Origin of the sequence: Colwellia sp. 12G3, assembly GCF_002836775.1 — a bacterium.
Classification (GTDB): domain Bacteria; phylum Pseudomonadota; class Gammaproteobacteria; order Enterobacterales; family Alteromonadaceae; genus Colwellia.
The window spans coordinates 115,344-173,014 of the sequence record NZ_PJAQ01000028.1; the positions used below are offsets into that span (position 1 = coordinate 115,344).

41 protein-coding genes and 1 pseudogene (2 of these 42 cut by a window edge) are annotated in these 57,671 nt (G+C 38.1%); 17 read left to right on the top strand and 25 right to left on the bottom strand.

Going from position 1 to position 57,671, the window contains the following annotated elements; genetic code table 11:
- Positions 1–781, top strand: partial view of a LacI family DNA-binding transcriptional regulator gene (locus CXF71_RS08410; protein ID WP_101232514.1) — the 3' portion only. It extends 224 nt beyond the left edge of the window; the window shows 781 of its 1,005 coding nt (coding positions 225–1,005); its start codon lies off the left edge, out of view; it ends in the stop codon at positions 779–781.
- Positions 782–1,115: 334 nt separating this feature from the next.
- Here CXF71_RS08410 and CXF71_RS08415 read toward each other — a convergent pair whose 3' ends face one another.
- Positions 1,116–1,775, bottom strand: a complete 660-nt coding sequence (locus CXF71_RS08415; protein WP_101232601.1) for a response regulator transcription factor — start codon at positions 1,773–1,775, stop codon at positions 1,116–1,118.
- A 173-nt stretch (positions 1,776–1,948) separates the two neighbouring features.
- Entirely contained in the window at positions 1,949–2,878 is a 930-nt protein-coding gene (locus CXF71_RS08420; protein WP_101232515.1) for a LysR family transcriptional regulator, read from the bottom strand.
- 227 nt (positions 2,879–3,105) lie between these two features.
- On the opposite strand from CXF71_RS08420, the gene CXF71_RS08425 reads away from it, so the two are divergent.
- Both CXF71_RS08425 and mmsB read left to right on the top strand, forming a co-directional pair.
- Positions 3,106–4,608: a CoA-acylating methylmalonate-semialdehyde dehydrogenase gene (locus tag CXF71_RS08425; protein WP_101232516.1), complete on the top strand. Its 1,503-nt coding sequence runs from the start codon at positions 3,106–3,108 to the stop codon at positions 4,606–4,608.
- 128 nt (positions 4,609–4,736) lie between these two features.
- Complete coding sequence (mmsB, locus tag CXF71_RS08430; RefSeq protein WP_101232517.1) at positions 4,737–5,627, top strand: 3-hydroxyisobutyrate dehydrogenase; 891 nt, start codon at positions 4,737–4,739, stop codon at positions 5,625–5,627.
- A gap of 269 nt (positions 5,628–5,896) precedes the next feature.
- Here mmsB and CXF71_RS08435 read toward each other — a convergent pair whose 3' ends face one another.
- A complete protein-coding gene (locus tag CXF71_RS08435) occupies positions 5,897–6,790 on the bottom strand; it encodes a LysR substrate-binding domain-containing protein (RefSeq protein ID WP_101232518.1) in 894 nt (297 codons plus the stop codon).
- Between the two features lie 119 nt (positions 6,791–6,909).
- Between CXF71_RS08435 and CXF71_RS08440 the strand changes: the two genes are divergently transcribed.
- On the top strand, positions 6,910–7,779 hold the full coding sequence (locus CXF71_RS08440) for a DMT family transporter (RefSeq protein ID WP_101232519.1): 870 nt from the start codon (positions 6,910–6,912) through the stop codon (positions 7,777–7,779).
- 712 nt (positions 7,780–8,491) lie between these two features.
- Here CXF71_RS08440 and CXF71_RS08445 read toward each other — a convergent pair.
- On the bottom strand, positions 8,492–9,754 hold the full coding sequence (locus tag CXF71_RS08445) for a D-amino acid dehydrogenase (RefSeq protein WP_101232520.1): 1,263 nt from the start codon (positions 9,752–9,754) through the stop codon (positions 8,492–8,494).
- Between the two features lie 121 nt (positions 9,755–9,875).
- Between CXF71_RS08445 and CXF71_RS08450 the strand changes: the two genes are divergently transcribed.
- The 3 genes from CXF71_RS08450 to CXF71_RS08455 all read left to right on the top strand — a co-directional run bounded on the left by CXF71_RS08450 (position 9,876) and on the right by CXF71_RS08455 (position 11,789).
- The gene (locus CXF71_RS08450; RefSeq protein ID WP_232771427.1) at positions 9,876–10,793 is read left to right on the top strand and encodes a LysR substrate-binding domain-containing protein; all 918 of its coding nucleotides are present in this window, start codon (positions 9,876–9,878) and stop codon (positions 10,791–10,793) included.
- Between the two features lie 53 nt (positions 10,794–10,846).
- Positions 10,847–10,969, top strand: coding sequence for a hypothetical protein (locus CXF71_RS21815; protein WP_269800805.1), 123 nt, complete (start codon positions 10,847–10,849; stop codon positions 10,967–10,969).
- A gap of 127 nt (positions 10,970–11,096) precedes the next feature.
- Positions 11,097–11,789, top strand: coding sequence for a hypothetical protein (locus CXF71_RS08455; protein WP_101232522.1), 693 nt, complete (start codon positions 11,097–11,099; stop codon positions 11,787–11,789).
- 118 nt (positions 11,790–11,907) lie between these two features.
- On the opposite strand, the gene CXF71_RS08460 is transcribed toward CXF71_RS08455, so the two are convergent.
- Both CXF71_RS08460 and CXF71_RS08465 read right to left on the bottom strand, forming a co-directional pair.
- Positions 11,908–13,095 (bottom strand): retropepsin-like aspartic protease, encoded by a 1,188-nt coding sequence (locus CXF71_RS08460; protein WP_157826717.1) that lies wholly within the window; start codon positions 13,093–13,095, stop codon positions 11,908–11,910.
- A gap of 397 nt (positions 13,096–13,492) precedes the next feature.
- On the bottom strand, positions 13,493–13,897 hold the full coding sequence (locus CXF71_RS08465) for a hypothetical protein (RefSeq protein ID WP_101232524.1): 405 nt from the start codon (positions 13,895–13,897) through the stop codon (positions 13,493–13,495).
- 118 nt (positions 13,898–14,015) lie between these two features.
- Between CXF71_RS08465 and CXF71_RS21420 the strand changes: the two genes are divergently transcribed.
- The gene (locus tag CXF71_RS21420; protein WP_157826718.1) at positions 14,016–14,192 is read left to right on the top strand and encodes a hypothetical protein; all 177 of its coding nucleotides are present in this window, start codon (positions 14,016–14,018) and stop codon (positions 14,190–14,192) included.
- A gap of 125 nt (positions 14,193–14,317) precedes the next feature.
- Positions 14,318–17,620 carry a DEAD/DEAH box helicase gene (locus tag CXF71_RS08470; RefSeq protein WP_101232525.1) on the top strand — a complete coding sequence of 1,101 codons (3,303 nt, stop codon included), beginning with the start codon at positions 14,318–14,320 and terminating at the stop codon, positions 17,618–17,620.
- Between the two features lie 105 nt (positions 17,621–17,725).
- On the opposite strand, the gene CXF71_RS08475 is transcribed toward CXF71_RS08470, so the two are convergent.
- From CXF71_RS08475 to CXF71_RS08520, 10 genes are all read right to left on the bottom strand, one after another.
- Positions 17,726–18,277: an isochorismatase family protein gene (locus tag CXF71_RS08475; RefSeq protein ID WP_101232526.1), complete on the bottom strand. Its 552-nt coding sequence runs from the start codon at positions 18,275–18,277 to the stop codon at positions 17,726–17,728.
- Between the two features lie 36 nt (positions 18,278–18,313).
- Positions 18,314–18,811: a PaaI family thioesterase gene (locus CXF71_RS08480; RefSeq protein WP_101232527.1), complete on the bottom strand. Its 498-nt coding sequence runs from the start codon at positions 18,809–18,811 to the stop codon at positions 18,314–18,316.
- A gap of 109 nt (positions 18,812–18,920) precedes the next feature.
- Positions 18,921–20,171 carry a phenylacetate--CoA ligase family protein gene (locus tag CXF71_RS08485; protein ID WP_101232528.1) on the bottom strand — a complete coding sequence of 417 codons (1,251 nt, stop codon included), beginning with the start codon at positions 20,169–20,171 and terminating at the stop codon, positions 18,921–18,923.
- 217 nt (positions 20,172–20,388) lie between these two features.
- The gene (locus tag CXF71_RS08490; protein ID WP_101232529.1) at positions 20,389–21,210 is read right to left on the bottom strand and encodes an ABC transporter ATP-binding protein; all 822 of its coding nucleotides are present in this window, start codon (positions 21,208–21,210) and stop codon (positions 20,389–20,391) included.
- A gap of 230 nt (positions 21,211–21,440) precedes the next feature.
- A complete protein-coding gene (locus CXF71_RS08495; RefSeq protein WP_101232530.1) occupies positions 21,441–22,700 on the bottom strand; it encodes an ABC transporter substrate-binding protein in 1,260 nt (419 codons plus the stop codon).
- Between the two features lie 169 nt (positions 22,701–22,869).
- Positions 22,870–23,943, bottom strand: a complete 1,074-nt coding sequence (locus CXF71_RS08500; RefSeq protein WP_101232531.1) for a branched-chain amino acid ABC transporter permease — start codon at positions 23,941–23,943, stop codon at positions 22,870–22,872.
- 62 nt (positions 23,944–24,005) lie between these two features.
- Positions 24,006–24,899 carry a branched-chain amino acid ABC transporter permease gene (locus CXF71_RS08505; RefSeq protein WP_101232532.1) on the bottom strand — a complete coding sequence of 298 codons (894 nt, stop codon included), beginning with the start codon at positions 24,897–24,899 and terminating at the stop codon, positions 24,006–24,008.
- A complete protein-coding gene (locus CXF71_RS08510; protein WP_101232533.1) occupies positions 24,896–26,887 on the bottom strand; it encodes a long-chain fatty acid--CoA ligase in 1,992 nt (663 codons plus the stop codon). The genes CXF71_RS08505 and CXF71_RS08510 overlap by 4 nt, the downstream gene beginning before the upstream one ends.
- Positions 26,887–27,708: an ABC transporter ATP-binding protein gene (locus CXF71_RS08515; RefSeq protein WP_101232534.1), complete on the bottom strand. Its 822-nt coding sequence runs from the start codon at positions 27,706–27,708 to the stop codon at positions 26,887–26,889. The genes CXF71_RS08510 and CXF71_RS08515 overlap by 1 nt, the downstream gene beginning before the upstream one ends.
- 223 nt (positions 27,709–27,931) lie before the next feature.
- Complete coding sequence (locus CXF71_RS08520) at positions 27,932–28,972, bottom strand: DcaP family trimeric outer membrane transporter (protein ID WP_101232535.1); 1,041 nt, start codon at positions 28,970–28,972, stop codon at positions 27,932–27,934.
- A gap of 316 nt (positions 28,973–29,288) precedes the next feature.
- On the opposite strand from CXF71_RS08520, the gene CXF71_RS08525 reads away from it, so the two are divergent.
- The 5 genes from CXF71_RS08525 (at position 29,289) to CXF71_RS08545 (ending at position 38,494) form a co-directional block, all read left to right on the top strand.
- Positions 29,289–32,870 carry a hybrid sensor histidine kinase/response regulator gene (locus tag CXF71_RS08525; protein WP_101232536.1) on the top strand — a complete coding sequence of 1,194 codons (3,582 nt, stop codon included), beginning with the start codon at positions 29,289–29,291 and terminating at the stop codon, positions 32,868–32,870.
- 257 nt (positions 32,871–33,127) lie between these two features.
- Positions 33,128–34,498: a serine hydrolase domain-containing protein gene (locus CXF71_RS08530; protein WP_101232537.1), complete on the top strand. Its 1,371-nt coding sequence runs from the start codon at positions 33,128–33,130 to the stop codon at positions 34,496–34,498.
- Positions 34,499–35,005, top strand: coding sequence for an RNA polymerase sigma factor (locus CXF71_RS08535; RefSeq protein WP_101232538.1), 507 nt, complete (start codon positions 34,499–34,501; stop codon positions 35,003–35,005).
- 2 nt (positions 35,006–35,007) lie between these two features.
- Entirely contained in the window at positions 35,008–35,613 is a 606-nt protein-coding gene (locus CXF71_RS08540; RefSeq protein ID WP_101232539.1) for a hypothetical protein, read from the top strand.
- 1,027 nt (positions 35,614–36,640) lie between these two features.
- Entirely contained in the window at positions 36,641–38,494 is a 1,854-nt protein-coding gene (locus tag CXF71_RS08545; RefSeq protein WP_157826719.1) for a GGDEF domain-containing protein, read from the top strand.
- A 213-nt stretch (positions 38,495–38,707) separates the two neighbouring features.
- Here the strand turns inward: CXF71_RS08545 and CXF71_RS21885 are convergent.
- The 9 genes and pseudogenes from CXF71_RS21885 to CXF71_RS08590 form a co-directional block, all read right to left on the bottom strand.
- A pseudogene (locus tag CXF71_RS21885) lies at positions 38,708–38,806 on the bottom strand (hypothetical protein); the annotation flags it as partial.
- Positions 38,807–39,344: 538 nt separating this feature from the next.
- A complete protein-coding gene (locus CXF71_RS08555) occupies positions 39,345–41,564 on the bottom strand; it encodes a multiheme c-type cytochrome (protein ID WP_232771421.1) in 2,220 nt (739 codons plus the stop codon).
- A gap of 81 nt (positions 41,565–41,645) precedes the next feature.
- Positions 41,646–42,866, bottom strand: coding sequence for a DUF1501 domain-containing protein (locus tag CXF71_RS08560; protein ID WP_101232541.1), 1,221 nt, complete (start codon positions 42,864–42,866; stop codon positions 41,646–41,648).
- A gap of 2 nt (positions 42,867–42,868) precedes the next feature.
- Positions 42,869–44,305: a DUF1800 domain-containing protein gene (locus tag CXF71_RS08565; RefSeq protein ID WP_101232542.1), complete on the bottom strand. Its 1,437-nt coding sequence runs from the start codon at positions 44,303–44,305 to the stop codon at positions 42,869–42,871.
- 551 nt (positions 44,306–44,856) lie between these two features.
- Positions 44,857–45,888, bottom strand: coding sequence for an aldose epimerase family protein (locus CXF71_RS08570; protein WP_101232543.1), 1,032 nt, complete (start codon positions 45,886–45,888; stop codon positions 44,857–44,859).
- On the bottom strand, positions 45,888–46,913 hold the full coding sequence (gene galE / locus CXF71_RS08575; protein ID WP_101232544.1) for a UDP-glucose 4-epimerase GalE: 1,026 nt from the start codon (positions 46,911–46,913) through the stop codon (positions 45,888–45,890). Before galE ends, CXF71_RS08570 begins: the two co-directional genes overlap by 1 nt.
- Before the next feature lie 87 nt (positions 46,914–47,000).
- Positions 47,001–48,575: a sodium/sugar symporter gene (locus tag CXF71_RS08580; protein ID WP_101232545.1), complete on the bottom strand. Its 1,575-nt coding sequence runs from the start codon at positions 48,573–48,575 to the stop codon at positions 47,001–47,003.
- Between the two features lie 102 nt (positions 48,576–48,677).
- The gene (galK, locus tag CXF71_RS08585; protein WP_101232546.1) at positions 48,678–49,850 is read right to left on the bottom strand and encodes a galactokinase; all 1,173 of its coding nucleotides are present in this window, start codon (positions 49,848–49,850) and stop codon (positions 48,678–48,680) included.
- Positions 49,850–50,893: a UDP-glucose--hexose-1-phosphate uridylyltransferase gene (locus CXF71_RS08590; protein WP_101232547.1), complete on the bottom strand. Its 1,044-nt coding sequence runs from the start codon at positions 50,891–50,893 to the stop codon at positions 49,850–49,852. The genes galK and CXF71_RS08590 overlap by 1 nt, the downstream gene beginning before the upstream one ends.
- A 206-nt stretch (positions 50,894–51,099) precedes the next feature.
- Between CXF71_RS08590 and CXF71_RS08595 the strand changes: the two genes are divergently transcribed.
- The 3 genes in view from CXF71_RS08595 to CXF71_RS08605 are tightly spaced (at most 23 nt apart) and all read left to right on the top strand, a layout consistent with a single transcriptional unit that may run on beyond the window.
- Positions 51,100–52,686, top strand: coding sequence for a sulfatase (locus CXF71_RS08595; RefSeq protein ID WP_101232548.1), 1,587 nt, complete (start codon positions 51,100–51,102; stop codon positions 52,684–52,686).
- A 23-nt stretch (positions 52,687–52,709) separates the two neighbouring features.
- Positions 52,710–54,995, top strand: a complete 2,286-nt coding sequence (locus CXF71_RS21425; protein ID WP_157826720.1) for an alpha/beta hydrolase fold domain-containing protein — start codon at positions 52,710–52,712, stop codon at positions 54,993–54,995.
- A protein-coding gene (locus CXF71_RS08605; RefSeq protein WP_101232549.1) for a glycoside hydrolase family 2 TIM barrel-domain containing protein crosses the window boundary here: on the top strand, positions 54,988–57,671 show its 5' portion. Its footprint extends 616 nt past the window's final position; the window shows 2,684 of its 3,300 coding nt (coding positions 1–2,684); the start codon lies at positions 54,988–54,990; its stop codon lies off the right edge, out of view. Before CXF71_RS21425 ends, CXF71_RS08605 begins: the two co-directional genes overlap by 8 nt.

Below are 57,671 nucleotides of genomic sequence, written 5' to 3' on the forward strand. Positions count from 1 at the left end.
ATCGCTTGCAAATGGTGTTGATACCATTGCTCGCCAACACAATATGCAATTGCTATTAAGTACAGCTCAGCAAGATGCTGAATCAGAGCGTGCTGCAATTAACTTATTAATAGAACAACGTTGCCATTCAATTGTTATGCACAGTAAGAAGCTGCCTGACGATGAACTGATCAGCTTATGCGAAAAAATTCCAGGACTCGTCTTAATTGATAGAATGATTGATGTGATCAAACACAAATGTGTTTGGTTAGATAATGAAGAAGGTGGAAAAATTGCCGCTCGACATTTACTGTCTTTACAGCATCACAACGTTGCTTGCATCAGTAGTAAATATCAAATTGAAGATCCCACCTTAAGGCTGCGAGGTTTTTCTCAAGAACTCGGCCGTGCTGGTATCGAAGTTAACCAAAAATTAATTGAATATGCTGAGCCCAATCAACAAGGTGGTGAAATAGCAACTCAACATTTATTAGCCTCAGGCCACAAGTTTTCGGCTATTTTCGTTTATAACGATGCCATGGCCATTGGTGCTATTTCAACGTTGGAGGATAATGGTTATCGAGTACCCGCTGATATTTCGGTAATAGGCTTTGATGACGTATTAATTTCACGATACTCACGACCAAAACTTACCACCTTACATTATCCTATTGAATCTATGGCACAACGTGCTGCACAATTGTCTTTAGATCTTAAAAGTAATGCTAGCGAGTCAAAGGTAGAAGGTTATAAATACTTACCTCGCCTAGTGAAACGTGAATCAACCAATGTAAAATATTAAATTACTTCAATAAAGCCAGTAATACCTACACAGTGTAAAGACTTTTTTATAGTCTAACTAAATTCATACCTATGCTCTTTGAGGCGTCCAATGACTTCTGAGGTGCGGATAAGGAAATTGAGTTCATCCAGCTGAGGTAAGTAAAATAACAGTGTTATCTTCAGTAATTCAATATTCTACATTCATGATTTACTAATTCAGTGTGTTTAGTGATGAACTCGTACTGAAATTATGACTATCCGTGACTTATAAACCTTACTAACAAACATTTTAAATGAAGTTTTGCGTTATATTCGTCGTTAATTGAATGACATAGCGCTATATCTTTGTACGATTATTTTATTGATTGACCAAATGTGTTTTGATTCAACTGTAATTCATTTAAGGCGATAACGGCTTGAGTTCGGTTACGTACACCCAACTTCAAAAAGATAATGCTCGCATGACTTTTAATGGTCGATTCTGAAGTACCTAGTTCATAAGCTATCTGTTTATTCAGTAAGCCATCTGCAAACATTAATAATATTTCATGTTGCTTGGGCGTTAATGACGCTATTTTATCATCCGTCTTATTAGTTTTTTCACTCGGATTAAACTCACCATCTGGTGTCCATAATGTACCGTTGAGTACTTCTTTTATCGCTTCGACCATTTTCGGTACTGGTGTCGATTTAGGAATAAAACCCGCAGCGCCATAACTCATCGCTTTATGAATGGTTTCTTTATCTTCAAAACCCGAAATAATAACGATGCCTAAATCAGGATGTGAACGTCTAATCGTAATTAGGCTGTTAAAGCCATGCGCTCCCGGTATATCAAGATCAAGCAGTAATAAATCAGCTTTATCTTTACTTTGTAAATGCTGTTCAAGTTCGGGAATATTTTGCGCGTCAATAATTGTCGCCCCGTCAAAGTGGGCTTTTAAAGTGATAGTTAACGCTTGACGAAATAGCGGATGATCATCTGCTAGTATTATTTTCATGTTATTAAACATAGTATTACTCATCGCTTAATCTATTATTTTTATAAAATAATGACTAATTTCTTATTAAGTGAAAACTTTTAATATTGCCAACACAATAACAAAGTCTTTATAAAGCTGCTAGCGAGACTTTAGTCTTTCTGCGCAATACAGTTTGATGGGTAACTATTTTATCACCCAAGTGATTAATCACTTGGGTTTAACAAATCAGCATGGTCTAGCACGAGTTGCTTTAAGTATTGCCACACCGTATTTACATGTGAAAGGCGTTTACTCTCAGGGTGAGTAACCAACCAAAAACTTCGGCTGATACTTATTTCTTGGCTATGAAGTTTAATGAGGCTTTTATCTTGTTCGGCTAAAAAACAAGGCAAAATACCAATACCTAAACCACTTTTAATAGCAAAATATTGGCTAATAATGCTAGTGCTACTAAAGTTTGCTTTTAACTCACCATCTAAGTACTGGTTTAACTCTTTTACATAAGAGAGCTGGTCGGTAAAGAGTAAATTATCAACGTAAGTTACCCATTTATGTTTCGCTAATTGGTCTAGCGCTATGCCTTGCGGGTGTATTTCTAAATTATGACCTCGGCTATTATCTAGGTAATCCTGATGTACATAAAGTTGCAATTTATAATCACACAATTTTGACACTATCATAGACGTACTTTTGGGGCGCTCTACCGCAATAGCGATATCCGCTTCATTTCTGCTGATTTTGACATACCGTGAAAACAGTAATAAATGTACGTCAATATTGGGGTGTTGCTGCTGTAATGACAGTAAGTTCGGTGATACAAAAAAGTTACCTAACGCTTCGGTCACACCAATGCGCACTAGCCCACAATTATCTTCATTGTTGTTATGAATGTTAGACAGCGCATGCTGTGCATCTTGTTCCATTTTACATGCCGAGGTGAGTAACATCTCACCATCAGCAGTTAATACGTGGCCATCTTGGGTACGGTCAAAAAGCTTTGTGCCTATGCTCTCTTCTAACTTGTGCAAACGCCTAGACACAGTAGATGCATCCATAATTAAGCGCTTAGCCGCTGTTGATAGTCGCTCGGCTCGAGCAACTTCAAGAAATATTTTTATATCATCCCAATTCATCTAGTAATACCCATTCCATTCAATGATTGCCCACTTGTCCTGGTTAAAATATCCCAGCTGGCGTGCTTAAAAACTTAGTGACTTAGGTATGAGTGTACTGCTTACACTGCGTCATTGCAAAAATGCAAAGCGTGTTGCATTTATGTTTATTGTGACAAGTTAAAGAAAGACCTATCTTGCTAATAGAGTTTTTATATTTTCCATGTTTTTAATCAATAGAGGTTGCTATGAGTATTACTGAAGTTCCACTAATCATTAATGGTAAAAAAGTACGTTCACAAACTAAAGAGTGGTTGGATGTTTTAAACCCAGCTACACAAGAAGTAGTTGCTCGTGTACCTATCGCAACCCCAGAAGAAGTTGAATTAGCCGTGCAAAGTGCACAGACAGCATTCAAAACGTGGTCTAAAACATCGTTAACTAACCGCATGCGTATTATGGTGAACTTTGCTCACTTAGTGCGTGAAAATACGCAAGAATTAGCTGAACTAGTCACATTAGAGCACGGTAAAACCTTACCTGATGCTGAAGGCGAAGTAGGTAGAGCATTAGAAGCTATTGAAAATGCTTGTTCAGTAACGCGCTTACAATTAGGCGATATGGGTAATAATGTTGCGACAGGGGTAGACACTTATACTTTACATAAGCCACTTGGCGTAGGTTTAGGCATTACCGCTTTTAACTTCCCATTAATGCTTGCTGCTTTTATGTTTCCACCTGCCATTGCATGCGGTAATACCTTTGTACTTAAACCTTCAGAGCAAGCACCTTCTTCAACGGTACGCTTTGTTGAACTAGCTATTGAAGCGGGCTTACCTGCAGGCGTTATCAATGTTGTGCACGGCGGTCCTGATGCTGTTAATGCGTTAATCGAACATGAACATGTAAAAGCAGTATCATTTATTGGCTCTACTCATGTTGGTACGCATATATACAATCATGCGAGCAAACACGGAAAACGCGCACAATCGATGATGGGCGCTAAAAACCATATGGTTATCATGCCTGATGCCAACAAAGACAGAGCCATTAATGATTTATTAGGTTCAGCTTTTGGCGCGGCGGGTCAACGTTGTATGGCTAACCCGGTGACAATTTTAGTGGGTGAAGCTCGCAACTGGTTACCTGAAATAGTTGAACGCGCTAAATTAATGAAAGTAGGTCCTGGCTCTCAGCGTGATGCTGACTTAGGCCCGGTAGTATCGCCGCAAGCGAAAAAACGTATTATTAGCTTACTTGATAGTGGTGTTGCACAAGGCGCAACCATGCTAATTGATGGTAGAGATTGTCAGGTTGAAGGTTACCCAAATGGTAACTTTGTTGGACCAACATTATTTACCAATGTGACTACTGACATGGATATTTATACCCAAGAGATCTTCGGTCCAGCGTTATGTGTGTTAGAAACTGAAACATTAGAAGAAGCTATCGCCATCATCAATGCAAACCCTAATGGTAATGGTACTTCTTTATTCACCTCTTCAGGTTGGAATGCGCGCTTATTTGAAAACGAAGTTGATGTGGGCCAAGTAGGTATTAACGTGCCTATTCCTGTACCCGTTGCTTTCTTTAGTTTTACAGGCTCAAGAGCCTCTAAACTGGGTGATTTAGGACCAAATGGTAAACAAACCGTTAGTTTTTGGACGCATACCCGTTCTGTAACAACGCGTTGGTTTGAACCTGATCACCAAGATGGTCAGAATGTTCATACAACGATTAGTATGAAATAAGTTTTCTTTTATAGCCTCTATAATAAATTATTGCAGAGGCTATTTTTTATATAAATAGATATACCCGTTCCACTTAAATCATGCATCTTCAAGTGGAACGGGTATAAGTTCAAAAAAGGATCAACATCATGGCGAATATTGCTTTTATAGGTTTAGGTAACATGGGTGGCCCAATGGCCATCAATCTAGTTAAAGCCGGACATCAGGTTTGTGTATTTGATTTATCAGAGCAAGCTGTTGCTCATGTGGTAGAGCAAGGCGCAACAACTCAAGCACAAGCGAGTGATTGTGTTAAAGATGCTGAATTTATCATTTCAATGCTGCCTGCTGGCAAGCATGTAGAAGCCGTGTATTTAGCAGAAAATGGTTTAATCAATCATATCGCCAAAGGCGCGTTAGTGATTGACTCATCTACCATTGATTCACCAACCTCAATTAACGTCGGTGCGGCATTATTAGCACAAGGCATTAACTTTATTGATGCCCCTGTATCTGGTGGTGTTGGTGGCGCAGTAGCGGGTACTTTAAGCTTTATGGTTGGTGGTAGTGAAGCTGATTTTAATCAAGCAAAACCTATTCTAGATAATATGGGAAAAAATGTCTTTCATGCAGGTGACCATGGTGCCGGACAAGTAGCTAAAGCCTGTAATAACATGCTGTTATCGGTATTAATGCTAGCCACCTCTGAAGCATTACAATTAGGCATAAGTAATGGCTTAGATGCGTCGGTATTATCAAATATTATGAGTAAGAGTTCAGGCAGTAACTGGACCCTTGATGTATACAACCCCTGCCCTGGTGTGATGGAAAACGTACCATCATCTAATGATTATCAAGGTGGCTTTATGGTTGACTTGATGGCTAAAGATTTAGGCTTAGCCATGGATACCGCAGTGAAAAGTCACTCATCAACACCTATGGGTGCATTGGCGCGTAGTTTATATGCCATGCATGCTGCAAACGGTAATGGTGCTAAAGATTTCTCCAGTGCTTTTAACCTGTTTAATCAAGCAAAATAAAGTTTACTTCATTACCTCTTTTGGTAGTAAAACTGACAAGTAATACCAATTACATTAATTAAGTGACCTATTTTATACGTAGGAAAAAGTGATAAGTTCAAGGCATTTATTTAACTAACTAGTTGTTCTAATTATTAAATAAATAACGCAGTAATTATTACTTTTAACAAGTAGAAGTGATCACTTAGTTTGTGTGATTGGTATAATCCAAAGTAAAAATAAAAGGCCGATATATAATGTATCGGCTTTTTTATATATTTTGTTCTATTTTACTCTAAACATTGCTGTTTTAACCAACGGCCTAACTTAACAATATCCGTTTGTTTGGCACGTGACTTTTTATAGACAAAATAGAAATTATCACCGGTAGTAATTTCATGTAACGGAATACGAACAAAGTTTTGTTGTCGGTCTTGGTCTGACATCAAATAATGATTCATTAAAGTAATACCTTGGTCATAACGTGCTGCTTCAGCCGCTAATAACATATGGCTAAAATGATTCACCGTGACCTCTTTTGGTAATACATAACCACCGTGCTTGCACCATTGACGCCAATCTTCACCGAATTCTTCACCTGGAAATAAATTTTGTACTGACAATAAAGGATGCTGCCACAATGCTTCAGGCAAAGGTTTATCTTTTATTTGTTGCCATATTTTGTTGCCACAAACGGGATACAAACGCTCCGCATATAAAAATTCCACTACAAAATTACTTTGGGGCGGATTAACGGTAATAAAGCAATCTGCTACTTGATCGCTGCATTTAGGCTCATCTGCCATCATATTTAGTGATAATTCAATTTCAGGGTACTGTTGACGTAAATCCTCTAAACGGGGAATTAGCCACTTAACAGCAACTGAGCTATACAAAGCCAGACGTATTTTACCCGACTGCCCTTCCCTAATTAGCTGACTCGCATTAGCCACATTACTTAATGAATTACTGATCTCTTCAAAATAGCGTTCACCCACTTCGGTCAAAGCAAACGAGCGACCATGACGACTAAACATCGACTCACCTAAATACTCTTCCAATAACTTAACTTGATGGCTCACTGCACTTTGCGTGACATTAAGTTGATCCGCCGCTTTTGAAAAGCTGTTAAGTCTGGCAACCGCTTCAAAACATTGTAAAGCACGCAATGGTGGTAATTTCATTATTATCTCAGCTAATACTAAATGTATTTAAATCATTATACATAATACACAGTTTTACAATATGATCTCGTTCGTTAATTGTTAACCGTGAATCGTAATCTTTGAAAAGGAGCAGGACTATGCCAAAAATATCTGTCGGAAGCGCAATGATTTTACTTGTTATAGGTAACTTAATTGCTGTCTTTTCTGATGCGTTGATCAAAACATTATCGCAAGATGTGGCCATTTTTCAATTTGTGCTATTTCGCCAAATTAGCGCAGTCGCCATCTTATTACCGTTATGTTTTTTTGCCACTAAAGCACCATTATTACCCGGTTTAAAATGGCATATTCTGCGTGGTCATATTTGGTTACTTGGTGCAGTTTTTATGGTCTTTGCCATCAGTGCGATGCCATTAGCAACCGCAAACGCTATTTTTTATGCTGCACCTTTATTAATGCTGCCACTGGCGATGATGATATTCAAAGAGCAACTTTCAAATCAGGCAGTGATTGTCGCTATTTTAGGTTTTATTGGTGTCTTAGTGGTGATCAGACCCACTTATATTGATTGGGCGGCAATAGCTGCATTCATTGTGGCAATCACAATGGCTATTAATAATTTATTAATTAGAAAGTTACCTAAAAAACAAAACGTATTTCAAACATTATTGATGACAAATATAGTGGGGATCCCGGTGGCATTTTCATTGGCTATATGGGAAGGAAAAGCTTGGGACTTCGGCCCTATGATCACAGCAGCCGGTTCAAGCAGCTTTATTTTAATTTATGCGGGGATTTGTATTATTGCTTATCGCTCTGGTCAAGTCAGTAAAATTGCCAGCGCTGAATATAGTGGCTTGTTATGTGCCGTTGCTGTCGGTATTGTCTGGTTTGATGAAGTACCTGATTTAGCCATGTTACTAGGAACCGTACTCATCATTGCGCCACTTATTTGGTTAGCTAAAGTAGAAGCGAATAAAAAACGTATTGAAGCATCAATGACGTAATAAATAACCTGAACTCTGGATAAGCAGCACTTGCTCAACATTCCCTTTTATCCCATTCTCAGCGTTAAAACGTCGATAAATAGCCAGCTATTCATAAACGTTTTGCCTTGATAATAGAATAGAATGAAACATTGATAGTGGATATAGCAACCTAGACCTTGTTATGTCTTTGTTTTATAAGACAAATCAGTCTTTTTGATTAAATATCAAGCACTCATTATCCAGAGTTCAGGTTAAGTAATAGCATTTATGCATTACATTGATACCCAAGCGACATAAAGATGCTTGGGTATAACTAATTTAAGTTATTTAACCTGTACTCTATTTAAGAGATAGTTAGGCTGATGAGTTATATTCCCATTATCATTCAATATGCAGATTTCAGAGCGCTTGAGCAATTTCAATTCAAGGCGTGGTAATGAAATAAGGGGGATTTATGAGAATATGCGCCTACATTATATAATAACACCATCCATGTATCGCCGTTATAAATCACAGCAACGATCGAGTGATGCTGCTCAAGCGCTTCTTTGATTGGTAACGGGTATATACCCGTTCCACTTGAAGATGCATGATTCAGCTGGAATTATAAACGCCTTTAGGGAAGGCTGAGCAAATCATACTCGTCGTTACATTTGTTTTTAAGGGATGACCCTTAATAAAAAAATGTGCCTTGATTATGAATCGCTCAGACGTCCTGAAACGAGTATCTTCAAGTGGAATGGGTATACCTAAATGAATCTAAGCCACTCGCGTCAATATCAGGCACATTTCCCGAAACGATATCTGCTAAAAGTTTTGCCGAGCCACAAGCCATAGTCCAACCCAGTGTGCCATGTCCGGTATTAGTATATAAATTAGCTATCTTAGTTTTACCAATAATAGGCGTACCATCCGGCGTCATCGGACGTAATCCCGTCCAAAACTCAGCTTCTGCTAAGTTACCTGCTTTAGGAAATAAGTCCTGAACGACCATGGCGATAGTCGCTTTTCTTTTTTCAGGTAAATCTAAATTAAAACCGTTTAGTTCAGCCGTACCGGCTACCCGAATTCTATTATCAAAACGAGTGACGGCAACCTTGTAAGTTTCATCCATCACAGTAGAGACAGGCGAAAATTTTTCATCCGTCATTGGAATAGTTAGTGAGTACCCCTTTACAGGATAAACAGGTAAATTAATGCCTACTGGGTTTAATAAGTTCACAGAATAACAGCCCAGAGCCACAACATACGCATCCGCTTTCAGTTCACCAATAGAGGTATCTACCCCGGTAATGTTAGTCTTATCAAACAGTAATTTATTTACTTGAACATTGAATTTAAAATCAACACCTGCCTTTTTAGCCATTTCAGTAAGCTGCTGACAAAATTGGTAACAATCACCCGTTTCATCATCAGGTAAGTGCAGCCCCGCAACAAGCTTGTCTTTGACCAAGGCAAGGGCTGGTTCAGCCTTAACACACTCATCAACATTTAATAGATTAAATCGCACATCACTATCTGCTAATAACTTCATATCTTTTTGCACTGCTTCAACCTGTTTATGGTTACGAAAAACTTGTAGCGTTCCTCGCTGGCGACCTTGATATTTTATTGCATGGTTTTTAGATAAATCAGACAAGCATTCTCGACTGTAATTCGCTACGCGCAACATACGGTTTTTATTAACCTGATAGTGACTCTCATTACAGTTTTTCAACATATTCATCAGCCAAAGATAAAACATCGGTGAAGAACTCGGCTTTACAATAAGTGGTGAATGTTTCTGGGTTAACCATTTTAACGCTTTAATCGGAATACCTGGCGCAGCCCAAGGAGATGAATAACCGTAAGATAACTGGCCTGCATTGGCGAAACTAGTTTCTTCAGCGCTGAGGCTCTGGCGATCAACAACGGTTACCTGATGCCCAGCTTGCGCCAAATACCATGCAGATGTTAGCCCGACTACGCCAGCGCCTAAAACGATAACTTTCATACTAATCACTTAAATTTTGTTAAATACTAAAATAGTTAAATACTATGTGAAAAAAACATATCTTCTACAATCGATATTAATTAATATTAGTGTTTAGTATTTCTAAAGGCTATGAGTATTGATGAAATTAAAAGGTAACATAGCATCTGGCTTAGTGACGTTTGAAGTAGCGGCTGAATTAGGCAGTTTTACTCAGGCTGCCATTTATTTAAATATTACAACAGGTGCGATAAGTCAGCAGATAAACTTATTAGAAGAACAACTTTCAACAACCTTGTTTGAAAGGCACTCTCGAGGCGTTCGATTAACTCAACCTGGCCTAGCATTATATAATGTAGTAAAAAGTAGCCTCGAAGATATAAGTAAAGTAATTGAAGCGTTACATCAAGAAGAAAATTTTGATGGTGAGGTCAGGTTAAAACTTACCCCTTCTTTTGCATTCAAATGGTTAGTACCTCGACTTAAGAAATTCTACAGCCTTTATCCAAACATTAGCATTCAAACATTTGCTGAAGGCGCATTAGTAGACCATCAAAGTAATAATTTTGACCTAGCCATTGATTACAGTCAATCAGCTAACTTTCAGCAAAAAAGTGACTTATTTCTCCCTGAAAAATTGATTCCGGTAATGAGCCCTGAATATTTTAAAGCGTTTAACTGGCAAGATACATCCGACGAAAATCAACAAGCGGTTTGGAAGTCGGTCACCTTATTACATGATGCTCAGCCATGGCATGGCGCAACAAAAAATACCGAGTGGCAATATTGGTTTAAACATATGGGCATTGCAGCAGACAGTCATCAAGGGCATTATTTTAATCGAACTGATATGGCTATGGCGGCAGCAGAGGCAGGATTAGGCATAGCGATGGCTCGATATGCCCTAGTAGAAGAAGATTTTAAACAGGGAAAGTTGATTTCGCCATTTAAACCTATAGCAGCAAATGCTGGTTATTATCTTATCCAACATCATTCTTCTTTAGCCATTAACTGCTTTAAACAATGGTTATTAGATGAAAAAGCAAATTATATTAAGTAATCAGAACTCAAGTTAACTAAAAAATACCCGTGAATAGTAGAAGAGACTAAACAATGAATGAAACTAAAACAGTCACTAAAACGGTAGCCAAAAATATTGCAGCGATTGGTGTTTCAGGCTCAGCCATTGAAAATGATCTTGCTGAAGCACAAGCGGCGATAGCAGAAGTCGAATAGCTATTTATAATAAACGAATCGAGTTACCACCTATCCAACAATCACAAACCCCTCCCTTTCCGACACACTATCTTTACTATCGTGTTGGCTTGAGCTATGGTTTGAGCGTTTTTAAAAGGGAATAAAAATGATATTAGAAGCTGCTAACAAATACTACGTTGATTTGCTCAGCGATATACTCGCGATTAAACATTATATCAAAAACAACTTAGGCGTATTTATTACAATACTTTACCTGATAGGTAATTTTTCGGGTGTTATTTATTTAGCGACTTTACTCAATAATTTTTCAGTAGATGTATTTCAGCATATTGAGCTTAACGATTTTTTATTTGCTTTAATATCAAACCCAGCAATTGTTCTTGGATATACTGTTGTTATCATTTTTACTGTTATTGCCTCTCGTTTCGAACTTAGTCGAATACCCGATCCTAAAAAGCCTACGCTTTTAAAGAAAATTTATTACGGTATTGGTTATCCTCTCTATTTGGTAAAGCCAACTTATGCTCTGGCTGCGATGCTGTTATTACCTTTATGTGCTTATCCATACTTGACGGCTAACGCGTATAGCGAAAAAATCAAGGGTAAAAGTACACAAAGTTACTCCCTCTCGTTAAATGATCCTATTCAAAAAAATCAAACGAATCTCCTAGCAGAAGTGCAAGTAATCACCTCAACTGCCCGAAACTTGTTCATCTACGATAATAAGAAAAACAAATTGCTGATTATTCCACAGAATAATATTGCAGCACTGGTTCCTCTGATCAAAGCAGACATTGCAGTGGAAGTTAAGCCCGCTGAAGAGGTAATAAAGAAGTGATAAAGAAAAGAATATTTATATAACAGCAATAACTTTGGTAAATATCTCTACCCTTTACGTCCTCAGTTTTTGCTGTATTAACAATAGTAACGCAGAGCTACCTGCGTTAGTTAGCAGTCTATTTGTTTTTTAAAATTAATAGACTGTTATTTTGGTCAATATGAAAGTCAAAAGCGCTTAAAAAATTCATGCCTAATAAACCATCATTGCCTTCAGTAACATAAGAAGGACTTACCGCAAAAACAAAATCGTTAACGATATAACCTTGTATAGCAAATTCGGCCACTTGGTAGATACTGGCGGTTACTGTGCCACCGGCCGTATTTAGGTTTATGTTTTTAATATAGGTAACTTCTGAATACTGGCTTAATGCTTCAAATGCCGGTTCAGATAACAAGGAAATACTGGCTCCGGTATCTAACATTAGCGACACCTTAAACGTATCGTTCATGAGTGCCTGCACAATAAAATGTTCACCTTGACGACTTAACGGAATGCTTTGTGGTTTTCTTAACGCGGCTTCAATTTCGGCTAATAGCGCTAGTGCCTTTATTTTATAATTAGGCTCACTTAACAACGGCTCAATCGCATTACGTGCATACTCAAATTCGCCTAATTCAAATTGTGCGCGAACAAAAAGCCATTGTAAGTTAAGGCTTTGGGGATCAAATATAATAACTTCTTCAACTAAATCTCTTAGTTCTAACCATAAATTAGTGCTTATTAACACATCCGCGTGTTGTTGAACACGAGCCCTAGCATAGTTAATAGCATTACGATTACTAACTTCATTATATACATGGTATTGCACTTCATAGGCATATTTAATAGCTAATAAAGGCAATTGCTGCTGCCAATATAAGTCAACTTGCAGATAAAGAAAATCGCCATCATCCGGCTCGAATGCTAAATATGCACTGATCGAGTCTTCAGCATGGGTAAATGATTTTTGCTGAATTAATGCCTCTGTTGCCTGTAACCAAAAGAGTCTTACTTCGGGTAATTCAGCTTCATGGTCATTCGCTAGTGTATTAATTAAAAAACGCGCATTAAAATAGTCTTTAGCATCAATCGATTGTTTAATTTTATTCGCGACTTGTTGAGAGCGTTTACGGCTATCAATATCATTAACGTTTTCAATACTTTTAATTTTATCTTTTTTCATCTGTGCGTCACGTTGCTGTGGATGCACACGAACTTCTTGCTGAAATTTATTCTCAATAGTGAGCACATTTAATTGCATAAACAAATATACATTAAGCGTTACAGAACCGATCAAACCAAAAAATAAAGCTGTACGCCACATAATCATTCCAAAAATACTGATATACCCGTTCCACTTGAAGATACATGATTCAGCTGGAATTATAAACGCCTTTAGGCAAGGCATTGATTGAAGATAATAGTTATTCTATTGTCGAAATCAATAACGCAGCATAAAGCGTTTATAAACCAGCCCTGTGGGGAAGGCTAAGCAAATCATACTCATCGTTACATTTGTTTTTAAGGGAATGACCCTTAATAAAAAAATGTGCCTTGATTATGAATCGCTCAGACTTCCTGAAACGAGCATCTTCAAGTGGAATGGGTATAAACGTTAATAGAAGAAATAGCTTCAATGTAATTGAAGTCTACACATTAGTAATAATTAATCCCGACAATAACAGTAGGCGCTTTAGTTATTTTGCCCATAAAGCACGGCATTATTGTTGGTGTATCAAACCGGTATCGTCTCTTTCAAAACCATGACATACATAACCACTTACTTTGCGTTTTTTCTTGGACACTTGATGAAAATGCTCATAGCCCACTGAAAATGCAAATGGGTTTGCATTGTAGTCGGCATACGACTGATCGCTGCCGTTATTAGCTTCTCTAGCGCCAGCAGCAAAAGAGCTTAAAAAATCATCTCTATTGTTGAGCAAAATGGTTATTGACCCCTCCCCTCCCTCAACAAGTTCTAACGCACCTAAATCAATATACTTATCAACGACAGCATTATTGAAAAAGCCACTGTACTGCTCAGTTTCAACATCATAGGTAACGGGAGAGTCATCTGATGCTTCCATTAATGAGACAAATAGCTCTCTTACTTTTTTTGAAATCACACACTGTTCCTTGCTTAGCCCATCTTAGGGATATGCTTTTATCGATTTATCTATTTTATGATTTTACGTTTAATTTAAAAAATTAACTAGATCACCTATTGTTAATATACGTAGATGAGTGACTTTTTGTGCAGCAGAAAACACCTGTGACTGTTATGGTAAGTCATTACATCTAATGGCTGAATCGGATTATGTTCATGCTAAAGTGAAAGTCATTGATCGCGTTCGATTTAAATACTGTTACCGTACTTATGAAAAAGAAGCCGTTATGGTACTATTCGGCTATAAAGAATGATGGCGGTAAAGCCTGATGGTCTATTTCATTCTATTAAGAAGAGATAACGACCTAACTTATCAGCTTAGCTATCTATCAACCGATCAACGTATTAACTTATATGTATTATTAATAATTAAAAACTTATGGCAAAAAACATTTTTACACCTGAATTACTTGAACAGCATTTTACCAAAAATGAATGGAAAAAAGGAGCGAGACTTTTTCAGGCTAGTGGTATTAAAAGCTGTGCCCTTGATGGTGAAACAATTCGTGGTGTCGTTTTTAGTGAGCGATCTAACCAGTCGACTTACTTAACACGTATAGTCTTTGATGGTAAATTTAGTGATATTGCCAGTTATTGTGATTGTTATGTCGGTCGAGATTGTAAGCATGGTGCGGCATTAGCGCACTGTTATATTCATGAACACTTTGACCGAAGCAGTATTGCCTCCGCTGAAAAAATGGTTAATAAATGGCTTAGTAATTTTCAAGCTCAGCCAAGTAGATACCCACCTAATACTCAACAAAAATCGTTATTGTACTTTTTAAAGCCTAATATTTATAACGAAGACGATTATTTTACCTTAGATATTAAATCAGCTAAACCAACAAATAGTGGCGGTTGGAGTAATTCACTTGGCAGTGAATTTTCTGCGAATACATTAATTAATAGTGCCTACGCGAATAACGACGATGTTGCTGTGCTTACCGAGCTTATGCGTACTAATCAGTTTGGCGAGACTATTAAGTATTTTGATTTATTTGAGCGAATAATAAAAACGAATCGCTGCTTTTGGCATAAAAATTACGACTTAAACGCCCCTATTACCTTAAGTGAGCCATTAGAAGCAAAATGGGAGTGGTTGGCGCTGGGTAACAATTTACATACGTTACAGCTTATTTTGAAAGAACCCTCAAAAAGCATTCTCATTATTAAAGCACAGCCACTTTGTTTTTATGATGAAGAAAAAAACTGCTTTGGCAATATTAATACCAATACCCAAAGTGATTTCGAAGCAGGGTTACTCAACTCACCTATTTTCGAAGAAGATTCATTACCTTGGGTAATGAATAAGCTGTCAATGTCGTTAGGTGATGCGGTGAAGCGTTTACCTAAACCAAAAACTAAATTCTCACAAGAGTTAACCGAGCCTGACGTGTATTTACACTTTTCTACGCCGGTGAAATCTAATCGACAGACGGGTTATGTACAGGTTGATTTTTCCTATCACGGTTGTTTAGTTAATCCGCATAATGAGAGTGTTACCGTTACGCCACCAAACCTAAGTTCAAGCGAGATAAAGCTGTATCGTGATTTAGCCTTTGAACAAACAGTTATCGATAAACTAACCACGTTAAAGTTTATCGCTCAGCCTAAGCCAAAGCGATACACATATACAACTCTGGATGATTTGGACAGAGATAAAACCCCTGACTTTTCAATGTTGATGCAAGGCAGTTTCCTTTGGCAGCGTTTTTTACATCAAGAAGTACAATCACTTAAGGATCTAGGCTGGAATATTAGCTTTGCTGATGATTTTTATTATAAAGCGCTCGCCACCGATAGCGTATTTGATGCCGAAGTCATTGAAACTGATGACCACGATTTTTTCTCATTAGGGTTAAACTTAACCATTGATGGCAGAAAAATGCCTGCGTTCCCTATTTTACTTAGTGCTATTGAACAACTGCCTAGATCGGCATTGATTGACCGAGATAAAGAACAACTTATTGCGCCTGATTCGCCTATTTATGTTGACCTAGACAATGGTGATTTTGTTGCCTTGCGTTATAAAAGTGTACAGCCAATATTAAAGCAGTTTATTGAACTCTTTATGCCTAATGCCTTAAGCAAAGATGGCACTATGGAGTTATCGCGTTTTCAAGGTCATCAAACGTTATCCATGTTAGACGATCAAGGCATGATAGCAAAAGGCACCAGTAAGTTAAGAGTGTTGGCTGATAAACTGAAAGACTTTCAGGAAGTCACCACAGTGCCGGTACCGGAAGGTTTAAACGCGACGTTAAGAACGTATCAGCATCAAGGGTTAAATTGGTTACAGTTTTTACGAGAGTACCAATTAAACGGTATTTTGGCTGATGATATGGGTTTAGGTAAAACCATTCAAACCTTGGCGCATTTACTCATTGAAAAACAGCAAGGTCGACTAACTAAGCCGGTATTAATTGTTGCGCCTACCAGTGTTATTTTTAACTGGGCTAATGAAATTGATAAATTTACCCCACAACTTTCTTATCAAGTATTGCACGGTAGTAAACGTAAAGATCACTTCGCTTGTCTTGAGAACCCTGAAGAGCTTGAAACTAAAGTTGATATCATCATTACCAGTTATGCCTTAATTACTAAAGATTTAGAGCATTATACTGAGCAAAAATATTATTATCTTATTCTTGATGAAGCGCACTACATAAAAAACACCAAAACTAAATTATACCAAGCATTTTTGTCACTTAAAGCGCAGCATAAACTGTGTTTAACGGGTACGCCGATGGAAAACCATTTAGGCGAATTCTGGGCGCAATTTAACTTTTTACTGCCTGGTTTTTTAGGTGGTCAAAGACAATTTACTAAGCTATTTAGAACGCCAATAGAAAAGCATGGTGAACTAGAGCGTAAACAGTTATTAAACCAGCGTATTAAACCGTTTATTTTACGCCGAACCAAAGATAAAATTGCCACTGAGCTACCGCCTAAAACAGAAATAATTCAAAAGTTGCGTATTGAAGGTAAACAAGCGGAGCTTTATGAATCGGTTCGTTTAGCGATGGATAGTCGCTTAAAAGACATTATCGCTGATAAAGGTTTAAAGCGTAGTCAGATAGAAGTTTTGGATGCGTTATTAAAACTACGACAGGTATGTAATCACCCTAAGTTATTAAAACTTGAAGGCGCTAAAAGAGTAAATCAATCAGCTAAGCTTGATTATTTAATGGAAACTTTGCCTGAACAAATTGACGAAGGTCGTAAAATATTAATCTTTTCACAGTTTACCAGTATGCTTTCGTTGATTGAGGCCGAATTGATTGAAGCCGGAATTGGTTATGTTAAATTAACGGGCTCAACCACTAAGAGGCAAGAGGTCGTTGACAAGTTTCAAAGCGGTGAAGTCCCGGTATTTTTAATTAGCTTACGCGCAGGTGGCGTAGGCTTAAACTTAACTGCCGCCGATACGGTTATTCATTTTGATCCTTGGTGGAATCCAGCGGTAGAAAACCAAGCGACGGATAGAGCGTATCGTATTGGCCAAGATAAACCGGTGTTTGTTTACAAATTGATTATTGAAAATTCGATAGAAGAGAAAATTCAAAAAATTCAACAAAACAAAGCTGAGCTCGCCAAAGCGTTATTATCTGAAGAAGTAAGTGATAATAAACTGAGTTTAACTGATGATATTCTAGGCTCGCTGCTGTCACCACTAAGCTAGTATTACCAGATTCATGACACTAAAAAAAGGCCGATACATAATGTATCGGCCTTTTTGTTTATATTAAGACGAAACTTAATCAAGTACATTTCACTACTCAGATCACTACTTAATTAGGGTAAGAATCTCTTTAAATTCTTTTGCTCGGCAGTCTTTTACCAGTTCAAATAAACACATTTCTAATCCCGTTAGCTCTATGCCATTGTTATGCAGTTTTTGTATGGCTAACTCTTTATTTACCAGCGTACGTGACGAGACACAGTCAGTCACCAATTGCACCTTGAAGCCCATTGTTTTTAGGCTTAACGCTGTTTGATAAACACAGATATGTGCTTCAATACCGCAAATAAGCCAAGTATCTATATTAGCGGCTTTAACTGCTGTTATAAATTGAGTTTCTTCACAGGCATCAAAGGTATATTTTATAATAGGCTCTTGATGACTAAGCGGTAAACTCAGTAAGGAGCTAAGCTCTTCAACCGTTGGGCCAATTTTGTCTGGGTTTTGTTCAAGCCATAATATGGGTAAATCCAGTGTTTGTGCACCTTTGATGAGCTTTTCACATTTTGCTACTAAGGCATCACTATCATGCACTAAACGAGTTAGTTGCCCTTGTATGTCAACGACAATCAGGCCAGTATTTTCTTTTTTTAACATACAATGTCTCCTTATAAACCGCTAACCAGTGATTGACTACTTAGAAGGCAACATGCTGTCGGGCATCAATACAGCGATAACTTGCCCTTTTGAGCAGATAACATTATTAGCCGATAAGGTAATATCAACGATAATCTTACGATCTTTGACTTGGCTAAAATGACCAATTAATTCTAATTCAACACCCTGAGGTGTCGGCGCTAAGTAACTAATATTCAACGCAGCCGTTACAAATCGTAATGCAGGTAAACTGCCCATTTCGCGTTTTTGTGCGAGATAAGCCATGGCTGAGGCACTGCCCGTGCCATGACAATCAATTAACGCTGCGGTCATGCCGCCATAAACAAAACCCGGAATAGCCGTGTAAATATCAGCAGGGGTAAAGTGTGCAATAGTAGTGCTGGCTAACAAATCATGCTCATCAATATGCTGCCAGTAACTTTTTAACTGGTGCCCGTCATTATTATTTTTACCACAACCATAACAATGGCTTAGTTCTTCAGGGTAACAGTCTTGAAAAGCGTGCTTGTTCATAAAAACCTTATTTATGCTGCTACTTTAGGATAACTTCAAATTATAGAATAATGCATAGCATAATTGATTAAGTAATTGATTAAGTAATTGATTAAGTAATTGAGCTAGCTTAGCCAATTGCTCGTAAGTCATCAATCACTTTACCATCATCTGCTAAAGTGCCTACGGTGACCAATTCAACCGTACCATTAAGCTTGGTGATTTTCTTCAAGCTTATGCTAACGCTATCAATTAAACCTTTCGTATCTGCATCAGAATATTCGACGGTATCTAACTCACATTGTAAATGCATTTGGTCATTGTAATTAACTTGGGTCACTGACAAACGCATTTTAGCAATGTGTGGATAATCTTTTCGTACTTGTTCTATTTGCTCTGCATGCACGAACATACCTTTAACTTTGGTCGTTTGATCAGCACGTCCCATCCAACCTTTTATACACATATTTGTTCTACCACAGGCACTCACCCCTGGTTTCACCGCTGACAAATCTCCCGTAGCAAAACGAATAAGTGGATAGTCAGCATTAAAACTTGTTACAACAACCTCACCTATTTCTCCATCGCTAACAGGCTCTAATGTGCCTGGACGAACAATTTCTACTAGTAAATCTTCCGCAATAATAAGACCTTTACCTGCAGTAGATTCAAAAGCTATAAGACCAACATCTGCACTTGCATAGGCTTGAAGTGTATCGATACCAGCGGCGTTAAATTCAGACCTCAACGTTTCAGGTAGCGCTTCTCCGGTTACTAACGCTTTACTTATACTTGAAATGTTACGGTGATTCTCACTCGCTTTATCAAGTAATATTTTCAAGAATGAGGGGGTACCACAATAGCCTTGTGGATTTAAATTCTCAATAACATCAAGCTGCTGTTCAGTTTGCCCTGGCCCTGCAGGAATAACCACACAACCACACGCTCTAGCGCCTGAATCTAGAATAAAACCGCCTGGTGTTAAATGATATGACAAACAATTTTGTACGACATCACCGGTTCTAAATCCAGCAGCATAAAATGCTTGCCCCATACGCCACCAATCATCTGTGGTATTTTCGGGATCATAAATAGGTCCTGGAGATTGAAAGATTCTACCTATGTTAGCCGTTTTAGCATTTAAGCCACCTAACGGAGCGTTTTTGCTTTGTAACTGCATCAAATCAGATTTACGGGTAATGGGAAGTTGCGCTAACATTTCACGACTCGTAATTTTATCAGCATCAATATGCTCGAACGTCTTACTATAATGCAGACATTCTTGCTTAGCGTAGCTGATAAAGTCAGGTAAACGCGCTAATAGAGATTGCTCACGTAACGTCGAATTTTGACTCTCTTTTTCGTAAAAATATTGTTTCATGATGACTCGATTATTTAGAAATATGATAATTTATAAATATGAAAACGTTAACTTTTCATTTGCTTTTTTATATCGTTTTGCTTTTACTCATTCACGTACTTTCAGAAAGCAGTCAGTTCGTTCGATTTTTAGGAGATAGCGCGGAGCTTACGGTAGTAAGTGAGCACTTTCGACAACAAAATCGAGTGAAATGGCAATAGTCTGGAACGTAGGGGACTTATAGCCAACGCTTACGTCTTTTATACGATTTTAGGTTTTTAAAGCTTTTACGCTCTTCGTTGCCGCCACCTAAATAAAACTCTTTTACATCTTCATTGTTAAGTAATTGCTCTTGTGTGCCATCAAGTACAATTTTTCCCGACTCCATAATATAACCATAGTCTGCCGCTTTAATGGCATAGTTAGCATTTTGCTCAACTAGCAGCATGGTAATACCTTGGTCTTGATTGATTTTTTTAATAATACCGAAGACTTCTTTGACTAATAAAGGTGATAAGCCCATTGACGGTTCATCTAAACAAATCATTTTTGGACGAGCCATTAATGCTCTGCCTATGGCCAACATTTGCTGCTCACCACCAGATAAATAACCCGCTAAACCGGTACGTTCTTTTAAACGTGGAAAATAGTTAAACACCATTTCGAGGTCTTGATTGATATAAGCATCATTACGCGTGTAAGCCCCTAGTTTTAAGTTTTCTATTGACGTCATGTCTTCGATAATACGACGACCTTCCATCACTTGGATCAGACCACTGCGGACAACGTCTTCACCATTTTTCTTATCGATGCGTTCGCCCATAAAGGTAATGTCACCTTTAGTAACCTCGCCATATTCACTTCGCAATAAGCCTGAAATTGCTTTTAGTGTCGTTGATTTACCTGCGCCATTAGGCCCAAGTAGTGTGACAACCTCTCCTTCTGGCACGTCTAATGTTACGCCGCGAAGTACCTGAATAACTTCGTCATAAACCACTTCAATGTTGTTAACCGATAATATCGGTGAAGCCGTTTGAATTTTTACCGCCGCCTGTGACATAAATACTCCGTAGAAAAGATAACTACCCATCTGATTGTAAGCTGAATAGTTATTCGTTAATAAAAACATACTTGCTTAACTTATGTTTACTCAAATAAATTAGGCATGATCCTCTAAATATTTGGTGCTGTAGTGAAGCCGTCAAGTTGCGAGCCACCTGAACTTAGTACACTAAGTGATTGTGGCGAGCAACGAAGACAATAAAACTACAGTGCCAAATATGACGAGGACTAGTAACCTAACCAATCATCACGACGCTTAAGGGTAACTTCCGACACCTTTTCAATTTGAATATCACCGCCGTTGTAGTTACCTTTATAGATATTTACTTGGTTAATACCACGGTGATCTTCATTGCTCCAATTAGCGGCTAAGCACACGCCATCAAGACCTTCAGGTACCCAGTTTTTCTTAACGTACATACCTTTTTTAACATTTTCACCGGTGATACCACCGTTGTCTTTAGCCCATTCCATCGCTTCTTTCATGAAGTAGGTTGAACATACGCCACGCATGTAATGATGAACGCGCTCTTCTTTTCCAGACTCATCTGACATTTTTGAAATTTCATGTACCAACTTCATACCAGGTACGTCGTCATTCCAAAACGGTGTCATAGTTGGGAAGATGTAATTCTTGATGCCCTCACCTGCCGCTTTAAATACGTTTTTATCACCACCCCAGATATTTGACATAAACTGAATATCAACACCTACGGTATTACACGATTTAACTAACGACAGTACTGAGCCACCTAAGTTACCGATATAGCCATAGTTTGAACCCGAGCTTTTAATGCTCAAACATTGCGCTTTAAAATCACCGGGTTTCATTGAAATAACTACGGGTGGTAAAACGTTAAAACCAAGCTCTTGTGCATACTCCGCACAAGCTGCTTTTGGCGCATTAGGGAAAGGATGGTTTGCACCTATATGCGTGAACTTGGGTTGTCCTTGGCTGCCTTTGCTTTTCCAATCATCTGCAGCCCATTGCACTAGACCACGACAAGCATCTGAATAAGACGCACCATAAAAGAAGTTGTAAGGTGCCGGCTTTTTAGTGTGTGGGTTTTTACCTGTTGGATCGGTTAAATGGCCAGAATACGAGGCAGAAAAAACCGGTGTTTGATCACGGGCAACAAACGAGATTAATGCTTCAGTATCCGCGGTTCCCCAACCTTGCATAGCAACCATGTTATTACGTGACTTCCATTTTTTATAAGCGGCAATGGCTTGCGGCACTTTATAAGCATAATCAATGGTTTCAGATTCAAGCTTAGTGCCATTAATACCACCATGAGCATTGATATAAGCCAGTGAATCACGAACACCATTAGCATAGTTTTTACCAACAAAAGCGGTAGGGCCTGACATGTCGGCTAAGTGACCAACAAAAACAGAATCTTCTGCTTGAACTTGGCTAGTAAAACTTAAAGCGATACACGTAGTAATTGAACTTAGTAATAATTTTTTACTTTTAATGTTATTCATTTGCACATTCCTCAACTTTTTATTTAGTACCCATTTATATAAAGGACTGTTTATATAAATAATTGGGTCAGCAGTATTATTTTTATGTTTATTCGTGCTCTTCTGCAGTTATTTTTCAGGTAACTGCGTTTTATTCACCATTCATTTTTCAGTGCTTAAACAAAATTACCTAGTAAGCAAATGGATAGAATTTCCAATAATTTTTTATTTGTGCCCAACGATGCGCCAACCCTTCTGGCTCAAAAATTAAGAAACCGATAATTACTAAGCCAATAGCCATTTCTTTGATGTACGCTAAACCATCAACAACCATGGGAATATTGCCCCAATCAGTCATCTTCATTACGCCAACGCCGCTTTCTAATACTTCAGGTAAAAACACCATAAAGATGACTCCCATCAAGGTACCTTTTATCGAACCTAAGCCGCCGATAATGATCATGGCTAAGAATTGAATAGACATCATGATAGTGAAGCCTTCTGCTGATACATAACCTAAATAATGCGCATATAACGCACCACCAATGCCGGCATAAAAAGAAGATATTCCAAAAGAAAGTAGACGATATTTATTTAACTTTACGCCCATAATTTCAGCAGATAAGTAATGGTCACGTACGGCAACAAAAGCACGCCCGTCACGGCTTCTCATTAAATTACAGCCCCAAATAAACATAAAGACGAGTGAAAATAGCGCAACATAATAAAAGCTTTGGTCGGTATCAAAAGCAAAACCAAATAAGCTTACCGGCTCAGCCATTGAACCCGATGAACCACCTGAGAACCAATCTGCCCGAGCAAAGAAATCTTCTATGATAAATTGCGATGCCAACGTCGCTATTGCTAAATATAAGCCTTTAATTCGAGCCGCTGGCGCACCAAACATCATGCCAACGCCCATGGTTAAGAAACCAGCTAAAGGTATACATAAAAATACCGGAATATTAAAACTTGTGTTTAGCCAGGCAGAGGCAAAGGCGCCAAAACCAAAGAATGCACCATGGCCTAAGGATATTTGCCCGGTGTAGCCCACTAAAATATTCAACCCTAAGGCGGCAATGCCCAAATAGGATATTTGTATTAATAAGGTAATAAAGTATCCATCAACCACTAACGGTGCAAAGCACAATGCGATGATGGTAAAAATAGTCACCCAACGGATGGTTTTGGTTTCAAAAATTGTATTATCTTGTTTGTAGCTAGTACGGAAATCTCCGCACGGGCGCATGGTTAAACTAGACATATATCACTCCTATAAAATTGTTCGTTTTATTCTTATTGTTAATTAAATTTCGCTGAATCATACTAAATTCGCTCAATATCTTGGGTGCCAAATAAGCCGTAAGGTTTGAACCAAAGAATAATTAACAACACATAAAAGGGTGCGATGTCGTACATATTGCCAATGTGTAAATATTGACTATCAAAAAACTCTGCGACATTTTCTAAAACACCGATAATAATACCGCCAACAATTGCGCCAACAATGGAGTCTAATCCGCCTAATATAACGGCTGGGAATACTTTGATACCCATAATAGACAGTGAATCTGACACGCCATTAACCATACCGATAACGATGCCTGCCGTCGCTGAAACGGTTGCAGCAATACCCCAACTCATAGCAAAAACATGTTTTACCGATATGCCTAAACTTTGCGATACTTGTTGGTCAAAAGCGGTTGCTCTCATCGCTAAGCCATGTTTAGAGTGTTTGAAAAATAGATAGAACGCGACCATGATAATTAACGCAATCACCGTACTCATTAAGTACGCCATTTCAATATTTAATCCCATAATGCTAATCGACTGAGTATCAAACACTTGCGGGTAACTTTGTGGTGAAACACCGAATATCCATTTCATTAATGATTGGAAGAAAATCGACAGTCCGATAGTGACCATGATTACCGAGATAATCGGCTCACCAATCATAGGACGCAGTACTATCATTTGCAGTAGCACACCAAAGCCTGCCATGAATAAAAGTGATAATAAAAATCCTAGAAAGAATGGCAATTCTAAGTAAATCAATGATGCCCAACATACCCAAGCACCAATCAGTAAAAACTCACCTTGAGCGAAGTTAACAATTTGCGTTGATTTATAAACCAACACAAAACACATACCAATAACACCATATAACAAGCCAACAATAAGACCATTGATGATTAATTGAGTTAAGAGTTCAAAATTCATGATGCTTTCCTCTCGTTTTGTCTGTTTATGGATGAAACAGCACTACCCTCATTTTCACTATCACAGTTACTTTCAATAACCGTAGCGACCTTAAGTTGTGTTTGAATACGTGAGCTACCACCATCTTGGAAGGTGATCACCGTATCGATATCAACCATTGTTTTGTTGTCATAAATAGACTCAATAATATCGCCGTATTTGTCAGCAATAACGGTACGTCGTACTTTACGGGTACGCGTTAATTCACCGTCATCGGCATCGAGTTCTTTATAAAGCAAAATAAATTTATTGATTTTTTGTGCATCAGGTAAAGTTGAGTTAACCTTTTCAACTTCTTCAGTAAGCTTTTGATAAACTTCAGGTAACGCGGAAAGACTAGTGTAGTTAGTAAAACCGTAACCTTGTTGCTCTGCCCATTTAGAAACAATGGAGAAACGGATACAAATAATGGCACTTAAATAAGGTTTGTCTTTACCTAAAATAACGGCTTCACCAATAAATGATGAGAATTTCAGCTTGTTCTCAATATATTGCGGTGAGTACTGCGCGCCATTACTGGTTTTAGCTAAATCTTTAATTCGGTCAATAATCACTAAGTGACCCGATGGTTTGAAATAACCGGCATCACCGGTATGCATCCAGCCATCAATCACATCTTCATCATAGGCTTTTTGGTTATCTAGATAACCAGTAAACATACCAACCGTTCTAGCAATAACTTCACCTACGCCAGCTTTATCAGTATTAATGACTTTTACTTCAGCGGTATCAAAAGCAACACCAACACTGTCGTAATCAACATCATTTTCATTGTGCACTGTGTAAGCACCACATAGCTCAGTTTGACCATAAAGCTGACGTAGCGGTACACCGATGGTTTGGAAGAATCTAAAGGTGTCAGGTCCCATAGCCGCACCACCTGTTGCCGCTGATTTCAAATAGGTGAAACCTAATCTATCTTTTAAGGCATTCATCAGTAAGAAATCGGCAAACCATGACCTTTTACCCATCGTTTGTGCTTTATCAGACAGTGCAAAGGCAAAGTCGAATAACTTTTGTTTCAATGGTGTTGAGTCCATCATCCGGGATTTAACATCGGCTAAAATACCTTCCCAAACACGGGGGGCAAGTAAAACAAAACTGGGGCCAATTTCACGTAAATCTGCCATCAATGTTTCTTGCCCTTCAACAAAATTGACTATTTGACGAGAAATTAAGGCTTGGCCGACCGCATAGACTTGTTCCATGATCCACGGCAGTGGCAAAACAGATACATAGTTATCGCCCGGCTGGCGAGGATCAGCACGTAGATAAGAACTACAGTGCTTAACAAAATTACCGCCCGCTAAAAAGGCTATTTTAGGTTTAGAGGTTGTGCCTGACGTAGTACAGTAAATCGCGGTTTCATCAGCATTGGTCGCATCAACATAGGAGTCGTATAAGTCAGGCGACATTTTATCTATCTCTTGTCCCTGCTTATATATCTCTTCAATAGAGATCAGTCGCTTATCATCATATTTGCGCATACCACGGGGATCGCAATAAACAATAATTTTCACATCACTAATTTCATCGCCTAACTCAAGTAATTTGTCACACTGCTCTTCATCTTCCGCGATAACGACTGTGGCATTACTTTTATTCAATAAGTAAACAACTTCTTCGTGCAAGGAATCTTGGAAAATACCAATAGAGTAACAACCCATTGCATGAGCAGATACTTCACCCCAAACCCATTCAGGTCTGTTATCACCTAATAAGGCGATAGCCTCTTTAGGATTAACCCCTAACTTTATTAGCGCGAGAGATAACCACTTAACGCGATTATTATAATCTTGCCAGGAAAACTCATTCCAAATACCAAACTCTTTTTCGCGCATGGCAATGTCATTTGGCCAGTTTTTAGCGTTGTGTCTTAATATTTTAGGAAAAGTATCTAACTCCCCCATTTCAAAATCTGTGTTATTCGTTGGTAATTGCGTAGACATTAGCTCGCCTCCTTTTCTTCATAGGCATTAGCAGGTTCACTCTCGTCATCATCTTCGATGCCTAAATAAGCACGTTTAACATGCGGATCAGCCATCACTTCATCAGGTAAACCTGACATTAGCTTTTTACCAAAATCAAGAACCATCACTTGATGAGAAATATCCATTACTACGCCCATGTCGTGCTCAATCATTACCACTGTAATGCCAAACTCTTCATTTAAGTCGAGGATATAACGCGCCATATCTTCTTTTTCTTCTAAATTCATACCCGCCATTGGCTCATCAAGCAGAATTAATTCGGGTTTTAATGCCATGGCTCGCGCCAACTCAACACGTTTACGCAAACCATAAGACAAAGTGCCAGCAACAGATTTTCTGATATGGGAAATTTCTAAAAAATCGATAATTTCTTCAACATAACGACGATGAGAAAGTTCTTCTTTTTGCGCATTAGATGCCCAATATAAAGGCCCTGTTAACCAGTTGTTTTTCAATAAATGATGACGGCCAACCATAATATTGTCTAAGACTGACATGTGGCCAAACAGAGCTAAATTTTGAAAAGTTCGCCCCATACCAAGATCAGCACGGTCATTTGGACGTAGCTTAGTAACATCTCGATCGTTAAAAATGATATTGCCCGAATTAGGGCTATAGCGACCAGAAATACAATTAAGCATCGAGGTTTTACCAGCGCCGTTAGGACCGATAATGGAAAATACAGAGCCACGTGGAACTTCAAAGCTAACGTCAGTCAGTGCTTTTACGCCACCAAACGCTAATGAAACATGCTCTACTTTGAGTATTGACTCAGTCATACTCACACTCCTCAATTGATAAAATAATGTTTGCGTTACACGATCATTGACATCAGGACAATGTGCGTCCTGCATTGTCTAATAAGCTACATCCATATAGCGTCTGTCACCGCGATATACCGCACATCCTGTACATAAAAAAGAAGGGGGGTGTCCACCCCCCCTCAAAAACGTAACAACAAATGGGGGGTTGTTACGTATAAAAAGCTTTAACTAAGCTAGGTTAAAGTACATATTTAAACGATAGTTGTGCATACATTGAATCAGCGTCTTGATCATCCATGATGAACTGCCCTATTTCACCACCCACTGAAAGTTCTTTTGTTAAGTTTTGAAATAAGTTAACACTCCATTGGCTGCGGTCTGCTCCTGACACATCAGCTTCAGCGCGACCATAAAGTACTGTGGTTCTCAATGTCTCAGTCCAGTAGTGACGGTATGCCGCAAGATAAGCCGTTGTCTCTTCAACCTGTTCTCCAACTACATCAGGAGTAAAACCGACACCGACATAACGACCTAACTCACCTTGATGCAGTTGAAAACGAAAATCATCTTTACCAAAAGTTTTAATACGACCGGCGATTGAACCACCAATAGCCGTTTCAGAGTTACCTAATTGAGTATTGAGTTGACGACCTAAAGCAGAGAAAGAAACAGAGCCCCAGTCACCTTTTAAGTTATAACGGGCAACAACATCGGGCATGCTGTCATTTGCTGGCTCACCCCCCCAGGTTTCAGGGTTTTCAATGGAGACTTGAAAATTCCCCATGGTGTAGCGAACTTGACCTTGTCGAATGAAAACTAAGCCAGTAGTTGCCCCAGCAAAATCAGCGGATTCAGGGATGGCACTGGTATTCATGAAGGTTGACCACGTTTGACCTGCCACTACATCTTTATATTTAATAAAGGCATGACGAATACGAGGGTTGGCTGAGTTAGAGATAATTTCATTACCACCTCCACCCCAAAAATCCATTTCAATAAAGCCCATAACTTCGCCATGGCTATATTTCATGTTGAAGCGCGTTTCGTTAGCGAACAGGTGAAAGTTGTTTTGGCTTTCATCTAACTTAGTACCTGACCCTATCCAAAATGGCTTATAGGCAACATCCCCGTCAACATAGCGAGCATCTACTTTGATGTAACCACCAAAAGAGATTTTATCTTCATCGGTTAATTTAATATCGTAACCCGCATTAGCTGCAGTAGCCGCGACAAGTAAAGATGAAGAAAGTAATAATTTTTTTAATTTATTGGTAAACATTGCTATTTCCCTTGTTTTATTTGTTTTTATTTGTTTTTATTTTTTCTTTTGGTTTTATGTTTTATGTTTTATGTTTTATACGATTTTTTTAACCATCGAACTAAAGTTTGCTCAATCATATTAAGGCAGTTCACAAATGTGACAATCGGTAATAAGGCTTAGCACTTAGTGCCTAGCACCAAGTGCTTAGTCCTTTAGTCCTTTAGTCGTAGGTAATAGCGAAGAGATGACTAGTACTTAAGTCGTAGGGATATAACGATTTTTATCTAAAAAAATATGGTAAATTAAGCGGTAGATAATTGTTTAAGAGAATTTTATGTTTGCAAACTGGTTGTTAGTTAGCGTGAGTATTGGCTATATAGGGCTGTTATTTCTTATTGCTCATTTAGGTGGAAAATATCGCAATAAGCTGAAGGCAAAACAACAAACCATTATTTATGCATTGTCTTTAGGTGTGTACTGTACGTCGTGGGGATTTTTAGGCACCACGGCACAAGCAGCCAATCATTCGTTTACTTTTATTTCTGTCTATTTAGCGCCTATTTTACTGTTTGTCTTTGCTTGGCCGTTTATCCAACGCATTATAAAAACCAGCTTACAACTGAAAATAACTTCTATTGCTGATTTACTATCAGCACGTTTTGGTAAGTCTCAAATTCTCGCTGTTATTATTACCTTGGTGGCCTTAATAGGAACCATGCCCTATATAGCATTGCAGCTCAAAGCGATTGTTAATTCCTATCAAATTTTGCAACAAACTCAAGATTTACCGATTTGGCAACTCGGCTTAGTCGTCAGCATTACCCTCGCCGTTTTTACCATTATTTTTGGCATTCGTACCATCGACATAACCGAGCGTCATCCTGGGGTAATGATAGCGATTGCCTTTGAATCGCTGGTGAAGCTAATTGCCTTTCTTTTAGTGGGTCTGTTTGTTTGTTTTGTTATTTATGACTCGCCGATGGATATTTGGGCATTATCTAAAGATCAGTTAGATATAAGTAAACAGTTTGAATTTAGCAGCCTTTTTGGCCTGTTCGGCATGCTAATTATCGTCATGTCGGCGTTTTTATGTCTTCCAAGACAATTTCAAGTGATGTTTGTTGAAATTAAAGATAAAAAATCAAGCGGTATGGCACGATGGCTTTTACCAGTTTATTTACTTATCTTCGGGTTTTTTGCTTGTTTTCTTGGCTTAGCTGGCAATTTAAATTATGGGAATTCATTATCGCCTGATGCTTATGTACTTTTCTTACCGGCGTATAACGGCCAAGTGTGGCTATCTTTATTTGCTTTCTTAGGTGCAGTGTCAGCAGCAAGCTCAATGGTGATTGTTTCAACTATCGCGCTAAGTACCATGCTTAGTAATGAGATTGTCTTCCCGTTAATGTTTAATTTTTCTCGCCAGCAAAATCAAGACTTCAAACACTTTCAATTGCAGTTATTATTCATTCGTAAAACCTTAGTCATGCTAGTTATTTTCTTAAGTTATGGTTTATTGTTACTGTCACCGCCAGATACCTTATCCTCACTAGGCGAAGTCGCTTTTGGTGCAATCGCGCAAATAGGGCCCGCTTTATTTGCTGCATTCTTTTGGCGTAAGGCAACACTTGCTGGGGTACTTGCCGGCATAAGTAGTGGTTTTATGATTTGGGCAGTCTTTAATCTATTACCGCAACTAGGCCTATATGCTCATCCCTTTGAAAACACTGATTTACCTAAAACAACCGTCATCACGCTTATTGGCTTACTTGTTAATGTTATCGCGCTGTGGCTTGTTTCTTTAGTCACCAGACAAAGTATTCGTGAACAAATGCAAAGTGAATTTTTTTACAAAGATAGAAAAAAAGTTAAGTGGAGCCTACCGTCTCAACCCAAAGTAGACGTTGTAGAATTAGAATTTTTAATCGCTAGATTCATCGGTAAAGATAAAGCCAATGAGTGTTTTCAACAATTTCATGCGGTTCATCAAAGTAAGAACAACAAAGAATATAATGAGGCGATATTATTTCATGCCGAAAACACCTTGGCTCGTGTATTAGGCTCGGCCTCAGCAAAACTGGTAACCTCTATTGCCATTAGCGGTCGAGGCATGGCCTTTGATCAAGTCGCTAAACTGGTAGAAGATAATTCCACTCAGCAATTGGAGTTTAGCCGAACAGTGTTACAAGGTGCGATTGAAAATGTTAGAGAAGGAATTTCAGTTATAGATAGCGAACTAAAATTAGTTGCTTGGAATAAACGTTACTTAGATATTTTTAATTATCCTGAGGATTTTATTTATATTGGCTGCCCTGCCAGTCAGTTAATCCACTTCAACCTGAGCCAACAAAGCTATTTTATTCGCGACATTGCTCAACAGGTAGAAAAGCGGATTAAATTTATCAAAGCCGGTAGTCGCCATAATTCTGAGTATAAACTTAACAATGGTAAAACCATTCACATTGAAGGTAATCCCATTCCTGGTGGTGGTTTTGTGATGATATTTTCTGATATCACCAAGTATCGTCAAACAGAAAAAGTACTCAAAGAAGAAAATACTGATTTAGAGTCAAGAGTGAAATTTCGTACCGCTGAACTTGAACAAGCTAACAAAGAGTTAGCACTTACCAACTTAGAACTTGTAAAAGAACGAGCTAAAGCAGAACAAGCACATATTAAAAAAAGCCAATATCTAAAGGCGTGTAGTCATGATTTATTGCAACCCTTATCAGCAGCACGTTTATTCTCATCCGCTATTTCTTTAAGCTCAAGAGTTACCCATGAAGAACGTCAACAAATAAAACAAATTGATAATTCGTTGGAAATTGCCAACAGTTTATTGCTTGATCTCAATGAAATAGCGCGTATTGAAAGTGGTAATATAACGCCAACGATTGAGCCCATAGAAATAAAAAAATTGTTCACTATGTTAGCCAGTGAATTTAATGTTTTAACAGATGAATACCACATAGATTTTCACTGTAAAATGAGCAAGCTTTACGTCGCTAGTGATATAACCTTACTGGCTCGGATCATCCAAAACTTTATTAGTAATGCTTTTCGTTATGCCCATACCAGTAAAAAGAACAGTGAAAAGAACAGTCAGAGCAAAGTATTGTTGGGTTGTCGAAGACAAGGTAATGAATTATCTATCCAAGTCTTTGATAACGGTCCTGGCATTCCACAAGACAAGCAACAACAAGTGTTTGAGCAATTTACTCAATTAAACAATAGCAATGCTATCGGTCATAAAGGGCTTGGCTTAGGTCTTAATATCGCGCAAAGTTTGGCAAAGATCCTTAATCATCCCATTAATCTAAAATCACAACCGGGTCATGGTTGTCTGTTTAGTATCAATGTTCCGGTAACTCAAGAGCCACAGGAAAAAATTAAAACGTTGCCACCTGCCAACATGAACTTACAAGGTGTTGGTGTATTGTGTATAGATAATGAGCCAACAATTCTTAAGGGTATGTCTAAATTATTAAGTGCATGGCAATGTCATGTTTTTACTGCCGTTAACGCGCAACAGGCCAGAGACATTTATGCAAAACATGAAGATGAGATAGATATTTTACTGGTAGACTTCCAATTAACAGGAAACCAATTAGCGGATTGTCAAGACGACAACATTAGCATGGCTACTGATATGCTAAATAATGACAGAAATAACAGTTCATGCCCACTTGATACGGTAAATGGCATAACACTTATTAAGCAACTCAGAGCAATGAGTCACTATGCTTTACCTGCAGTACTCATTACAGCGACAACCGATGAAAACCTTATAATGCTAGCTAAGCAGCACAATATTGGCTATTTACGAAAAATAATTAAACCGCTGGCGTTACGTGCATTGATGAGTTCATTACTGACCAAAGAGCTTACTAAGAATTACTCACATAACCCTTTATAACTGTTGATAATCATTGATAATCTCAATAGTCATTGGCTGTGATATTTTTGCTATTAAATGAGATTAAGGTCTACGGCAGCCATTTCACTAGGTTTTCTGACATTTTAAGCGCAGCAATAGTGATGTTCCCCAAATATTGTCGAAATATTTTATCTAGTGAATAAAGTTAATAACAAAAGTCACAAACACCTTGAGCAACAGACTAATTATAAGAACTGTTTAATTACTTATTATTTTGTTGTTAGTGAGGTAAATGCATGATGGAAATAATCGAAAACACTCTCAGGGTCTTAAATGAAGTATTTGCTCCCGCTGAGATGCTGTTTATTGGAATAATTATTGATGTTGTATTATTAGTGCTTATCGCAAAAGCGCTCTTTTTTATTGGACGTAAATTAAAATTAGTTTCTGATAAAAGGTATCAAAAATTTGTTGCTAAAAATAATACAGTGCCCAAATGGAAAAAAGTCATGAGACAAGCTTTGCCAATGGCGGCAGTAGTCATGATGTTTGCTATCGGGTTTAGGTTTAGCTGGCAGCCAGATACTACAATAAAGCATTGGCAACAGGGAGATATTGGCCAATTAACGGCTCAAACGCATCAGCAATTAGAAAACTTTATTCGTGAACAAGACATTAGAGACTTATGTGTTGGAATTATTAAAGACAAACAAAACTATTCAACCTGCTTTAGTCAAAGCCCACCTGAAGATGACTTTGAACTTAATGGCAATTCAATTTTTGAAATTGCCTCTATTACAAAGACTTTTACCGTTTCAGCTATGATTAAAGTGCTAGATAAGCATAATATTCAGTTAACTAGTGAGATAGGCCCTTACTTACCAAAATCTATTTCGTCGAAAAACCATGAACTAACTAAAGTAACTTGGGAACAGTTAGCCACTCATTCATCAGGGTTAAGTCGTGAACCAAGTGGTTATAATTGGACGACAATGTTGACTCATCTCAACGCACTAAGGTTTGGTAATGCTTGGGATCCATTTACAACAGACTATGTTAATGATTACTTGAGTTCTGCCAAGCTAAATAAAGAAGAATACGCGAGTTATTCTAATCTGGCTTTTGGTTTGCTTGGCATGTTAATTAGTGACTTAGAGAATAAATCTTATGCGCAACTTATTGCTGATGAAATAGCATTACCGTTAAATATGACAGCGACTAGAACAAACAGCTATGCTTCTGCTGATAAAGCGGTGCAAAGTTATGGACAATACCGCAGAACAGGAAACCTAGTGATTACGACTAAATCTGCAAGTGCAAAATTTTCTGAAGCATTAGCTGGTGCAGGTGCAATTAGCTCGTCATTGAGCGATATGATGCTTTACTTAGATGACCGCATGCAAGCATATCAAACACCTATTTTTCAACAAGAAAAGTATGTAGTACCAACTAAAAAAGGGGCAAAAGTCAACTTAGGCTGGCCTGTTTTATCATTGTCACCAGATAATGCTAAAAATATTGTTCTTCACGATGGCATGGTTGGTGGTTTTGTCAGTTTTATCGGTTTTGATGAATCGAGTGACGTTGGAGTTGTTATATTCGCAAATGGCACGCGAGAAGTGACCGGCTTAGGGCTAGATGTATTAAAACAACTAATATTAAAATAAATGCACCTAACTAAATGCGAGAAAAGTCAATTGCATAAAGAATTTGATAGCGTGATAGAAAATAATCAGGGGCGGATACGTCATATCGTCTCTCGTTATTGTACGCCTGAAGAATTTGAAGACATGTATCAGGAAATACTGTTGCAACTATGGCGTAGCTTTGATTCGTTTAAAAATCACTCATCAAGGGAAACATGGCTTTATAAGGTCGCTTTAAATACCGCATGTACTTTTGTCAGTAAAAATATAAAAAATAGAGCGTTAGATGACACCTTGTCAAACCTAAATATACAAGATGAGCAACAGGGTCAAGAAAGTTGTCAGGCTGATATTTTAACTAATTTTATGAAAACTCTCGGTGATATAGATGCGAATGTATTAATGATGTATTTAGATGGTATTACCTCTGAGGGTATGGCAGAGGTAATAGGGATCAAAGCAAGTGCGGTGAGAGCACGACTGAAACGGATAAAACAGTCGTACCAGCAACAATATATAGGAGAATAATCATGATGTTCGATGATCTAAAACAAGAGTGGCAAAATGAAGTTACTCAGAAAAATAATGATGCTAGTTTGGCCTTTTCAAGCGAACCATTGGCAAGAGAAGTCAATAAAATAGATGCCTTGGTAAAAAAACAAAACATAATTGAAATATCCGCAGCAATACTATTTTTACCTTTTATTGTCTATTTCTTACTAAATTCAGAAAATACAGTTCAGTCAATTGGCTATAGTATCTGGATATATGTGTGTTTATTTACGCCTTACAAATTAGTTAAAGCGAGAATGATCAAAGTTAAAAAAGATAATAATATGAAAAATTATTTGCTGATGGAAAAACAAAGAACGCTTGAGCAGTTAGATTTACTAAGAACTTTTGTTTGGTGGCATATTATACCTATTTTACTTGGACTCCTTTTAATTTCCGCAGGCGCAACTATGGATGAAACAGGTACTTTACATATTAGCTTCTCACTTAAAGTATATTATTTGCTCTGTACCTTAGCTTCGATAGGAATTTATATTTATAACAAAAAAATGGCTGAAAATAAGTTTAAACCACTGCTTGATAAGATAAACCAGCGATTAGATGAGATACAGGGTATGTCTTAATGTTGACTGTACTCCTCATTTATTAACAGGGTTGTCTGAATTTAATTGACCACTTCAATAGATTATCTTCTTTAATATGAAAACATTAGCCCTAACACTATCTCCCCTTTTGTCTGCTGTAGTCAGCAGAGCAGTCACTTAAATTTATAGTCCCTATTACCGCAATTGTGGCTAAGCGGACTATTTACAGTGATGAACTCACGACTAAAATAGGTATTCTTTGTGGTATTAGTTAGCGCTATGAGATGAAATACCTCCGGCAGGAATGAGCTTGCAGCAGTCATAGAAATTGTTCTCGTTCCATAACTGTATTTTGCTTTTTGCAATATGTAATGAGCCTCAAAACTTATTTTTGGAACGGCCGCTATGCCAATGGTTTTTAATTATGCTGTCGACTTGCTTATGTCTACAAACTGATGTTTAGTTGACCTCGACAAACACTCACAATTTTAAAATCTTACTTCTATATTGCGCACTTTGTTAGCCTTAATACTGACTAATAAAATTCAACTCACTTAAATTATGGGAATCGTCACTTTTGCCACTTTACTGACCTTAGCATTTTAAAATTCAGACTGAATTCTTTGTATTTTTTGATCTACAGCGGACATAATTCAACAATCCCATTCCTCTGACAATTTACTTGATAGCAGACATTCCCCATAGGTAAGAGCATGTGCTTTCTGAAAAGGCTCTTTTACCAATGAATCGCTCTTACCTTGCTTATCGAATGACTGCGTCGTAAATAATTAAAAACACATTTCTGTTGGAAGCTCATGTATTCCTTTGCAACGCATTCACTACGTATTACCCCTTATTGTTTGTGTCTTTTATTAGACTACTATACCTGTGTTCAAGGATATTGATTAATAACAGATATATACCCTAATAACTTGTCGACTTTATACAAAGAACCAACTATTGTTATAACTATTAACCGTTTAGTGACTAAGACAACACAGATTATCGAGCGCACATGGCAGTACAATCATTACATAAAACTTTCATATTATACCTAAGTATTGCAATGGTATTTCTGACCCTATTTTCGACCCCCACAACGCTTGCAGCCAATACAGCGGAAATTGAACAACGCTTTCTTCTTCTCGAGAATGCAGAGCTCATCGGTGGCATTGACGAATACCTTAGAAGTTTACAGGAATTGCAGGGGTGGTTGGAACCCGAGGATAACAAACAACAAAATCGCTATAACGCCTTAGATTGTTGGATGCTGCAAGCCGATACATCGGAATTACTGCAGTCCGCAATCAAGAAAGCTAATACCTATCTTTCAAAAGCAATAGCGGAAGTAGACAAAAGGGCCCAGTCTGATTTAACCCTTTGTCGTGGCTCATTCTATCAAGAGGCTTCTGACGATGTTTCAGCAAAGCGTGATTACAATACTGCTTTACAAATAGCTACTGAAATTAACGATTCAAAACTCATTGCTGATGCCCTGTCGACTCGAGCATCGTTGGCCGCACTTAAAGGCGATTTAGCGCAAGCTTTGGAAGACTTTCAGCTTGCACAAATCCATTACGAACTAGCAAAAGCACCTTATTGGGTTTACGATAATTTAAGCCAAATAGGTAATACTTATCGTCGTATGGGCGATTTTAAACGGGCATTAACCCTGATGACCGAAGTTGAACTGTTTTATGAAAAAAGAGGCTATTTAGCAGAACTTGAAAATACACGGTATGTGCGGGCACTGATTTTGGATGATTTAGGCAATCACGAACAAGCCCAAGAAGTTTACGCCTCCTTGTTGGTTTCCGCTTATAAGAGTGGTAATAAAGTGTCAATTTCATCAATGCTTGTTTCTACCGCTGATTCTTTGTTACAAACAGACAAAATTGCAGAGGCAAAAAAACGACTCAACGAAGCAGAGCCAATGCTAGACCCAGATTTCAACCCGGACAGCTGGTCGCTGTGGCACCTATTTAAAGCGAAAGCCGAGTACGCCGATGGTAACTACATATCAGCGTTAACGCATATAAAAATCGCAGAGCCAACCATGAGCAACCAAAACAATTTTCGCTACTTGGTATGGATTCAGAATGTAAAAGCGAAAACATTGGCTAAACTTGAAGATTGGCAGCAAGCATATGAAGCGAATGTTGCGTATAACGAGACACAAAAATTACTGGCAAGTAAACTACGCGAACAAAATACCACACGCATGCGTATAGAATTCGATGCTGCCCGCAAAGAAGTTGAAAATAAAACACTCAAAGCTGAACAGACCGTCCAACAAGCTCGTTTACAATCACTAGAAGAACGTAAACGTTGGCAAGCCGTGGTGATTGGCTTATCACTGATTTTATTGATCTTAATATTGATCTGGGCATATCGTCAATTTATGCGTGCCCGTTTAATGCATAGCATGGCAATGACTGATGAGTTAACTCGTCTACCAAACAGACGCAGTATACAGGCAAAAGCATTACAGGCCATGAATGCGGCCCGTAACGCCAAGACCCCTATGAGTTTATTAGTATTTGATGTTGATTACTTCAAACGTATTAATGATACTTGGGGCCATGAAATTGGTGATCGTGTGCTACAAAAAATATCAACCGCAGCACAACTTGCCATGCGAAAAAACGATTGTGTCGGTCGCACTGGCGGCGAAGAGTTCATGGTGGTTTTACCTGATTCTACACTAGACAGTGCAGCAGAGATTGCACAACGTTTATGTGACTGCATTGCGGCAATAGATATGAAAGAAATTGATGATAATCTGGTGGTTACTATTAGCTTAGGTGTTGCCCAACTCAGTGACATTGACACGACCGTGTCGTTGTTAACTCAGCGAGCAGATAATGCATTGTATCGAGCAAAAGACTCAGGACGAAATTGCGTTGAAGTAGAGAGATAAGTGCCTGAGTAGCAATAACACTATTTTGTAGATAGAACTTTCAAATAATTGGTCGACATTGCTTTTATTATCTTCCATTTATCAACTTTAGGATCAATTCTCGCGATTTCCTCCTTGTGATCCTTTTAAACATAAGCTGCTAGGTGACGATCTGCTGATAGGTTTTGTGTTTTGGTTGATATCTAAAACCTTAACGGAGCAGTCTAAATTAGATTAAAATCCTAGAACGCTTTTTACTAATGGGTGAGTGTAGTCTAACATCCATGATTTAGAGCCATTTGGTTTGACCCATAACTGCAAACCATAGTCATCACCATCAGAAAGCTTACATAACTTATCAGTGGGTTTTACTTGTTTAGCTTGAGTATATTAGTAAGTGGTGTCGTCTTCCTAGTCATTTTAGTGGTATCACTTTTAAAGTTCTTGAACCTACACCACTAAAAACACCACTAAAACGTTAGGATGTCACCACCCTCTAGAGGAGTGCTTCGGACATAAAAAAACCGCCAAACATTTGTTTTTAAAGGATTAACGGTCTTTATTGGTCCTCATTATCAAATTGAGTGGTGCGGATGGGGGGACTTGAACCCCCACGACCTAAGTCACCAGCCCCTCAAGAATGCTCACCTAAACGACATAAACAACTTATATACAACAACTTACGTGTAAAATCACATTCTATTGGTTTAAAAATAGCAGCAGTACCAGTCATTTGAGATCAATAGCTTACATCTGAATTAGCAACCAACATATTCAATAACTTTGCTCTTCATTGAATTTTTAATTAATTGGACTGAACTTTTGAATAACTATTCTATAGTGCTAACGCTCCAAAGTGTCTCATGAATATTTATAACGTCATAAACCAATTATACTCAGTTCTCAAATTCAACTTTTGTGATAAATATAACCCCAACTCTTTCAGTTGAGATTTATCTTGATAGTTTATGATTAGCGCTTTTAATTTTGTTAATGCATGTTTACTCTGCCCTGCACCATCCAAGCCTAAGACATAAGTATAAGCATATTGAGGATTATTCGGCATCAACATCATCGCCTTTTCAAAATTGAGAACCCCTTTATCTAGTTTTTTCTGACGCACAAAATGTAAGCCATAGGAATAGTGCAAGTCTGCAGATTTCGGATTATTTTTAATCCCTTTCGATAACACTGAAGCCACTAAGAATGGTTTTTGTTGTGCTCGATAAATATCCGCTAAATTGATATAACCCGCTTCAAAATACGGTTCTATGTTAATCGCCTTTTTAAAAGATTCTTCTGCTTGTGTTAAGTCATTTATTTCAATGGCTAAAACACCTTGGTTAGCCACACCTTCACCACGCCAACTATTAACTTTATTGGCATGAATTAATGCCTTAAATGCCTTATCAAAGAGCTGTTGATTAACAGAAGAAATATCACTTGTAACTAAATTACGTGCTGTTGCCACTCTTACAGATTTATATTTGTCTTTTAACAAAGGACTTAAGTATTTAATTTTATCTGCAGGCGACATTAATGCAGCTACGGTAGCTGCACTTAACCTTAATAAAGGTTCTGAATGAGCTAAATAAGGCGCCAAAACATCTGAACTAAGCGATGATGCAGTGTAACTAAGTAATTGAATGGCTGTCGCTCGACTAATGATATCAAGTTGATTATCGACAATAATCGCCAAGTGTTGCTCTAAGGAGATTGCTTGTCCGCTATTTAATATCATTAGTAATTGTTTACTATTGGATGTTTTTTTCGGTTGTCCATGCCACTTTTCTAGGTTGTCACTTGCCCATTGATTAGATTTATCATCATGACATTTTATACAGGCATTAGGTGTACCAAAGGCTTGAGAAACATCAGGTCGAGGTATTTTAAAACTATGGTCTCGTCTATCGTCCACACCCATATATCTATTTTCAGGCATATGACAATTAGCACACTGCGCACCAGAAGAGTTACCTTGATGTTGATGATGTTCTTTGACGTTATAAACCTCAGCACCATGACATTGAAGGCACAAACCATTACCTTCAATTTTGAGTTTCATGGTGTGTTTATCGTGGCAGTCTAAACAATTAACCCCAGCTGCATACATTTTACTTTGCAAGAATGAACCATAGACATAGACCTCTTCTTTTATTTGACCATCAGCATGATAATTAGGTGGAGCAAGTAGTTGTGGCGTAAATTGGTCCAAGAAAGGTACTTTGGGTTGAATACCATCCGTTAATGGTGCTCGAAGTGCATGACATGCAAAACAACCGTCCATAAAGTTATTGTCTCGTTTATCACCTTGCCAATGTGCGGTTGTCTCGCCAATACTTCTTAGCCATTGCCCTGTTGGGTGCTTGATAGATGTCACATCACCTCTGGTGGTTCGTTTAGTTGTTGTGCCAGTATTTGCAACTGCATTTTGACTTGCATGCTCTGACATATCACCATGACAAGACAAACAGCCAACATTGATATTATCAAACTGACTACTAAAACTGTTTTTATCCGCATTATAATCCCGAACTAAACCATCTGAATGACAATCAGCGCACATGCCATTCCAGTTTTGTAACGGTTGTCGCCAATGAAGACGGTCTTCTGGACGAATTTCTTCATGGCTATAATTATGGTACCAGCGTTGCCCCCCCTTTTCTTGTGTTCTACTATCCCAAGCAAAAGGAAGTATCTGCAGTTTCCCCACTTCAGTTTCAACTAAGTATTGTTGTAAAGGGAAATGACCAAAAGTGTATTTTATTGGATAGGTATCTGTATTGTTGTCATAAGAAATAGTAACTAGGTAGCGATTATCCTTAATGAAAAAATGTGCTTTTTGCCCGTAATGCTTCACGTCAACATTATTAAAATCTGCGAGTATGCTTTGCTTGTTAGCAAGTGCCATAGATTTAGCATGGTCTGATTGTTGCCAATCGTGCTGGGATTGTTCATGGCATGACACACATTGTTGGTTTGAAATAGGGGTTTTCTTTTGAAACTCATGCTCTATTATCTCAGCAGCTTTAACATTAAAAAAAGAATAAAAACAAATAAAATAAAAACTCAACAAATGAAATTTTTTCAAAATATCAACAACCTTAATACACTTGATTCATAACGACTTAGCGAATACATCTGAATAGGAAACAACTTACTCGACAACGATTTAACACCTAACACTACCTTTAATTACCTTTTTGTCATACGATTTCATTTGTGGAAAAACTCCCTTCAACTCTGCTTCACTAAACTGCCAATGCTGTGAAAGCACACTACCAATCCAGCCAAAACTATTAGAGGTTGGCATTAAGTCTCGTTGTGCAAATAGCTCATCCTCTTTTAACCCCGGCCAATGACCTGCAACTTTACCACCATTTACCGCTCCACCGGCAATAAATAAGGCACTACCGGTACCATGGTCTGTACCTCCAGTACCATTTTCTTTAGCGGTACGACCGAACTCTGTACCAATAATAACAACGGTATTGGCCCATTCCTCACCCAAACCAGATTTCAATGCTGCCAAGCCATTATCTAACTCAGTCAACTTTTGTTCTAAACGATTGCTTTGATTATTGTGGGTATCCCACCCACCAAGCTCTAACATCGCACAATCAAGACCTTCATCCCCAATCATTAACTTTGCACACGCTTTCGTGAGTTCTATAAATTTTCCATTACGTTTCTTAGCCTTTGAAGGTTCAGACTCAACGAGCCCCTTAACTTCGAGCCCTTTTTTTAATTTCTCTTTTAATGATTCATCATATTGATACAACTGGCTTAACGCGGAGTAAATATCATCGTCTGCATCTTTAAGTTTTGATGGATACCAAGTATTGACTTGATCACTGCTACGTAGGCTTATTGGAGTTGAACGCGAAACCGCTAAGGCTTTCTTATGTTTTATGTCGATTGCCCTTGCCAACCAACCACTGTATTGGTCTATCTCGCCTTTTCCACTTTCCAAAAAATCTTGCCCATCAAAGTGAGAACGCTTGGGATAACCAGATGACACGGCAACTATGGGTAGCATGGTTTTTTCTTGATACCATTGATGTAAATTTATCAGCGATGGATGTAACGCAAAGCCCTTTTCTAACGGCAATAAAGGTGTTTTAAAACTGGTAGATAACTTAGGACGTAATTTTTTATACTGTGGATCAAATGTCGGCACTATAGTATGTAATGAATCTAATGCGCCACGTAAAACTAGCCAAACAATTTTAGGGCTATTCTTATTCGCTTTAATTGACCCTTTTGCAAAAGCTGAGCTCATGGGAAATGATAAAACGGCTAAGCCAGTACCGGCCATTTTAATAAATTTTCGACGAGATAAACCTGATGATTTTTCAGACAAATTAATTTGTTGTTCGTTAGAATATTTCATCATTATCTCCTTTGAAATTCTGGGCTCATTAATAACAACGTCATTGCCTGTTGACGGCTTTCTGCTCGCATAACTGATTGATAAGTATGTTGGCTAACACTGTCCCCCAACGATACTGTCATTACTTTTTCCGCGTTCGATCTTTTGAGATAGCCTGATACCATTGTTGACCAATCTATACGAGCCATTAGAGCACTAGCTCCTAGCCAGTCACTTTCATCATCGCTAAACCCTGCAGGAGAACCTGCAGTAAAGGGTTGCTGCCCGAGACTAACTAAAGAATTAAATAAAACTTTAGGCTTAATCTTTTTAAGTGCTATCGCCCTATTAGCTGATATAACAAACTCTCTGGGGGTTTTAAATTTTTGAGCGCTAGCACTCCAAGCTTCATCCGCAGAAAATAAGCTCACCATCACTTGTTTTAAATTTCCGCCCGTTTTCATCCAAGTCGTTTCCATTTTATTGAGTAAAGATGCAGGAGGGTTTTCTGAAACAAAATGATGAGCAAGTTTAAAGCAAACATACTTTGCGGTTGCTGGATTAATCGCCAAATCGCGAAGCATTTGCTGACCTTGAGTTATGCCTTTTTCTGAATATTCTTTACCCAATAAAGTTCTTGAACCCGGCTCATGACCATGTGCTCTAAAGGTAAAACCAGCACCTCGTTCTTTTATTGGATTTTTAACGCTCCAACCCGTAATTCCTTTAGCCAATTCAATTACATCTTCTTGGCTATATCCGCCATCAACCCCAAGCGTGTGTAATTCCATGATCTCTCTGGCAAGGTTTTCATTTAAGCCTATTTTTCTTTTTTTAGCGACCCTTGAATTGGGACCAAAAGATTTTTCATTGTTAAGATAAATAAGCATGGCGGGATGTTGCTCAACCGCCAGTAACAGGTCTTCAAACTTACCGAGTAAATTGGGTGCAATCGCTTCTCTTTCTAGTGTTGCACTAAGACCAACCATTAATCGACCATTAGCACTGACGCTAAAATGGTTAGAGAAAAAATCAAGTAGTCGCCAACTGACACTATGGGATGATTGGATTGCTCGATTAAGTGTATCAACAGACATACTCCGCAAAATATGACGAGCAGAGTTATTGACCATGCCTTTTTTATTCATTTTATTATCAGACTTTACCTTTTTAGACATCTCACTATTAGACTGATTATTTTTACTTTGCTGTTTTTTATTTTTCTGTTGTTTTTGCGCTTTTCTATAGTTTGCAAACTCAATAAAAATATCATTTGAATGAGGTAATGACGAATTAAAAGCAATAGGCAATAGTTGAGATATTATCCATTGTTTTGGGTTTGCTTTAGCTTGTACAAGTTCATCGCCACGCGCACCATAGCCAAAACGGTTAACCGCAATATATGCCTTACTATAGGAAATTGAAGACATTGACTTTTCATACATTGAGTTGTCTGACATATTTCACCTTTTCTTTCAAAATATAAAGCAAAAATAAAAACTAACTTATTATCTATATAAAGTTATTTACCGGTAAATCACCAGAGCATTTACAAAACTTTGCTTTGAGTTAAAACCTGAGTATCACTTTGAGTTAAAACCTGAATACCACTTTCAAAGTCCTCTTCATTTCTTATGGGCTTTTTATTAATAACGAGATACAAACAGGGTAATACCAACAAACAAACCAAGGTCGTAAATAAGAATAAATATAAGGATAAAAAATTTCATATAACCGATAATTAGAGTAAGTATTATTAAATACGGAAGAATTCAACACAACACAGGATAATCTATTCTACCTCTAATTATTCAGCAATAAAACTTACATACTTTTACATTACTAAAGGTTAAATAAATGTTTTAAATGCTATTTAAGCAATTTTTCCTACAATGACTCCTTTATAAGTCCATCCGGTACGTTTTTATCGACCTTTTAACTATCTATTCAAATTAACTGATGCTGGATTTTAATTCTCTGTGCAAAAGTTACTCTTCTGCAACTAATTCATTTAATTAATAGCGTCAAAACCAAAAATAATTGTTCGCTGATATTGTTCGGTTGGCCTTAATATATTACTAGGGAAGTGCTCATTATTTTCTGCATCTGTATAATTTTGTGCCTCTAAACACAAACCTTGATATGGCGAAAATTGATCACCTAAATAGAAACCCGTATAAAGTTGTATTGCACTCTGGTCGGTGTAAATAGATAAGCTAATTTGATTCTGTAAAGACGTTAATATCGCTTTAGGCTCTGCCAAAGGGGTATTATTCAGCACAAAACAATGATCAAAGCCGTTCTTTGCTTTAAGGGACTTATCTTGAGCGTTCTGCTGTCTATCGCCAATACAAGCTGGTTCTTTAAAATCATAATCCGAATCTGCAACGGTCACTATTTTACCCGTAGGGATGTTAGCGGCATCAGATTCTAAAATGGCCGGTGACATCATTTGCAAATATAAGGACTGGCAATCATTTTCACCCAGATTAAAGTAAGCATGGTTGGTTAAATTGATTACCGTGGCCAAGTCAGTATTAGCCGAGTATTGTATGCTCAGCTTATTATCATTACTTAATTGATAATTGACAGATAACGTTAATTCTCCGGGAAAGCCTTGATCGTCATCGGGAGAAATTAGCGATAAAGTCACTGAAGAGCTGGTGAGGTTTTTTTTGTCTATTTGCCAATAACGCAAAGCAAAATTATCATCGCCACCGTGCAAACAGTTTTCACCATCATTTTGCGGTAACTGATATTGCTTTGAGTCTAGCTCAAATTTGCCACCGGCAATGCGATTACACACGCGACCGCAGGTTGCGCCTAAATAAAATTCATCCTTTAGATACTCCTGTGCTGAGGCATAACCAACTATCATTTGTGTTGGTTTATCGTTTACCGGAAATTTAATGGATTTAATTCTGGCCCCAAAGTTAATAACTTCAACCGACATGTCATAGTCATTGGTTAGTCTTACCGTTTCTAAAGTTGTTTCCAGTGTTGTTGCCACTTCTGCTACCATTTTGCCTGCAAGTTCAGTCATTAAGCTAAATACCCATTTGGATTATTTGATTGCCAGCGCCATGTGTCTTCCATCATTTTCTCTAACGTTCTACTCGCTTGCCAGTTAAGTTGCTGGTTAGCTTTATTGGCGTTAGCCCAAAATGCAGGTAAGTCCCCTGCTCTTCTTGGTGATACTTCAAACTTAATTTCTTTATTAATGGCTAGCTCGAATGCTTTAACAATAGCAAACACCGAAGTGCCATTACCGGTACCTAAATTAAACGCTTCAACACCACTAAATTCAGAATGACGATTTAACCAATCTAATGCGGCAACATGGCCTTGGGCTAAATCCATTACGTGTAGATAATCGCGTTCACACGTGCCATCTTTCGTTGGATAATCATCACCAAAGATACCCAGTTTGTCACGTTTACCCACTGCAACTTGGGCGACATAAGGTAACAGGTTATTGGGAATACCTTTTGGGTCTTCACCTATGGTACCGCTTTCGTGGGCGCCAATAGGATTGAAATAGCGCAGTGATACGCCTCTAAAATTAGGGTCAGAGAGTGCTAAATCAGCCAGTACTCGCTCGACCATCACTTTACTCGCACCATAAGGGCTTGAAGGTGTACCTAACTTCATCGTTTCAACGTATGGCACGTCATTTTCTTCGCCATAAACCGTTGCAGATGAGCTAAAAATAAAGTTATGTACCTTATGTTGTTGCATAACCTCTAACAAACAAACGGTACCATGCACATTATTTTGATAATAACTTAATGGTATTTGAGTAGATTCTCCAACAGCTTTAAGCGCCGCAAAATGAATAACCGCATCAATTTTAAATTGTTTGAATACTTGGCTTAATTTATCTTTATTACAGATATCACCTTCAACAAACTCAACCTTCTTTCCAGCGAGCTTTTCAACACGGTCAATTGACTCAATACTTGAGTTTACTAAGTTGTCATAAACGACAACATCATAGTTATTTTCTAACAATGATAAAACCGTGTGAGAACCTATATAACCGGCACCACCTGTGACTAATACTTTCATTTCTTTTCCTTTAATCATAAAAAAGGCCAACTACTTGGCCTTTTACTACTTATTTTTTTTACTTTCTTCTAAGTGTTTATCGCTTCTTTACCACCAAGTAGCGTATAAAGCCGTAAGAATTACGATTACACCAGCTGCGGCAATATTAAATGAACTTGTTGTCTCAAAGCTCACTTTATCTAAATCAACACTGCTATCTGTCGTATTAGGCTTGCCTAATATAGAGACCACATAGCAAAGCGCTAAACAGAGTAAGAACACTAGGCCAACTCTGTCCATGAACGGTAATGCTGGCCAAGAAAATTTAAGTATTAACGAAAAGACTGCTGAGCCCAATGCCGCCGATAACGCGCCCGCTGATGTTGCTCGTTTCCAGAACATACCCATAACAAATATAACCACGATGCCTGGTGTAAAGAAGCCCGTAAATTCTTGGATATATTGGAATGCTTGGTCAAACTTGCCGAGTAATGGCTGAGCTACAAGTAAAGCGATACACAAAGAAACTAATGCGGCAATACGACCCACATGTACATAGTGACGTTGGCTTTCGTTCGGCTTAAAGCGCGTATAAAGATCCATGGTAAAGATAGTAGAAATACTGTTTGTCATTGAAGCAAGTGATGAAACGATAGCAGCTACTAAAGCAGCAAAAACTAAACCTTTTATACCAACAGGCATTAATGCCATCATTGATGGGTAAGCAAGATCTGGTGTGGTTAATGTAGGATAAAGAACAACAGCTGCGATACCCGGTAACACAACAATTAGTGGCATTAACAATTTAAGGTAAGCAGCAAAAGCAATACCTTTTTGCGCTTCTTTAAGATCTTTCGCAGCTAACGCACGCTGAATAATATATTGGTTAAAACCCCAGTAACTAAAGTTCATCACCCACATACCACCAATTAATACTGAAATACCTGGTAGGCTCATGTAATGGTCATTTTCTGGACTTAAGATCATGTCAAAATGCTCTGGCATTTGATCGGTAAGAATACCAAAACCAGCTAAAACACCTTGTCCATCAGCAACAGCGTCTAACGCTAAATAACTTAGTAATAAACCACCAAATACTAATAATACAACTTGTAAAATATCGGTAAAAGCCACTGCTTTTAAACCGCCATATAAAGAGTAAGCCACAGAAAAAACGGCTAGAAATATCATGCCGAACATCCAATCTACGCCAGCAACACTTTCAATAGCCATACCACCCAACCATAATACTGCGGTTAAGTTGACAAAGGTGTATACCGCTAACCAAAAAATTGACATGGTCGTTTTAACTTTATTATCAAAACGTTGTTCAAGGTATTGCGGCATGGTGAAAATTTTATTTTCTAAGAAAATAGGCAACATGTACTTACCCACTATCACCAAGGTAATGGCTGCCATCCATTCATAAGAAGCAATGGCTAAACCAATCGCGTAACCCGAGCCTGACATACCAATAATTTGTTCTGCTGAAATATTTGCAGCAATTAAAGAAGCACCTATAGCCCACCAAGGAAGAGATTTACTGGCTAAGAAATAATCTTCAGTATTAGCCCCTTCCTTTTTTTCGTTTCGAGAAATCCAAAGTGCAAGGCACAATAGCCCTATAACATAGACAACAAAAATTGTGCTATCTAAGGTCCCCAGTTTGTTTGCAAATTCCATCATTTTTCCTTATATCTTTTAGTTATTATATTTTAGTTTTCTTGCGTTCTATTTTAGCGACTTATCTACTTTAAATTGCCTACTTTAAATTATCTAAAGAGATTATCTAAATGCCCCTTGTGTTGCAGTACATAGGTAAAATCTTGGTTTTAAAGAAAACTCTTCTTCATAACGGCTATTGACAGCATCTTTTACTTGTTCAACCATAGCTGTTGGTACTAAGGCGACAACACAGCCACCAAAACCACCGCCAGTCATTCTAACACCTCCATCAGCCCCTAAAACATTATCGATAATAGCCACTAAACCATCCATTTCCTTAGTACTTACTTCAAAGTCATCTCGTAAAGATGCATGAGACTCTTTCATTGCGACACTAATCGTCGCCATATCATTACTTTTAAGCGCTTTTAAGGTAGTTATTGCGCGAGAATTTTCAGTAATAACATGGTGAGCACGTTTAAATAATAACGGCTCAAGTTGTTCTTTCGCTGAGATGAGCTGCTCTAAGGTAACGTCTCGCAACGCAGAAACACCAAAATGCTCAGCAACTTTTTCACATTGCTCTCGTCTTAAGTTGTATTCACTGTCAACCAAGCCACGCTTTACATTGGAATTAACAATAAACAGCACTAAATCATCAGGGATAGGTGCATCTTCAAAAGATAAATCTTTGCAATCTAACAACATGGCGTGATTTTTCTGCCCCATGGCAGAAATCAGTTGATCCATAATGCCGCAGTTACAACCAACAAAGTTATTCTCTGCTTGCTGGCCTAAAAGCGCCGCCTTGATACCGTCTAAATCTAATTGATAGAGCTGTGAAAATGCCTTTAAAATAGCGATTTCAAAACTAGCCGAAGAGCTTAATCCTGCACCTTGTGGCACATTACCCGTCACAACAAAGTCAGCACCTTTAATCTCAGGATATGTTGTCATCAACGCTTGTAAGGTTCCTTTAACATAATTACTCCACATCATTTGTTGATCAAATGAAATATCATTTAGGTTAAATTCGTTTGTTTGTTGGTCACAATCATGGGCGTATACTTTAACCAATTTGTCTTCACGAGCAGAAGCGGCAATGGTTGTACCATAATTAATCGCCGCTGGAAGCACAAAACCATCATTGTAATCAGTATGATCGCCAAGTAAATTTACCCGGCCAGGCGCATGACAAATAAGCTCTGGTGAACGTTTGAATTGCTGTTCAAATAATATTTGTGCTAAGTCATATTGTGCTATGTCTTGCTGCTCTGGAAATTGCTGAGCCATTAGCTTTGCTCCTTGTAATGGGTATCAGATAAATCACGTAAACGCTGCGCGGCTTGCTCTGCAGTTAAATCTCTCTGGGCCTCAGCCATCATTTCATAACCCACCATAAATTTACGTACCGTGGCAGATCTTAATAGTGGAGGAAAGAAACTGGCGTGCAATGTCCATTCTTCATGGTGTTGTCCATCGAAGGGGGCGCCATGCCAGCCCATTGAATAAGGAAAAGAACATTCGAATAAATTGTCATACTTGATGGTTATTTGCTGAAGAATATCCGCCAAAGATATCTTTTGCTGTTCGTTAAGTTCGGTTATGCGTGATACCGTAAAGCGTGGTAGTAACAAGGTTTCAAACGGCCATGCAGCCCAATAAGGCACAACAACGAGCCAATCATCATTTTTCACAACAATACGTTCTTTATTGTCGATTTCTCTAGCCACATAGTCTTGTAATAAATTACTGCTATGTTGTTTTAAATAGGACTGTTGCGCATTTTGTTTTTTCATTACTAACGTCGGTAATTGCTGTTGTGCCCATATCTGTCCATGGGGATGAGGATTAGAACAGCCCATAACACTGCCTTTATTTTCAAAAACCTGCACCGATGTATAAGTTTTTCCTAATTCTTCACATTGATTCTGCCACGTATCAACTACGTGGGTAATCTCTTCCACTGAAAGCTGAGGTAAGGTTTTACTATGATCAGGGGAGAAACAGATAACTCGGCTCTCACCTTGCTCTGTTGCCATTTTAAAAAGAGGATCATCACTTTTAACAATCGGGGTATCCTGTTTGATTGCAGCAAAATCATTGGTAAAGACAAAGGTATCTTTATAATCATCATTTACTTCACCATTTATCCGGGTATTACCGGCACAAAGAAAACATTCGTTGTCATAAGCAGGCTTTTCTTGTTCATCAAGTTTTTCTACTTGCCCCTGCCAAGGTCGCTTTGCTCGGTGCGGGGAGACCAAGACCCATTCATCAATTAGAGGGTTATATCGTCGATGCGGATGCTCAGTAGGATCAAATTCATTGTTCATAATATATTCTTAGTATTTATCGAAACATAAAACATAAGGTAAACGTTCCCCCTTTCATTGTCAATTCTATTAATCATTTGAATAATATGGATTGCAAACCCACCCCAAAGTGCTTTATATTAAGCAAGTCACATTTTGGTAACGTTGTCCTGAGGCAGGGCGTTTTTAGGACAAAGACCCGTGTGTTTAGACTCTAAGGATATATAATGAAAAACTTAATTACGCTATTAGTCGTCACTTCATTAATGACAGCGTGCCAATCAACGCAAGATAACAAAAATCCCGCTTCAAAAGTGTCACAACCTAATATTATTGTATTTTTAGTTGATGATATGGGGTTGATGGATACCTCTGTTCCATTCATAACCGATAGCAAAGGCAAGGCCATAAAACAGCCATTGAATGACTGGTACCATACACCCAATATGGAGAAGCTTGCCGAAAAAGGGATACGCTTTAGTCAATTTTATGCACAAAGTGTTTGTTCGCCAACACGGGCATCTTTATTAACTGGACAAAATTCCACTCGTCACCACACAACAACATGGATAAATCCTAGTGAAAATAACCATGGTAAATTTGGTCCTAAACAATGGAATTGGCAGGGATTAAAGAGCAGTAACATTACCTTTCCACAATTATTAAAAAGCAACGGTTATAAAACCATTCATATCGGTAAGGGACATTTTGGTCCTTTAAATAGTGAAGGTGCTGAACCTAAAAGCATTGGATTTGATGTCAATATTGCTGGTGCAGCATGGGGACGCCCAAAAAGTTATTACGGTGAAAACAATTACGGAAATCATGCTAAATATAAACAAAAAGACAAGCCGCTAACGCACAATATTCCTCATTTAGAAGCCTATCATGGTAAGGATGTGTTTCTAACTCAAGCACTAACTCTAGAGGCAAATAAGCAAATCACTCAAGCCGTATCTGAAGATAAACCATTTTTATTGTACATGTCTCATTACGCAGTTCACGCACCATTTGATAGTGATCCTAGGTTTGCCAAACGGTATAAAAACAGAGGTATGTCTAAGCAAGCTCAAGCATATGCAACATTAGTTGAAGGAATGGATAAATCATTGGGTGATATTTCAAGCACCCTTGAACAGCTAGGTATAGCAGAAAACACATTAATAATATTTTTAGGTGATAACGGTGGTGACGCCCCTTTAGGTAAGAATAATGAAATTGCCAGTTCTGCACCGCTAAAAGGTAAAAAAGGCACTAGTTGGGAAGGAGGCATGAGAGCACCATTCATTGCTGCTTGGGCAAAGCCATTGCCAAATAGTAAAACACAACAACGCTTTCCTATTGCGACAAATACAATCAATACACAAGTAGCATCTGTATTGGATATTTATCCAACCATCTTATCAATAGCTGCGGTAGAAAATCCCAAATCACAAAAAATTGACGGTGTGAACTTAGCTAAGCAATTAACTGGAGAAATAAACATAAATCGTGACAACGATTTCTTAATGCATTTTCCACATGAACATAGACACTCTTATTTTACTAGCTACCGCTTAGAGAATTGGAAAGTAATCTATAACTACTTACCAAAAATAAAAACCAAGCATAGAAAGACCACAATTAAACAGTATCAACTATTTAACCTAGCAATTGACCCTACAGAATCAAACAATATTGCATCATCGCAACCAAAAGAATTATCTCGCATGATGAAACTAATGATCAGTAAATTAGAAAAGCAAAATGCGCAATATCCGATAGATAAACAGGGTAAAACGCTTAAACCAATATTGCCTACAACAAGCATATAATTAACTAACGAGCTAAAAACACGATGAAATATTATTTAAAATTTATAGCGCTTTTACTTTTAGTGATTAATTTAGCTGCTTGCTCTAACGGTCATAATGAACCTTCAAGTGAGACATTAGCTAAACTTCAAGAGCAGGCTGAAAGTCAGTCCGTCGATAAAATAACACCAAGTAAACTGGTTGAATACAAAAAGGTAGACGGCATTTCTTTGTCTTTGCATGTTTTCAACCCTAAAGGTCACAAAACTAGTGACAATCGCCCTGCTATCGTATTTTTTCATGGTGGTGGTTGGAATCAAGGCCACCCAAGTCAATTTTATAAGCAAAGTCAATATTTAGCCGATAAAGGTATGGTTGCCATTAGCGCAGAATACCGTATTAAAACGAAACATGGATCAACACCAAAAGAAAGCGTTGAAGATGGAAAGTCAGCGATGCGCTGGGTTCGTGCCCATGCTAAAGAATTGGGTATTAACCCAAAAATGATCGCAGCGGGTGGCGGATCTGCTGGCGGACACGTAGCCGCTTCTACAGGTACAGCTACAAGCATTGAAGACCTTAATGATGATTCATCAGTAAGTTATCGACCTACTGCCTTAGTGTTATTTAATCCTGTTTTTGATAATGGGCCCGGAGGATATGGTCACGGTCGAGTCAAAGACTATTGGCAGCAGTTTTCTCCTTTACATAATATTACCAAAGATACCCCTCCTACTATTGGTTTTTTTGGTGAAAAAGATACCGCAATAAAAGTTCCTTCAGTGCTTAAATTCGAAAAGCGAATGAAGGAAGTTGGTGTTCCTTTTGAAATGCACATTTATAAAGATCAACCTCACGGTTTTTTTAACAAAGCTAAATACCGTGAAACTGTACTAGAAATGGAAGTTTTCCTGACCAAATTAGGCTTTATCACGCCAGTAAAGTCAGCAAACAGCAATACTTATTACATTGATAATAAAAGCGGTAATGATCACAATTCAGCTTTAACACCGAACAAACCATGGAAAAGCCTAAAAAAAATTAATCGACAAACATTTCAACCCGGTGACCGAATATTGTTTAAAGCTGGTTCACGATATAACGGCGTACTAGAGCCAAAAGGTAATGGAACAAAAGGAAGCCCCATTATCATCAGCTCTTACGGGGTAGGCAACAAACCACTGATTAATGGTTGGGGACAGAAACTTCATACCTTGTTATTACGCAATATAGAATATTGGGAAGTTAACAATCTATCTATCACAAACAAGGGTAAAAAACCTCAAGCCAGACGTCGAGGAGTCACTATTCATGCACAAGACATTGGTGAATTACATCATATTGTTTTAAATAATCTAGAAATTCATCAAGTAAACGGCAATTTAAAGAAAAAAGAAGGTGCTGGTAGCGGTATTGTAGTAATAAGTCGCGGTGAAAGAACACCTTCGCGATTCATCGATTTACAAATATTAAACTCTCATATTCATCATGTAACACGTAATGGCATTGGCTTTCATGGTAACTCACAAAGGGATAAATGGTTTCCCAATTTAGGTGTGCACATCAAAGGAAACTTAATTGAACAAGTACCGGGTGATGGTATTGTTATTATTGCTAGTGATGGTGCCATTATCGAACATAATATTTTAAGAGATTTCCCCGATACATTACCTGTGGGCGATGCTGCTGCTGGTATTTGGCCTTGGAGTGCCGACAATACCATTATTCAATTTAACGAAGTCAGTGGCCATAAAGCGAAATGGGATGGTCAAGGGTTTGATTCAGACTTCAACTCGTTTGGCACTATCATTCAATACAACTACAGCCATGATAATTATGGCGGTTTTTTGTTAGTGTGTAATAAAGGGCAATCGCTTGGCGAAAATAATAATAAAGGTACAGTTGACACTATCATTAGAGGCAATGTCAGCATAAATGACGGTATTCGCCCCTACCCTATACACGCAGGCACTTTCTCTCCTACTTTTCACATCACAGGCCCAGTGGAAAATACCCAAATTTATGACAACATCATCATAGTACCTAAAAAGGCAGAAGGTATGGATAACGCTTTGATCGACATGGATAACTGGGGCGGACCTTGGCCAGTGAATACTCTCTTTGAAAACAACCAATTCTATTTTGAAGACGAAACAACGATTAGGCATAAAGATGTTAAGAGTTTTATTTTCAAAAATAACCAATTATCTAAGCCTATTGATGGCATATCAATTAACGACAATCATCTATCAACAGGTAAGCAATTTCAATTAAAAGAATTAAAGCGCATGGCGCTTAATAAACTAGAAGAGTATAAAAATAATGAATAAAAACAAACTAACCCTAGCAGTTTTAACTGGTTTAATGGCATTGTCCGGTTGTAATAGCAATCAAGATAGCGCGAAAGCACAAAATACAGCAGATGCCAAAAATGTCACTGAACAAGCCGATTATTGGCAAGACTTGAGTGTTTTTAAAGTAAACACTGAAGAGCCAAGAGCTACTTTTATTGCCTTTGATAGTGCTGATAAAGTTGCCAATGAAGATTACGCCAGCTCTCTTAATTATAAATTACTTAATGGTAACTGGAAGTTTAACTGGTCGGAAAATCCATCCTCTGTACCTGCAGATTTTTTTAAGCCTGAATTTGATGTGACATCATGGGATGAATTACCGGTACCCGCAAACTGGCAAATGCACGGTTACGACTACCCTATTTACACTAATATCGAATATCCATTTCCAAAGAACCCACCCTTTGTGCCAGAAGATGATAATCCAACGGGCGCTTACAGAACCAATTTCACTGTGCCGACCGATTGGGATGGCCAACAAGTATTTTTACATTTTGCCGGGGTGAATTCTGGATTTTACCTTTATATCAATGGCCAAGAAGTTGGTTATAGTGAAGGCTCTAAAACGGCAGCAGAGTTTAATATCACGCAATACTTAACAGCAGGTGATAACGTATTAGCGGCGAAAGTAATTCGTCATACCGATGGCAGCTACTTAGAAGATCAAGATTTCTGGCGTGTTAGTGGTATCGAACGTGATGTTTATTTACATACTGCGCCTAATACACATGTAAGAGATTTTTTTGCTAAAACGACTTTAGAGAATAACTACCAAGACGGCGTATTAAACCTTGCCATTGATGTAGCCAATAAAGACGAGTTTGCTCAGTCGGTAAAAATAAACATTAACCTGAGTGATGCTAAAGGTAATGTCGTTGCGACTAAATCAACTTCAGTTATTGTTATGGCTGGTAAAGAACAAACAATTAATCAAGTTTTAAACGTTGAAGATGTTGCTTCATGGTCAGCTGAAACACCAAACCTTTATCAGTTAACGATTGAAACTCAGTACAGTGATGATACCCCAGCCCAATTTATGGGCGAGCAAATTGGTTTTAAAACAGTAGAATTAAGTAAGGGCCAATTTTTGGTTAATGGTCAACCTATCCTCTTCAAAGGGGTTAATCGCCACGAGCACGACGAACGCACCGCACATGTTGTTAGTCGTGAAGCGATGTTAGCCGATGTTAAATTACTTAAAGAAAATAACATCAATGCGGTGCGAACATCACATTACCCTAATGACCCTTATTTTTATCATTTAGCTGACAAATACGGTCTATATGTTATTGATGAAGCTAATATTGAATCTCATGGTTTTGGTTATGCGCCAGATGATACCCCAGCGAACAAGCCTGAATTTGAAGGCATGCACCTTGATCGCCTAAAACGTATGGTTGAGCGCGACAAGAACCATGCTTCTGTTACGTTTTGGTCAATGGGCAATGAAGCCGGTGATGGTATCAACTATGTTAAAGGCTATGATTGGATCAAACAGCGCGATGATTCTCGCCTTGTTAAATATGAACGTGCCGAGCAGAAGTCAATTTACACCAAAGAAACGCGTCCTCATACCGACGCAATGACATGGATGTATCACAACGTTGATAAAATTAAAAAAGAATATATCGGCAAATATCCAAATCGACCATTTTTCTGGGCTGAATATTCGCATGCTATGGGTAACTCTAACGGTAACTTTAAAGAATATTGGGATATGGTCCGTAGCGAACGCCAAATGCAAGGTGGCTTTATTTGGGATTGGATGGATCAAGGTTTAATCAAAGAAGATGAAAATGGCAATGAATTTTGGGGCTATGGTGGTGACTTTGAACCTGAAGGCGTTTATAACGACGCTAACTTTGTTTTAAATGGTTTAATAAACCCTGATAGAACACCGCACCCAGGTTTATTCGAAGTTAAAAAAGTCTATCAAGACTTACACTTTTCAAAAGTCGGTAAAACACAGTACGAGCTTTATAATGAAAATTTCTTTGTTGACTCTTCAAGCAACGATATTGCTTGGCGCTTAACTGAAGATGGCATCGTAATTAAAACAGGGCAAGTCAACGTTATTGCTCAGCCACAAAGTACAGCGAGCTTTGATTTAGCCAAACAATTACCAAGTTTCAAAGCAGGCAAAGAATACTTTATTAACTTTTATGCCACAGCAAAAGGCGAACATCCTTTAGTTGATAAAGGCCACTTGTTAGCCAGTGAGCAAATTCAATTACAAAAAGGTGCCGTAGTTAAATTTGATCAGCAAGTTGCAGGTGATGTTACTGTTGTTCAAAATGCTGACAGCTCAGATATTAGTACGGTCGTTAACGCAGGTTCAGCAAGCCTACGTTTTGATAAAGCAGGCTACTTAGCGTCTTATAAAGTTGACCAAACCGAGTTATTAAAAGAACCGCTTAAATTTAATTTATGGCGTGCGCCAACAGATAACGATTTTGGTGGTGATAAAAAATCTTTTGTTAAACGTGCAAAACTTTGGAAAGACGCAACACTTAACCAAGTGGGCCAAGGCATTAAGGTGCTTTCGACAAAACCTAATTCATTGGTGCTTGAGCAAACGGTAACACTGGCTGAAGTTGATTCTTCTGTCACTTATCAATACAGCATTAATGGTCAAGGTGAAGTAAAAATTGA

Coding starts and splice junctions, on each gene's coding strand:
- CXF71_RS08470 (WP_101232525.1), top strand. CDS start 14,318: ATGGCAAAAAACATTTTTACACCTGAATTACTTGAACAGCATTTTACC.
- CXF71_RS08485 (WP_101232528.1), bottom strand. CDS start 20,171: ATGAAACAATATTTTTACGAAAAAGAGAGTCAAAATTCGACGTTACGT.
- galK (WP_101232546.1), bottom strand. CDS start 49,850: ATGGCTCAGCAATTTCCAGAGCAGCAAGACATAGCACAATATGACTTA.
- CXF71_RS08505 (WP_101232532.1), bottom strand. CDS start 24,899: ATGAATTTTGAACTCTTAACTCAATTAATCATCAATGGTCTTATTGTT.
- CXF71_RS08420 (WP_101232515.1), bottom strand. CDS start 2,878: ATGAATTGGGATGATATAAAAATATTTCTTGAAGTTGCTCGAGCCGAG.
- CXF71_RS08450 (WP_232771427.1), top strand. CDS start 9,876: ATGAAATTAAAAGGTAACATAGCATCTGGCTTAGTGACGTTTGAAGTA.
- CXF71_RS08415 (WP_101232601.1), bottom strand. CDS start 1,775: ATGTTTAATAACATGAAAATAATACTAGCAGATGATCATCCGCTATTT.
- CXF71_RS08425 (WP_101232516.1), top strand. CDS start 3,106: ATGAGTATTACTGAAGTTCCACTAATCATTAATGGTAAAAAAGTACGT.
- CXF71_RS08580 (WP_101232545.1), bottom strand. CDS start 48,575: ATGGAATTTGCAAACAAACTGGGGACCTTAGATAGCACAATTTTTGTT.
- CXF71_RS08435 (WP_101232518.1), bottom strand. CDS start 6,790: ATGAAATTACCACCATTGCGTGCTTTACAATGTTTTGAAGCGGTTGCC.
- CXF71_RS08475 (WP_101232526.1), bottom strand. CDS start 18,277: ATGTTAAAAAAAGAAAATACTGGCCTGATTGTCGTTGACATACAAGGG.
- CXF71_RS08560 (WP_101232541.1), bottom strand. CDS start 42,866: ATGAAATATTCTAACGAACAACAAATTAATTTGTCTGAAAAATCATCA.
- CXF71_RS08535 (WP_101232538.1), top strand. CDS start 34,499: ATGCACCTAACTAAATGCGAGAAAAGTCAATTGCATAAAGAATTTGAT.
- CXF71_RS08530 (WP_101232537.1), top strand. CDS start 33,128: ATGATGGAAATAATCGAAAACACTCTCAGGGTCTTAAATGAAGTATTT.
- mmsB (WP_101232517.1), top strand. CDS start 4,737: ATGGCGAATATTGCTTTTATAGGTTTAGGTAACATGGGTGGCCCAATG.
- CXF71_RS08540 (WP_101232539.1), top strand. CDS start 35,008: ATGATGTTCGATGATCTAAAACAAGAGTGGCAAAATGAAGTTACTCAG.
- CXF71_RS21425 (WP_157826720.1), top strand. CDS start 52,710: ATGAAATATTATTTAAAATTTATAGCGCTTTTACTTTTAGTGATTAAT.
- CXF71_RS08480 (WP_101232527.1), bottom strand. CDS start 18,811: ATGAACAAGCACGCTTTTCAAGACTGTTACCCTGAAGAACTAAGCCAT.
- CXF71_RS08590 (WP_101232547.1), bottom strand. CDS start 50,893: ATGAACAATGAATTTGATCCTACTGAGCATCCGCATCGACGATATAAC.
- CXF71_RS08525 (WP_101232536.1), top strand. CDS start 29,289: ATGTTTGCAAACTGGTTGTTAGTTAGCGTGAGTATTGGCTATATAGGG.
- CXF71_RS08495 (WP_101232530.1), bottom strand. CDS start 22,700: ATGAATAACATTAAAAGTAAAAAATTATTACTAAGTTCAATTACTACG.
- CXF71_RS08510 (WP_101232533.1), bottom strand. CDS start 26,887: ATGTCTACGCAATTACCAACGAATAACACAGATTTTGAAATGGGGGAG.
- CXF71_RS08515 (WP_101232534.1), bottom strand. CDS start 27,708: ATGACTGAGTCAATACTCAAAGTAGAGCATGTTTCATTAGCGTTTGGT.
- CXF71_RS08545 (WP_157826719.1), top strand. CDS start 36,641: ATGGTATTTCTGACCCTATTTTCGACCCCCACAACGCTTGCAGCCAAT.
- CXF71_RS08500 (WP_101232531.1), bottom strand. CDS start 23,943: ATGTCTAGTTTAACCATGCGCCCGTGCGGAGATTTCCGTACTAGCTAC.
- CXF71_RS08455 (WP_101232522.1), top strand. CDS start 11,097: ATGATATTAGAAGCTGCTAACAAATACTACGTTGATTTGCTCAGCGAT.
- CXF71_RS08595 (WP_101232548.1), top strand. CDS start 51,100: ATGAAAAACTTAATTACGCTATTAGTCGTCACTTCATTAATGACAGCG.
- CXF71_RS08445 (WP_101232520.1), bottom strand. CDS start 9,754: ATGAAAGTTATCGTTTTAGGCGCTGGCGTAGTCGGGCTAACATCTGCA.
- CXF71_RS08440 (WP_101232519.1), top strand. CDS start 6,910: ATGCCAAAAATATCTGTCGGAAGCGCAATGATTTTACTTGTTATAGGT.
- CXF71_RS08565 (WP_101232542.1), bottom strand. CDS start 44,305: ATGTCAGACAACTCAATGTATGAAAAGTCAATGTCTTCAATTTCCTAT.
- CXF71_RS08490 (WP_101232529.1), bottom strand. CDS start 21,210: ATGTCACAGGCGGCGGTAAAAATTCAAACGGCTTCACCGATATTATCG.
- CXF71_RS08460 (WP_157826717.1), bottom strand. CDS start 13,095: ATGTGGCGTACAGCTTTATTTTTTGGTTTGATCGGTTCTGTAACGCTT.
- CXF71_RS08570 (WP_101232543.1), bottom strand. CDS start 45,888: ATGACTGAACTTGCAGGCAAAATGGTAGCAGAAGTGGCAACAACACTG.
- CXF71_RS08520 (WP_101232535.1), bottom strand. CDS start 28,972: ATGTTTACCAATAAATTAAAAAAATTATTACTTTCTTCATCTTTACTT.
- CXF71_RS21815 (WP_269800805.1), top strand. CDS start 10,847: ATGAATGAAACTAAAACAGTCACTAAAACGGTAGCCAAAAATATTGCA.
- galE (WP_101232544.1), bottom strand. CDS start 46,913: ATGAAAGTATTAGTCACAGGTGGTGCCGGTTATATAGGTTCTCACACG.